The organism is Rhodoferax sp. ZS1R8 (assembly GCF_056521325.1).
In genome coordinates, this window is sequence record NZ_JBWMBA010000009.1 from 1 (window position 1) to 54,304 (window position 54,304).

Here is a 54,304-nt window from a genome sequence, read left to right on the forward strand (position 1 = left end):
ATTGGGTATATTCCACCGGCCGAGGCTGAGGCAAACTACTATCGGCAACTCGCCGAGAAGACCGAAACCCCGGTTTCACTTTAACTAACTGGCCTCCACGAAACCCGGGGCGATTCACCCAGTCCCTGAGCCTAATATCCCTGTCAAACTTATTCAATAGCTCCACCATAGTCAGCTGAGGTATCTCCCGATGCTTCCTCTCCGTATAAGGAACAAGCTGCTCAACAAGGTCCAGGCAAGCCTCATACCGTTTCCTGCGCTCCGCATCAGTCAGGCCAACAACATACTTTCCATCTATCTCCCTGGCTACAAACTTGATCTGTGCCCCTGGCAAGGCGGCAGGAAATGGATCCCGCGGAAAGTCCTCAGGTATGGCACCCGCGATGCTTAGTTTGTCTGCTCCCGACTCAGGTAATTCGTTTGCCATGGCGTTCTTCCTAAATTGTTGTGTGTGCATCCGACTAACGTCGACTGCGCTATTGCCCGACCCACCAATGCGCAAAGTCCAGCAAGCTCCGATGGGTTGAAGTGACCTTGTCCAGGTCCTCGCCTGTATTCGGTGAGCCCGTCTCGTTACGCAGAATCAAAGCGAGATGGATATCGAGATGAATACCCGACATATACGGCAAGAAGTCATCTACAAACGCGATCGGCTTCAGTTCGAGCAAAGCACCAGCCTTAGGACTTTGGGTGCCACCACCCTTGTCCGTTGCAATCACCCTGTCAATCGGGAAGCCCTGTGCACGCAGGTTTTTTAGGCGGGCAGCCTCAAACTCCTTTGGCAGCGCCGATACACACACCAACTCGAAGCCCGCCGCGCGTAGCACGTGGCAAGCGTCCAATGCGCCGGCCATGGCTGGAAGGGTCTCCCAGAATTGGGTATCGAACACACTGCGAAACTGAGCCAGCTGCTCGCCCTCAACCCTCTGTACATTCCATCGATCTAGTGCCCAGTAAGCGTCGGGATCCCTCTCCTTGGGATAGACACCGAACGCACGCTCCCATGCGCTGGCATAGGCGAGGTTGTAGTCCAGCAGGACACCGTCGGCATCAATTGCAATGATCTTTTGATTCATACATCACCACTTTCATTCAATTTTTAGATTTTCTCTTGCGAGCGCTTGACCGTCAGTAAGCATGTCGGACACAACGCCTGCTTAAGTTGGCTTCGCACCCACTACCAAGGCTTCAGACGGGTGAAGCCCCGCATGGCGCGCAACCGCAGGAAGGCGCGCGTCATATCTTTTTCCTGGGTACGACTGGACACCCGCACCCAGCTTGAGAAGACATACCGCGCATCCGGGTCGGGGATGGGCGGCCCCGCCAAGCGATACACCCTCCCCGACTCCGAAACCGCGCATAGTGCATCCAGATCCAACTGAACAATTGGCGTAGTCATTCGCCCATGACCATGCACCCGCCCCACCAGGTGACGGGTGCGTGTGCCGTGCTTGTCCTTTGCTTGGAGCACGCTCCAGCGGATCATGTCCGTCACCGGGGTTTGCATGGGGGGGTGGGATAGTTGGAGGGGCGGAGGTGGAGTGAGGGCTGATCAATTTTTGTGGCTCGGGTAGCGCTGGGCCTGGCATCAATCATCCCGCACCATGTCTTCGCACAAGGCACTGTCGCGGTCACACAGTGCATTGGACCATTGGCCTTTGCGGGTTTCGACGCGGGTGCCCTTTTGCAACTTTGTAATCCCATGCACGATGAAGCTGTGCTGTTCGGTGTCGATCTGGGAGTCGATGCCGAGGTTGCCAACAAAGAGGATGCGTTGCACCGTGCCTTGCACGACGGGTACAGTGGAATCGTCCCAGTGGCGTATCACCCAAAGCACGAAAGGCGTACTCAGCATCACACCCAGTAAGGCGGAAGCAAACAGGACCAGGATCGCGTCCGACAGAAAGGACGCATTCGGTCTTTTACCTGTACTCTGATCGCCCGGCTCACAGTCATCTTCAGCGAGGTAGTCGATGAGATCCTCTGCGGAACAACATCTGGGCTTTGATGTTCCGGTAGTTTCTGATGTGTGGTTCTTCATCGATTGCTCCTGTTCAATGGGTTATGGTTAGATGGGTTCGCTCTTTGTCATGGGCTGCAGGGCCCGGTGTCACATCAGCTGCACGCACTGATGCTGCGCAGTGCAAAGGTAACGCCGGTTATTGCCACGGGTCTCCAGCGTGAGGTCCTCCAACTTCTTGAGGCTGGCTCCATCGCACAAGGAATAGAAGCCCTGATCGGTCTCTACCAAGGAGCGGGTCAGCCATCCGCCGGTCTGCGTCACTGCCATCACACGTCCCGCCGGTTGAACCGACTGGACAGTGCTGTTAGTTCCATGGTCCAAGAAGTACGCTGCAACGCCCACTACAGAAAGGCACAGCGTGCCCAACGCAATCAACACCACCATGGTGATGACGACGAAGTCCTGCGTATGTTTGATCACACGATCGACTCGGGTGTTAGGTTTCACATCGTTCAGATCATTTGCCATGGGACTTCTTTCCGCGCAACGGCTTGGGTCCGCTGGTTTTGGCAGGTGCAGTCTTGCCTGCGATGTCTTTAAGGAACATTCGACCTGAGCCCCAGTCTTGCACCGGGGTCTCCAGTTCCTTGACCATGAGTTGCAGATGCACATAGGCCACAACACCCTTGTCCCGCACGATCAGCAGCAGTTCTTGGTCCTCGAGTTCGCGTGCGCTTTTCAGTAGCGCTGTCTCGCCGATGATGGCTCGAAGCGGCGCTGGTAAAGCCAGCATCGCGAATCCTGCAAGGTCGTGCACCATGGCGGCGCTGGGTTGGGGGAGTTGGGCTCGTAGCGGTTGGGACACATTTTCAGGTCCAGTACGGGATGGAAGTGATAGGGTCACAGCCGGCTTTTTGTGGCGCGGCGGTGAGGCCTTTACGGTTTTGGTGGTGGTCTTTTTGGTCGTCATAGTCGTGTTCGTAAATGTTTTGACAAAGCCCTCCCCCGACCTGCTTGAGATAGGCCTCAGAGGGTTGCGACGGGTTATTCCAGCAGTGGCTGGCATGGTTTCAACAGGCCAGCGGTCCGCGCTACGGCGGATGCATTTGGGGGTTCCAGGTTGGCGCGCGTCTATTCATAGCTGGATCGGGAAGCCCTGCCCGTCCCCGTCGTCCTCAAGCGCCTGATAGAAGCCCATAGGCTGGCTACCCTGGTTCTTGAGCCGCAGTTCTTCTCGCAGGAGAAACAGCAGCTTCTCGCTTCGGTCAACGTGCGTGGGTGTGTCTATGGGCGCAAAGGCCAGGCGTCGCTGCACGCAGGCAAAGTCGCCGGGGGTTAGCCCCTTCAAACGGGATGCGGCCGTCAGCTTCTCATCGCCGGGTACTACGTCGATGGCCTCGCACAACTTGCTGAAGCCCTGGCGCAATTGAGCGGGCGTCAACACATCAAACCGGATCTTGGCGTCCATGCGGCGCAGCACGGCGCCATCCAATGCGTCCAGCCGGTTGGTGGCCAGCACCACGATGCCGTCAAAGTCGCTCAATTGCTCCAGCAGCTCGTTGACCTGGGAGACCTCCCAATTGCGGACCGCATGATCCCGGCTGGCCAGCAGGCTGTCGGCCTCGTCGATGAACAAGACTGCGTCGTTGTTAACTGCAGATTCAAAAGCCTGGTCGATGCGCTGCTCGGTTTCCCCCACCCAGGGTGACAGCAGATCGGAGGCGCGCTTCTCCAGTAAGGGCTTGTCCAGCAACCTGGCCAAGGCATGGGCGTATGCTGTTTTACCGGTACCCGCCTCCCCGTACAGAAGAACGCGAGCCGAGCCACAACGACACATGCCCGCTGCGAGCGCCAGCAGGTCTTCACTGGCCTGGACGGAATTCGCATCCCATTGCAACCGGGCGGCAGGACGCTTCAGACGGCTTGTGTGTTTGCCCGGCAAACGGCTGCACAGCCAGTGGCGACAGTTGTCCCAGTCCATAGGATGACCCGCCCCATGGGCACGTTCCACGACCACCGCCAGGCGGTCGATCAAGGCCGGCGTCAAGGTTGACACGTCAGCCCAGCGGGCAAGTTCTGCCGCGTCCGCTGTGCGTCCCAGGCGTTTCTGCAGCATTGCTAGGCGCACCGAGCGTGGCATTGCCCCAAAGGCGATCACCGTATCGAAACGGCGCATGACGGCGGGATCCAGGATATCCGGATGGTTCATGATCCAGATCACCGGGATGCGGCTGTCTTCGATCAGCCGGTTCAGACTGGCCCGGTGGTTGGCCATGGTCACCGCAGATGGATCACCACCTAGGGTGGCAGAGTCTCCCCCTGCGCGAAACACATCGTCCGCCTCGTCAAAGACGATGACACCCCCGGCCGTGTTGCGCAGCATACTCAAGGTCAGCCGCAAGTGGCTGAGCCGGTCCTCACCGCTGAGGGCGGTGCCGCCTTCATCCAGCACCACCAGTTCCATCGCGCTCACCGCAGTGATGGCACTGAACTCCGTCAGCAGCGCCCGAACCCACTCGGTCTTACCCAATCCAGGCGGGCCGCTCACCAGGAGGTGGGTACCGCGGTGGGCCGGTGTTTGCAAAGCAAGCGTACCAGCGTCACTGCCAGCCTTGGCCGCGAAGGCCTTGGAAGCGTTCAAGGCCCCAGCCAGCCAGGCACGGGCGAGTTGGTTGTCCAGCTGCATGTGCTGGAAATCCTGAAGGCCCAGTGTGGGTGGGACCAGGGGTACCACCAAATTGGACAGGATCAGGCCGGGATGGTCTTCATGGACGGGGATGCGCTGCCCCAGCACCCGCGGTACTTTAAGTAGCCGCTCCAGCGTGTAGTCACCATGGGGGTTCACCGCCACCAGTCCACAACGCAGCAGCCGGCTATCGCGCAGCAGGGCCGGAGTAACCTCCGATAGGGGGCGGTTCAATAGGGCACTAAAGGCTTGGGGCAACTCTGCGATTCCGATTTCGCCCCAGGTGGCAACGGCCAAGCGCAGGGGCCGAAAGGCCCGCATGGCGACCGCAAACTCGAAGATCTCGTGCTCTACGCCATCCAGACCGGCGCTGTCAGCCAGCCATTGGATGGTGTGCAGCATGCTGCAGTCGTCCGCCGGCACGGTGAGGCAATCCGCCAGAACCATGGTCTGGGTCAACTCGAAGGCGCCCTGCAAGGCCTGCTGCACGTCCTGCACCCTGGAGGCTGGATCAGCAAGCGAAGGAACGTTGAGCAGGTCGGCCAGCACGCCCATGCGGGGGCTACCCGGCTCACAATATGCGGGCATGCCACCAGCACCCCGCAGGATGCGCAGAGTCCAGCAGACCAGTCGACCGCGGTAAGCCAGTCGTGCGGGGGTGGCGGTGGGACCTGTCCAGTCCTCCTGTACGCGGGTGCGGCTGCGACCGAGGGATCCGTCATCTGACAATTCGAATATTGACATGGGTGGTTCCTTTATTGCGGCATGGCCATGTAGACCTGGTTTTCGATACGAAGCAGGTAGATGGCTTGCGGGGTTTCGATGTGGACCGAGGTGATGAGGCGCGCGTCCTTGTCGCCGCTGTTGGTGCCTTTAGCACTGCCCACCGGTTTGCCAACATCGCCGAAATTGACGCCTCCGTTCAGACTGGCGATGGCCTGGCGACCCAGGATGGCGACCAGCTCTGGCGGGACACCCACGATCTGCATGCCTTGCGTGAAGAAGGCGTGCAAGGGCTTGCCTTGGCGTGGGCCAACGCGTGGGCCAGGCTTTGGGCAATCTTGTGACGGGTCGTGTTCAAACCGGACATCGTGGATGTCCTTGAGCGCCGTGCTGGAGTTGGCGAACTTGAATGCGAAGTGGGGTTTCATACGGTTAGCGTTGGCCGTTTGTTTGGCGGAGCGCCAAGCGGTTGCGTAGTTCCATGACCGCCATCAAGACCCGCTGCTGCAGGCATTGCACCGTGATGTCCACCATCTCGTCTTCGTTACCCCAGCCCAGGCAGTTGCGCAGGTTGGACGCCAACACCTCATCCTGGTTGGCTAGCTTGCGCATGGCATCGCGTGCCACCGAGCAAATCACATCCCGGGACGAGTATGGTGCTTCTACGGTCTTGCCCAGCAGCAGTTCGATGCCGGAGACCAGGATGGCGACATACAGAGTGTCTTGTGTCCGCGGTCCGGCAAAGGCCCGCTTGCTGCCGGCTTGCGCGACTGCACGCAGGCGGTCAATGGGAAGTCGCTGGAGCTTCGGGCCCTCCGCGCACAGTAGTGTCAACACCCGGTTGACGTCCCGCTCCTGCATCACGCTGCGGATGAAGTCGCGCAGCTTGCTGTCTTGAACCAGATTGATGGCGCGGCGGATCAGAACTTGGGGATCGATACCAACGACCAGCTCCACGACATCCTCCACTTTGCGCACCGGGGGGCGGTCCTGTGGCTGGCGCGGCACCTTCTGGGCGAAGGGGCGCGGGTAATGCTGCGGGTTCAGCAAGGCCAGCGCATTCAGGGCCGCGATCTTATTGAAGGAAGTAGTGACGGAGGTAGGTGTGGTTTTCATAAAAGGGGCCTGGTGTTTAAAGGTGCTGATGAAGTTTTAGGCAAAGCTCTCCCCTAACCCGACGCGGATCGGATTTGAAGTGGCCAGGGTTTAGGGTGGTGGCTCGGGTGTCGTGGGCTGCTGCCGCCCGCGGTTAGACGGAAGCGCAGCCGGGCAACAGCACTACGGTGGATGGACTGCCGGCATGGGCGGTGGTGTGCGGGTCATTTGCGTGTATTCCTTGGTGTCTTCAGTTCAAGCTATCAGAGAGTTCGTTTTGCGCAAGTGGCTATTTGCAGTGTTTTGGGCAAAGCTTTTCCCTGACCCTGGGTCTGCACACTTGCAGGCTCCAGGGTTTGTGGAAATTGGCGGAGTTTTAGCGGTTAGCTCAGTTGCATGGGGGATGCGCTTGCATCCATGCTCGCAACGGAGACACCCACTGCGGGGGTGGTGGTTGGGCGTCTTCGTTGGAGCCCATGCCACCCTCGTCGCGGTGGTTGTTGGATCTATCACTTACCGCTCCGCCTGTGCGTGTATAGCTTGGGTGGTGCATGCCACGCAGTTTGGGCACGGGTTGAGGCGTAGCTTCCTTGGCGGGGACATAGATGGTGGTATTGCTGCCCGGCAGCTTTTGCTCAATCAGTGGCCCTTGCGCCATTTGACTGGCCAGCAGGCGCTCCATGGCTGATCCGTCCTGGCGGGTGAGGTTCGGTACGTAACGGCTGTAAACGCGGAATAGCATCTCCGTGCTGGTATGTCCCAGCTGTCGGGCAATCCACTCGGGTGCTTCGCCGGAGGCAAGCCACAACGTTGCCGCGGTATGGCGCATCTGGTATGGACGCCGAGCAGTCAGGCCCAAGTGGCGTAACAGCGGATACCAGACCCGGTCAGAGAAGTTTTTGTTATCCAGTGGTTGTCCGGTCAGGTTGCAGAAGACGTACTCAGACTGTTTACCGGTCGCTTCGAACTGCGACTTCAGCGCATCGAAGACGGGTTGGCTCATTTGAATGTCACGCTGGCTGCCATCCGTCTTGGTGTACTCGTCTTCACCCAACACAAAGGTTTCGCGGACACGGATGATACGTAGATCGAAATCCACGTATTTCCATTTGAGGCCATGGACTTCGCCGGTGCGCATGCCGGTCAGGAAGCGCGTGGTGAAGTAGCTTTTGTAGTCGGCGCGTGCGGTTGCAATGATGCGCTGCACGTCGACCAGGTTAAACGGATCCACATCGGTTTTACGCTGACGCAGTTTTTTGATATTGGTCATGGGTGACGTAAACTCAAATCGGTCGGCGGCTTCGTTCAGGATCTGGCGTAGCAGACCCATGATTTCATTGATCCGCTTGGGTGAGAGTCCAATTTGCTCTCCGCGACCTTTAACTTTGGCGAGTGTGGCGCGGAATTCAAGAACATCAGACTTGGTGATGCTGCCGACCACCTTGGCCCCGAAGTTGGGGACAAGGCGGCCGTTTAACGTGGACAGCAACGACTTGATATGGCTGCGGCGCCATTCGATGCTGCGCTCGTCTACCCACTGTGTGGCGAAGTCTTTGAACAGGGGCTCCACGCCCATGCTCACCGTTTCCAACTTGCCATTGACGAATTGGTCAATGTTCAGAGCAGTCTCTGTAGGAGTGGCGGCGCTTTCGATTACCTTGGCTAGGCGTTTCAGTGCCTTGCTGTTGGGAAAGTAGTTGGCGTAGACGAAGGTTCCTGCAGCGATCTCGGATTCGATCTTGGCCAGAATTTTTTCGAGCTTCTTGCGGTTGGTAGGCGTTTCGGGGAGCAAGGTATATTCCCTGCACCGATCATCCATGTACCGGAAGTCGAAAAACAGAGCCCCATTGGGCTTGTGTACTCGGATACTAGGCATGCAACATGCTCCCATTGGCCATCGGGATGCCTGCCATCAAGGAGGATTGGGAAACCGCCATACCCTTCATGTCTCTTTGTATAGTCTCCCATACGTACAGAATCTTGCGACCTCCAAATGGGCGAAAGTAATGCACACCCTCCAGCAAGACACTGTCTTTTAGCCGCTCCCGAATGGTGCGCACGTCGTACTTGATCCGGACCGCAAGTTCGTCAGTGGTCAGGTAGGTCGGGTCTTTCCCGTGTTCATTAACTGTTTGCATAAGTGGATCTCCATTGCGTAAAACGTTACACTGGAAGATCATCTTCCACCGATTTGATGAAATTTAATCTCCCAAAGATCATTATGCATGGGATTTGCGAAATTTCAAGTCAAATTGGCCTTCTGAAGATCATTTTATTTAAAATAAGATCATGATACGTTGCCACTTCGCCCGTTTGCTTGGCGAGCGAAAGCTAAAAATTAGCGACGTTGCCAGGGATACCGGCATCAACCGCGGCACGCTTACGCGCATGTACTATGAGACTGCGGAACGGATTGAGTTGGAAGTGCTGGATCAGCTTTGCGACTACTTCCAAATAGATTTGCCAGAGCTGTTAGAGCGCACCGCACCAGAAGACTCGCCCACAGTTCGACCCTGAGGTGGCTAGTGTTTGATTCACTATAGAGAGAGACTAGAGGAACTGGTTTTTCGCCTTGCGACTGGGCCAGACCCGGGTCTTCAAGCAGAAGCTGAGGGGACCTGATTGACTGGGTCAGCTAAGGATTGTTGGATGCCCCGCCGGGCTGGCGCGCCATTCGTGCCACGATCATCAGCGGCGGATGGGCGTCACACCTTAACTGTGGCGACACTCTGAAATGCAAAAGTCGGTTTGCCGAAAGATCCAGGCTGCGGTGTGGCAATCGCGCTATAGTCCCCCACCGCAGTGGAACCATCGATATTGCATCGTGGTCCGACTCGAAACAAAACACAGAAAGAACTGCCAACTTGAAGAGCGTGGGGTTTGAATCAGAAGCGCAATTGGTCAAGGCTATCGTTGTGTGCGTCAATCGCGCGCGCAGACGGGAGTATCGGATAGAGCTAGAAGTTGACGCTGGCGTCGGCATTGCCGACCTGGTCTTGGCTAAGAGGGCAGCGGGCAGCACCAAGGCGCTCCTAGCGCTAGCGAGTACTACACCGCGGCTGGCGATCCTACTTAATCATGATGTTGCCGCCGCAATCACTTCGCGTGAAAGCCTGGCTAGTTCGCTAGGGACCACGGAAAGCAGTGCGCAGCGGGTGCTCGCTCAAATGGCTGCCGCCGGGCTTGTGTCTGGCACCTCGAAAACCCTTTCATTGACAACCATCGCGACGCTACCCTTTGAGAGGGTTATTGCTGTTGAGGCCAAGCTCAGCGAATGGCGGCGAGTGCTGGTGCAGGCTTACAGAAACCTGCAATTCGCCGACGAGTCATGGGTTGTCCTTGACCATGCGTGTGTCCGGCCGGCTCTAGCACAGTTGGATCGCTTCCAAGCTGTCGGCGTGGGGCTCGCTTCAATGGACCGTAAGCTGGGTCTGTTTATTCACCAAACTGCAGCTTGTGTCGGTCCCATGAGCCCTACCAAGCGTTGGCAAGCCCAGGCGGTATTGGCGGCTAGGACCGTTGTTCGGCGCCAGCTCTCAAAACGTACTTAGTGCATCTTGCCACGCGGCTAAGTGACTAGCTTGACCGTGTCGCTCCAATTGAACTCTTGGCTCCAGCGTGCGATACAGCCTGAGTGCCTCGGATACTTGCCCCTGCAGGAAAGTCCGCCGCTCATTTAAGGTCATGCCACGCAATTGGTTCACATGCGCCTGCATGTTTAGGAAGTAGTGCTTATAGAGAGCCGGTTGATTGAACGTGGGATCAACGGGCTGTGAGAGCGCTTGCTCTGCCCAATCAGTCTCGAGGTATACCTGCCGCCACACCTCCGGTGCGTAATCTCGAATCCGTTTAGCATCCTCAAACTGCACCCAGTTCATCAGACCTGCAAGGTAGATGCGCGCCTTAGGACCGCGGCGCTCACCGTCGGACTCGACGAACTTGTCGACCGAGAAGATGCGAGTGTTCTCAAAGGTCCCCATTGTGATGTTGGGATCGCCGATGGTTGAATACAAGATGCCTTCGGTATTGGTGTAGCCGATTGTCAACTTTAGCCCCGTGGCCATTACCTCACGAAAGAACCGTAGGGCCTCGCGGAGAAATTCAGCGTCTTGAATCTGCTTCGTGTCCCGCACATGCTCGTACATCAGATACAACTCGTCTACTTGATGAAATGAGGTGATCCAGTCAAGCAGCATCTTCCGCCAGCTGGGGTGACGAATCATGGATGCCTTGACCGCCAGTGAGAGACATAGCGGTCTATTGTTGCCCGCGGCGTCTATGAACGAGTTGACGGAGAACTCACCTTGCATTTCGAAGTATTCCGGATACATCTCATCGAGGAAGCGAGTAGGAACAACCACCTTCCTAAACCCCTGTTGCACTTGGAAGTCGACGCAAGCGCTCGCGACTTGTGCTGCGTGTTCCGCGTAGCTTCCGGTCTGGAAGCCCCCTTCAACTTGCTCTGGGAAGAAGGGATACGACAGGAGTTTGACCTTGCGCGAGTTTGGCAAGTAGAACTGGGGATCGAAGAGTGAAGCAGCGCGGGTGGCTGGCTCCAATTTCTCTACGGTGTGCTGCGCTTGATGTAACGGACTCAGGATGAGACCGTCCCCACAGCCCTCATTCTTGAACGATTCGATATTCCAGACAGCGTTGTGTCCAACTTGATGGAGCAGTCCTAATGGCATACGCTTCCTCCTTTTAGGTCTTTTTTATGGATTGACCGCACAGCGCCTGCAGTTCCTCGACAAGGATGTCGGGCGTGCGATGACGCTTGAACTGCTCTTTCTGCATGGCCTTCACGACGAAGTCCGAGAAGACCTGCGATGCGTTCGACATCGTATTCAGCGGTTGCGGATCATGGCGAAGAGTAGCGTTTTGAACTTCCCACATATCCATCTTTGGGTCGGAATGGAAAGGCTTGACACCGGACATCAGCTGGTACATCACGACGCCGATGGCGAAGAAGTCGGCTTTGAAGCAAATTAGCGACTTGTCTGCCGCAAGCTGCTCTGGGGCAGCGTAGCCAGGAGTGTGTGGTGCGATATAGCCGGTCTTGGTCAAACCTGGCGCGCCGGTCTCTCGCACAATGCCGAGGTCGATGACGACTACTTCACCGGTGCTGCGGATGAGCACGTTTGCCGGTTTGATGTCACGATGCACGTAGCGCTGCGCATGCACCCACAACGGCATCAACGCGTTAGTGATTCCGAGGGCGAGTTCCGAGATACGTTTCTCGTCGCCTAGGTACTGATCGCAGATGTCGCCCAGCGGGTGGCCTTCAATGAACTCCTCGACGGTCACGTAAAGCCGCTCAGCGAGGCGCTCATCGGTGACTGGGTTGTCGATGAACAAGTTGGCGTAAAGCAGCTTTGGGAAGTTGATGGGACGCACTGCGGCGAGAATGTCCACTTCAGCTTGCAACCGCGCGATGGTGTCGGGATCGGCGCCGGACACGACCTTGACTACCACGTTACCCCACGCCTGCCATCCGTAAAGGAATGGATGCTCATCCGGGTCATCACCAGTGGGCTCCTCAACGTCTTCAGGAATCAGTGCGTCGTCGAAGCGCGCCAAGTACACCACGCGCTGCCCAGATGGGGCCAGTGGTCGGTCGAGAACGAGACTCGGCAGGCAATCGGAGAGCTCAGCACGCAGTCGCGGTGAATCGGTTGGCAAAGCGCACCTCCCTGGGTCTTATGATTCTTCGACAACCCGGCAGTAAGCCTCAGGCTATCTTGTGTAGCCGAAGATACCATAGCAGGGAGTAGGCTCCGTAACGCGCGACGTAGGCGGGCGATATCCGCACGCGCAGCAGCCGGCTGCATCTGATCGCGCTACTGGGCTTGATATTGCGCAGAATCGTTAGCTGGTCAATGGCTCCGAGATGTCGGCAGCGCAGGTGCGGGCGGCCTCGCAGATGGCTATCGCGAAGCGCAACCCCAATGCCGGTCTGATCGCGCATTCAGACCGCAGCACAATAGACCAGTGCGGAGCATCAAGCATTATTGAAAGTTTGACTGGCTATGACCCAACGGTCACACTCAATATTCCCCAATCCACGATGGGCTATGGCTGGGCTACTGCCGGGCTATTTTTGGGCTAGAAAGCAAAACGCCCACATTGAGTGGGCGTTCACTGTCAGCGGAGACCGCTTACTGATTGGTTGCGAGAGAAGGATTTGAACCTCCGACCTTTGGGTTATGAGCCCAACGAGCTACCAGGCTGCTCCATCTCGCGGTATGTATCTATTATAGCTTATTCTGCAGCTGTTTCAGGATTTACTTCGGCTGTATCGGGACGATCAACCAATTCAACCAGAGCCATGGGTGCATTGTCGCCAACGCGGAAACCCATCTTCAGAATGCGGGTGTAGCCACCTGGGCGGGCCGCGAAACGGGGTCCCAGATCGTTGAACAGCTTGGTTACGCTGTCACGGTCGCGCAGGCGGTCAAACGCCAGGCGGCGGTTGGCAACGGTAGCTTCCTTGGCCAACGTGATCATGGGCTCAACCACGCGACGCAGTTCCTTGGCCTTGGGCACTGTGGTCTTGATGACTTCGTGTTCGATCAGCGAGTTCATCATGTTGCGCAGCATCGCCAAGCGGTGCGAGCTGGTGCGGTTGAGTTTACGTAGTCCGTGTCCGTGACGCATGGTAAATTTCCTTTGAGTTTTAAATGGGCAGCCGTATCAGGTACTGCCCTTTGCGTTGAACCCCGAGGGGCTCTAATAAATTAGCGCTTTTCCAACGCTGCGGGCGGCCAGCTTTCCAGCTTCATACCCAGTGTCAGACCGCGGGAAGCCAAAACTTCCTTGATCTCGTTGAGCGACTTGCGACCCAGGTTAGGCGTCTTGAGCAACTCATTCTCGGTGCGCTGGATCAGGTCACCGATGTAATAGATGTTTTCGGCCTTCAGGCAGTTGGCGGAACGCACGGTCAGTTCCAGCTCGTCCACGGGACGCAGCAAGATCGGATCGAATTGCGTATTGCCGCGTGGTGCTGGCGCGTCGAACGCTGCCAACTCGCTGCCTTCCAACTGTGCGAACACAGCCAGTTGCTCCACCAGAATCTTGGCCGAAGCGCGCACTGCATCTTCAGCAGTGATGGCACCGTTGGTTTCGATTTCGACAACCAGCTTGTCCAGATCGGTACGCTGCTCGACACGCGCGCTTTCGACGGTATAGCTCACGCGCTTGACAGGCGAGAACGATGCGTCCAAAACGATGCGGCCGATTGACTTGTTAGGCTCATCCGCATGGCGGCGCATAGTGCCGGGCACATAGCCGCGACCCTTTTCAACCTTGATCTGCATATCCAATTTGCCGCCGTGCGACAGATTGGCGATGACGTGACCGGGGTTGATGATTTCCACATCATGCGGTGTCTGGATGTCGGCTGCTGTCACCAGACCTTCAACATCCTTGCGCAGGCTCAGTGTGACTTCGTCGCGGTTATGCAACTTGAAGACAACACCCTTCAGGTTCAGCAAAATGTTGACGACGTCTTCTTGGACGCCATCGATAGAGGAGTACTCGTGCAACACGCCGGCAATGGTCACTTCTGTGGCCGCGAAACCAGGCATGGAAGACAACAATACGCGACGAAGCGCGTTACCCAGTGTATGGCCATAGCCACGTTCAAAGGGCTCCAAAGCAACCTTTGCACGATTAGTGCCAAGCTGCTCAACACTGATGGATTTTGGTTTTAGCAAACTGTTTTGCATGCAGACTTCCTCTCAATACCCCCGACTCGTTACGTCGGTAAGGCTGGTGAAGCACCTTGACTGCAGTGCCCCACGGCCAAGGAACGATTTCAACAATTCAGACGCGATTAGCGTGAATACAATTCGACGATCAACGATTCGTTGATGTCTGCAGCAAACTGGTCACGGTCCGGTACAGTCTTGAAAGTGCCTTCGGCCTTTTCAATGTTGACTTCAACCCATGCAGGCATGCCGACTTGTTGTGCCAATTGCAGAGCTTCGACCACACGGTTTTGCTTCTTGGACTTTTCGCGCACCGAGACTACATCACCTGCCTTCACCATGTACGAAGGAATATTGACCGAGCTGCCATTCACGGTGATGGCCTTGTGGGATACCATCTGACGTGCTTCTGCACGTGTCGAACCAAAACCCATACGGTAAACGACGTTGTCTAGACGGGATTCCAACAGGAACAACAGGTTGGCACCGGTGTTGCCCTTGCGGCGGTCAGCTTCTTCGAAATAGCGGCGAAATTGGCGCTCCAGCACGCCATACATACGCTTGACCTTCTGCTTTTCGCGCAGTTGGAGACCGTAGTCGGAGGTGCGAGCACCCGAAGTGCGGCCATGCTGGCCGGGCTTGGAGTCGAACTTGGCCTTGTCACCGATGGCGCGACGGGCGCTCTTCAGGAACAGGTCGGTGCCTTCACGGCGTGAGAGTTTGGCCTTGGGGCCGAGGTAGCGTGCCACTTGATCTTCCTTTTATGTCATCTGCCGCACTAAAAATGCGGGAGCCATCAGCGGTTGCTGATGGCGGTGGGCTTGTTAAAAACTAAATACGACGGCAACTGATTGCAAAGCAATCAGATACGGCGGCGTTTTTGAGGGCGGCAACCGTTGTGTGGAACGGGAGTCACATCAGCAATCATGTTGATGCGAATACCCAATGCTGCTAGCGCGCGAACCGAAGATTCACGGCCAGGACCAGGACCCTTGATTTCAACGTCAAGGTTCTTGATGCCTTGGTCCAAGGCTGCGCGGCCGGCCACTTCGGAAGCTACCTGGGCAGCAAACGGAGTGGACTTGCGAGAGCCCTTGAAACCTTGACCACCGGAAGACGCCCAGGACAACGCATTGCCCTGGCGATCGGTGATCGTGATGATGGTGTTATTGAACGAAGCGTGCACGTGTGCAATGCCGTCCGCAACATTCTTGCGGACCTTTTTGCGAACGCGCTGGGCTGCGTTATTGGAGGGAGCTTTTGCCATGGTGGTCTCTCAATCCCTGTTATTTCTTCAATGACGCAGCAGCCTTACGAGGGCCTTTGCGGGTACGTGCGTTTGTACGGGTACGCTGACCGCGCATGGGCAATCCACGGCGATGGCGGAATCCGCGGTAGCAACCAATGTCCATCAAACGCTTGATGTTCATCGTGGTTTCACGACGCAAGTCACCTTCGATGGTGAATTGAGCGATCTGATCACGGATTTTCTCCAGATCAGAATCAGTCAAATCTTTGACTTTCTTGGAATATGCAATGCCGCAGGCTTCGCAAATCTTGCGAGCGCGAGTGCGACCGATACCAAAAATGGCGGTCAGGCCAATCTCGGAATGCTGTTGCGGCGGAATGTTGATGCCAGCGATACGTGCCATTTTCGTCCTCTAAAACTCTTGCAATTAACCCTGACGCTGCTTGTGGCGTGGATCTGTACAGATCACGCGCACAACGCCTTTGCGTCGGATGATTTTGCAGTTGCGGCAAATTTTCTTGACCGAAGCCGAAACTTTCATATTTCTCTCCTAAAACCCTTCGCCCCGTTCCGACTTTGATTCGCGCGGAACATGCGCTATTTACTTTGCTCTAAACACGATCCTCGCACGACTCAGGTCGTACAGGGTCAATTCGACAGTGACCTTATCACCGGGGAGGATTCGGATGTAATGCATCCGCATCTTGCCGGAAATATGTCCTAACACTACATGACCGTTTTCCAGCCTGACGCGAAATGTCGCTTTGGGGAGGTTTTCTACCACCTCACCCTGCATCTGGATTACGTCATCCCTTGACATATGAACACGCTACCACTCACGAAGGTTTGAAGTTAGCCTTCTTCAATAGCGATTCATACTGCTGGGACATCATGTAGTTCTGAACTTGTGCCATGAAATCCATGGTCACCACAACAATAATCAACAGTGAGGTTCCACCGAAGTAGAACGGCACGTTGTATTTGAGAATCAAAAACTCTGGCAACAGACACACAAAAGTGATGTATATCGCACCGGCCAGCGTCAAGCGAAGCAAGATTTTATCAATATATTTCGCCGTTTGGTCACCAGGACGAATCCCGGGGATGAACGCGCCGCTCTTCTTCAGGTTATCTGCGGTTTCCTTGCTGTTGAAGACCAGCGCGGTGTAGAAGAAGCAGAAAAACACGATAGCACTGGCATACAACATTACGTATACAGGCTGACCGGGACTCAGCGTGCTGGAGATATCCTTCAACCAGCGCATGGAGTCACCTGAGCTGAACCAATTCGCAACCGTTGCGGGCAACAAGATGATGGAAGAAGCGAAGATGGGAGGGATCACACCCGCCATATTCAGCTTCAACGGCAGATGGGAGGATTGACCGCCGTAAACCTTGTTTCCGACCTGACGCCGAGCGTAGTTCACCAAAATCTTCCGCTGGCCACGCTCCACAAAGACCACAAAATACGTGACCAGTGCAACCAGCACAACCACTAGCAGTGCAACGATGATGCTCATAGCACCAGTACGCACCAACTCCAGCAGTCCGCCGATGGCATTGGGCAAACCTGCCGCAATACCACCAAAGATCAATATCGAAATACCGTTGCCCAAACCGCGCTCAGTGATCTGCTCACCCAACCACATCAGAAACATGGTGCCAGCAGTCAGCGTCACAACCGAAGTCATGCGGAACCCAAATCCAGGCGAAATCACCAAGCCAGCAGAGGACTCCAGCGCCAAGGCGATACCCAGCGACTGGAACAGCGCCAGACCCAAGGTGCCATAGCGCGTGTACTGCGTAATCTTGCGACGACCGCCCTCGCCTTCCTTCTTCATCTGCTCAAAAGTTGGCAACACATAGGTCAACAATTGCATGATGATCGATGCCGAGATGTACGGCATGATCCCCAACGCAAAAATCGTAAACCGCGACAGTGCGCCACCTGAGAACATGTTGAACAGGCTCAGGATACCGCCCTGCTGGCCTTTGAACAACTGCTGCAACTGCGTGGGATCAATGCCAGGCACTGGAATGTGTGCGCCAACGCGGTACACGACCAGTGCGAGCAACAAAAACACCAGCCGACGACGCAAGTCACCAAACTTGTCCGTCTTTGCTATTTGAGCGCCGTTAGTTGCCACTGAGTTTTCTCTCGACTTCTGACTTAAGCGACGCTGCCGCCAGCGGCTTCAATAGCCGTCTTAGCGCCGGCAGTCGCACCAATACCGTTCAACTTGACCGATTTGGTCAGAGCGCCCGTATTGATAACCTTGACGACCTTAGCCATTTGACCAACCAACTTGGCTTGCTTCAGCGCCAACAAATCAACCTCAGCCAGGCCCAACACTTCCAATGTAGTCAGTGTGATTTCAGCGTTGAATTGCAGCAGGTGCGATTTGAAACCGCGCTTGGGCAAACGGCGATGCATAGGCATCTGACCGCCTTCAAAGCCAACCTTGTGGTAGCCGCCCGCACGGGATTTTTGTCCCTTGTGGCCGCGACCTGCGGTCTTGCCAATGCCAGAGCCGATACCACGACCGACACGACGCTTGTAATGCTTGGCGCCATCAGCTGGCTTGATGCTATTGAGTTCCATCATCATCGACCTCTTAGAGCACTCGGACCAGGTAACTGATCTTGTTAATCATGCCGCGAACTTCGGGTGTATCCACCAGTTCGCTGGTGCTGCGCAGCTTGCGCAGGCCCAGACCACGCACAGTGGCGCGGTGCGACTCTTTGGTACCAATCGGGCTACGCACCAATTGGATCTTTACAGTTTGTTGTGTTGTCATTTTGAAGTCCGCTTTCAGACGAAGAGTTCTTCAACAGTCTTGCCACGCTTGGCCGCAACTTCAGATGGCGTTGTCGACACCGACAGCGCGTCCAAGGTTGCACGAACCATGTTGTAGGGGTTGGTAGAACCGTGGCTCTTGGCCACGATATCGGTGATACCAACCACTTCGAACACTGCGCGCATAGGACCACCGGCAATGATGCCTGTACCCTTGGGGGCAGGTGCCATCATCACATTGGCAGCGCCGTGATGACCCATCACCTTGTGGTGAATGGAACCATTCTTCAGCGAAACCTTGATCATGTTGCGACGGGCTTCTTCCATAGCCTTCTGCACAGCAGCAGGCACTTCCTTGGATTTACCCTTACCCATACCGATGCGACCTTCGCCATCACCGACCACGGTCAAAGCTGCAAAACCGAGAATACGGCCGCCCTTAACCACTTTGGTGACGCGATTGATCGCGATCATCTTTTCGCGCAGGCCGTCTTCAGGCCCTTCAGCCTTACCCTGCATCTTCGCTTGAACTTTAGCCATTCTGTATTCCGATCTGCTTAGAACTGCAAGCCAGCTTCACGTGCCGCATCAGCCAGCGCTTTGACGCGGCCGTGGTACGCAAAACCTGCACGGTCAAATGCGACTTTTTCGACACCGGCAGCCTTGGCTTTTTCAGCCACACGCTTGCCAATGATCTGGGCCGCGGCAACATTGCCACCCTTGCCCGCGGCACCCAGGGCCTTGCGAACTTCGAGTTCGGCCGTGGAGGCTGCAGCCAGCACCTTGCCACCATCGCCAGAAATAACGCTGGCGTAGATGTGCAAGTTGGTACGGTTCACGGTCAAACGTGCAACGCCTTGCGTAGCAATGCGGATGCGGGTTTGACGGGCTCTGCGAAGACGCTGCTCTTTTTTGGTCAACATGTTGCAGCTCCTTATTTCTTCTTGGTTTCTTTGATCGTGATCTTCTCGTCCGCATAGCGGATGCCTTTGCCCTTGTAGGGCTCTGGCGGACGAACAGCACGAACTTCAGCGGCGATTTGACCCACGCGCTGGCGATCCGCACCCTTGATCAGGATTTCGGTCGGGGTTGGCGTCGCAACCGTGATGCCAGCAGGCATGTCAAAGTTGACAGGGTGTGAATAACCCACAGCCAGATTCAACTTGGCGCCGGTAGCCTGGGCCTTGTAACCCACGCCGATCAGGCTCAGCTTCTTCTCGAAGCCCTTGGTCACACCGACCACCATGTTGTTCACCAATTGGCGCATAGTGCCGGACATGGCATCGGCTTCGCGGGACTCATTGGCCGCCTTGAAGCTCAGCTTGCCAGCGTCGCTCACCACTGTCACCAGCGAATTGAGCGTCAGATGCAAAGTGCCGCCTGTACCCTTGACGCTGATTTGGTTGTCTTTGATAGACACATCCACACCAGCGGGGACAGTAACGGGAAGTTTACCTACACGGGACATTTGTATTTCTCCTCAATGTAGCATTAAGCGACGTAGCACAACACTTCGCCGCCGACACCGGTAGCGCGCGCTTTGCGATCTGTCATGACGCCTTGGGGCGTAGTCACGATGGCAACGCCGAGGCCATTTTGGACCTGGGGGATAGCATCGCTGCCGCGATAAACACGCAGGCCAGGACGGCTGACGCGTTCAATACGCTCAATCACAGGCTTGCCTGCGTAATACTTCAAAGCGATTTCCAGCTCGGACTTGCCGTCAGCTGTAGAGACCTTGAAGTTGTCGATGTAGCCTTCGTCTTTCAACACTTGGGCAATCGCAACCTTCACTTTGGAAGAAGGCACAGAAACGGTAGTCTTGGCTACCATTTGCGCATTGCGGATGCGTGTCAACAAGTCGGCGATGGGATCACTCATGCTCATGTTTGGTTCTCCTATCGCTTACCAGCTGGCCTTGACGATGCCAGGAATTTCTCCGGCAAAGGCCATTTCACGGATCTTGGCGCGGGCCAGGCCAAAGTGCTGGAACGTACCACGTGGGCGTCCAGTAATGGCGCAACGGTTACGCTGACGGGTTGGGTTGGAATTGCGGGGGAGCTTTTGCAAACCAAGACGGGCAGCAGCGCGCTCGTCTTCGGTACGCTTCACGTCACCGGCAATTGCCTTGAATTCAGCGTACTTCTTGGCGTACTTGGCAGCCAATTGATCACGCTTCAGCTCGCGCTGGATTAAAGCCATTTTAGCCACGGGTCACCTCAGTTCTTGAACGGGAAACGGAAGCCAGCGAGCAGCGCCTTGCACTCTTCGTCGGTCTTGGCCGTCGTGGTGATACTAATATTGAGACCACGCAAGGCATCAACCTTGTCATATTCAATTTCAGGAAAAATGATCTGCTCTTTGACGCCGATGTTGTAGTTACCACGGCCATCAAATGCACGACCAGAGATACCACGGAAGTCACGTACGCGGGGCAGAGCCACGGTCACGAAACGATCCAGGAATTCATACATCTGCACGCCACGCAAAGTCACCATGCAACCAATCGCCTGGTCTTCACGGATCTTGAAACCCGCGATAGCCTTCTTAGACTTGGTCACGACAGGCTTTTGCCCAGCAATTTTTGTCAGATCACTGACCGCGTGGTCCATGATCTTTTTGTCGGCGACGGCTTCGCTCACACCCATGTTCAGGGTGATCTTGGTCAGACGCGGCACTTGCATCGGCGAGGTATAGCCAAACTTGGCCATCAGCTCGGGAGCCAGCTTTTCGCGGTATTGTTGTTGCAGACGTGCCATGCTTATGCCACCTTGATTTCTTCGCCGCTGGACTTGAAAACGCGAGCGCGCTTGCCGTCAGCCAACACCTTGATACCTACGCGGTCCGCCTTACCAGTCGCAGCATTGAAAATAGCTACGTTGGACTGGTGGATGGGCATTGTCTTTTCAACAATACCGCCGACCGCACCCTTCATGGGGTTTGGCTTGGTGTGCTTCTTCACCAAGTTAACACCCTCGACCACCAGATGGGAGTCATCTTTGCGCAGGGACACTGTCCCGCGCTTACCCTTATCGCGACCTGCGGTAACGATAACTTCATCGCCCTTGCGAATCTTATTCATGGCGCGTCCTTACAAAACTTCAGGAGCCAGGGACACGATCTTCATGAACTTTTCGGTACGCAGTTCACGCGTAACGGGTCCAAAGATACGGGTGCCGATAGGCTCCAATTTGGCGTTCAGCAACACTGCTGCATTGCCGTCAAACTTCACCAAAGAGCCGTCGCTGCGACGGATGCCCTTAGCAGTACGAACCACAACCGCACTGTAGACTTCGCCCTTTTTGACGCGTCCGCGGGGAGCAGCTTCTTTGATGCTAACTTTGATGATGTCACCGACGCTGGCGTAGCGACGCTTGGAACCGCCGAGCACCTTGATGCACAGGACGGACTTAGCGCCGGTATTGTCAGCGACTTCTAATCGAGATTCAGTCTGGATCATTTCAATATTCCCAACTTGCACCAGGAGCGGCGCTTGCCAGCTCTCTGGCAAACACCAACAACGAGTCAGTCTTGGGCCCGCTGTACTTGACGCGAACCACTCGCGCCACATTCATTTGGGCAGAACCTTCAGCTTTTACAAGCGAAGCCCGCTAGTATGCCACAGCTTTTCTGCCCGTGCAATACCTTTTTGCGGGCGTGTTGCAAGAAAACTGTCGCAGCAGCGCAAAGGGCGCACTTTCTGCCCTGCGACAATGACATTCCACTCGTTAAAAGGGCTGCACCGGCTCTAAGGGATACATCCATGCACCAACACCACATTGCATTCATTGGCGGCGGCAATATGGCCACTGCCATGGTCAGCGGATTACTGAAGCAGGGCTTCCCCGTGGCGCAGATCGATGTGGTGGAACCTTTGGACGAAGCCCGCGCTCGCCTCCTGTCACACCAGGGCATTGCCGCCCAGGCCCAGGCGGGCCCCTTTTTGGGTAGTGCCAGCATCGTCATCTGGGCGGTCAAGCCCCAGTCTTTCAAGGAAGCGGCGCTGCAGAACCGCTTTTACACGCGCGAGGCGCTACACATCAGCGTGGCGGCCGGCATTCCCAGTGACAGCATTGCCAAATGGCTGGGCAACGAGCGCGTGATCCGCACGATGCCCAACACACCGGCGTTGATTGGAAAAGGCATTACCGGCCTGTTCGCCCGCGCCGCCGTGACCGATGCGGACCGCCAGCACGCGGAGCGCGTGGTCTCGGGCATGGGGCAGTTCTTATGGCTCAACAATGAGGCCCAGTTGGACGCCGTGACCGCCATCTCCGGTTCAGGCCCGGCCTATATGTTCTATTTCATGGAGGCCATGACCGCCGCCGGGGCCGAGATGGGCCTGGACCGCGAGCAGGCCTACCAGCTGGCGGTGGCCACCTTTATTGGTGCTGGAGAGCTGGCCCAATCCAGCCACGAGCCACCCGAGATCCTGCGTCAGCGCGTCACGTCCAAAGGCGGCACCACCCATGCGGCCATCACCTCGATGGACGACAGCCATATGAAGGACTTGTTTGCCAAGGCTCTACACGCGGCACACCGGCGGGCCCGTGATATGGGCGCAGAGTTTGGCGAGTCCTCATAGGCGAATAGAGCTGTAGCCCTCGTAGAACGTGCGTAAGCAGCTCCTGTTTTTATAGCGCCTGCCAGAAACCGGGGCGGCTGTAATGCTGCTTCAGGAAGTCGATCCACAGCCGCACGCGCAACGGCAGGTGTTTGCGTTGCGGGAACACCGCATAAATGCCATTGGGTGGCGCAGCAAACTCGTCCAACAACACGACCAGCGCACCGGCGGCGATTTCGGCTTCTACTTCCCAGGTGCTGCGCCAGGCGATGCCGTAGCTGGCCAGGCACCAGTCGTGCAGCACCTGGCCGTCAGAACAATCCAGTGGCCCGACCGGCTTGAAGTGGATAACCTCGCGCGCGCCCTGCGGCCCCACGCTGAAGGCCCAGCCCCGGGTTTGCGATGCGTCACTGGACAATGTCAGGCAATCAAACCGCGCCAGATCCTGCGGGCTCTGCGGCTTGCCATGGCGCTCCACATAGGCCGGCGTGGCCACGCACAGGCGGCGGTTGTCGGCCAGGCGCACGCTGACCAGGGATGAGTCCGGCATGTCTCCCACGCGCACCGCACAGTCGTAGGCCTCACCGGCGATGTCGACAACACGGTCGCTGAGGTTCAATGAAATGGTGACCTCAGGGTGCAGCTCGCGAAACTTGGGCACCAGCGGTGCGACACGGCGGCGGCCAAATCCGGCCGGCGCGGTGATCCGCAAATGCCCACTGGCCTTGACACCACCGGCGCTGACACTGGCCTCGGCATTGGCCAGATCGGCGAGCAGGCGCTGGCAGTCCTCCAGAAACGCACTACCCTCGTGGGTGAGTGTGATGCGCCGCGTGGTGCGCAGCAGCAGCTTGACGCCCAGACGCTCTTCCAGCGCGTCCAGCCGGCGGCCCATGATGGCCGGTGCCACACCTTCAGCGAGTGCGGCCGCGGTCAGGCTGCCGCGGGTTACAACGGCAACAAAGGATTCCAGTTGCTTCAGCTTGTCCATGGTCGGTCAGGCCTGGGGCGCTTCCAGCCGCACCACTCCAGCACGCTGCAGGTCTGCAATCTCTGCTGCGCTGTAGCCCAGGCCCTGCAGAATCTCCGCACCGTGTTCACCCAGGCGCGGCGGGTTCAGGCGCAGGCCCGGCCTCTCGCCGCCGAGCGTGATGGGCAACAACGGCACTTGGGTGGCGCGGCCATCGGGCAGCGTCATCGGCGCCAGACCGCCGGTTTGCTGCAGGTGCGGGTCGTCAAACAGATGCTGCGGGTCGGTAATCGGCGCAAACGGCAGGCCCGCCTGCTCGAAGCGCTGCGACAACTCGGCGCGGTTGAACCGGGCCAGCCGCTGCCGCAGCTCGGGGATCAGCCAGCTGCGCGCCAGCACGCGGTCGTTGTTGGTGGTGACGCGCGGGTCGGCAAACAGGTCGGCGTAGCCAAAGGCCTCGCAAAAGGTCTTCCACTGCCCGTCCCCCACCACGGCCAAAAAGATTTGTTCGGCGTCCTTGACATTGAACACGTCGTAAATACCCCAGGGCGAGATGCGGTCCGGCATGGGTGCGGCGGCCTTGCCCGTCACCGCGAACTGCACCATGTGCTGGGCCACGAGAAAGATGTTGTTCTCGAACAGCGCGCTTTGCACTTCCTGGCCCTTGCCGGTCTGGGCCCGCTGCATCAGCGCTGCCATGGCGCCGATGGCACCAAACATACCGCCCATGATGTCGTTGACGCTGCTGCCGGCGCGCAACGGGTCGCCGGGTCGCCCGGTCATGTAGGCCAGGCCGCCCATCATCTGCACTACCTCGTCCAGCGCCGTGCGGTGGTCATACGGGCCGGGCAGAAAACCCTTGTGGCTGACGTAAATCAGGCGCTCGTCGCGCGGGGCCAGGCTGGCGTAATCCAGGCCCAGGGCCTGCATGGTCTCCGTCTTGAAGTTTTCACTGACGATGTCGGCAGTGGCGATCAGTTTCAACACCACCTCACGTCCCTTGTCGCTTTTGAGGTCAATCGCCAGGCTTTTCTTGTTGCGGTTGAATAGCGGGTAAAAACCTGCGCCGCTGCCCAGCAGCTTGCGTGTGCTGTCACCGGCCAGCGGTTCGACTTTGATGACCTCCGCCCCCAGGTCGCCCAGCACCATGCCGCAAGTTGGGCCCATGACCATATGCGTGAACTCGACGACGCGGACGCCTTGCAAAGGGAGAAGTTTGGAATCCGCCATGGTCCGCCTTATTACAGCTTAATTTGTCATCAATAGATTGATAATTATCCATATAGTATTCTCATTACATATGGAATACAGTAGCCCTCATTCGTAAAAAGGCCTATCACCATGACCACTCCGTCTTCCACACCCCGCACACAAGCACATGGCCTGCAAGTGGCCGCCGTTTTGCACCAGTTCATTGAAGGCAAAGTCTTGCCTGGCACTGGCATAGCACCCGACGCATTCTGGAAAGGCTTTGACGCCATCGTCGCCGACCTGGCCCCGAAGAACATCGCCCTGCTCGCAGAGCGTGACCGCATCCAGTCCGAGATGGACACTTGGCACGCCGCCAACCCCGGCCCCATCACCGACATGCCCGCCTACAAGGCCTTTTTGCAGAAGATTGGCTATCTGGTGGAGAGCCCGAAGAAGGCCAAGATCACGACCAGCAACGTAGACGCCGAGCTGGCCAAACAAGCTGGCCCCCAGTTGGTGGTGCCGGTGTTGAACGCCCGCTACGCACTGAACGCAGCCAACGCCCGCTGGGGCAGCCTGTACGACGCGCTGTATGGCACGGACGTCATCAGTGAAGACAAGGGCCAGGAAAAAGTGGGGCCCAAGGGTTACAACCCCAAGCGCGGCAAAAAGGTCATTGAATATGCGCGCAATGTGCTGGATCGCACGGCGCCGCTCAGGAAGGGCTCGCACGTGGGCTCCATCGGCTACGCGGTCAAGGGCGGTGACCTGGTCGTCACGTTGAAAGACGGCACCAAAAGCAAGCTCTCCGACAAAGCGCAATTCATCGGTTTCCAGGGCGCGGCCAACGCCCCTTCTTCCATCCTGTTGCAACACAACGGCCTGCACATCGACATCATCATCAACCGCGCCACACCCATCGGCAAGACCGATGCGGCCGGCGTAGCTGACCTGGTGCTGGAGGCAGCCTTGTCCACGATCCTGGACCTGGAAGACTCGGTCGCCGTGGTCGACGCCGATGACAAGGTACTGGCCTACAGCAACTGGCTGGGCATTCTGAATGGCACGCTGACCGAATCGTTTGAAAAAGGCGGCAAGACGCTGACCCGCGGCCTGAACCCCGACCGCGTCTACTCGGCGGCCAACGGCAAAGGCAAGGTCACGCTGCACGGTCGCTCGCTGATGTTTGTGCGCAATGTCGGCCACCTGATGACCAACCCTGCCATTCTGTACACCGCCAAGGACGGCAGCACACAAGAGATCCCCGAAGGCATTCTGGATGCGGTTGTCACCACCACGATTGCGATGCACGACCTGGCACGTACCAAGAAAGACGCCGCAAGAGGCATAGTGCGCAATTCGCGCAAGGGCTCGGTCTACATCGTCAAGCCCAAGATGCACGGCCCGTCCGAGGTGGCCTTTGCTGCCGAGCTGTTCAGCCGCGTCGAGAAGATGCTGGGCCTCAAAGACAGCACCGTCAAACTGGGCATCATGGACGAAGAGCGCCGCACATCCGTCAACTTGAAAGCCTGCATTGCCGCGGCCAGCAGCCGCGTCGCCTTCATCAACACCGGTTTCCTGGACCGCACCGGCGACGAGATGCACACCGCCATGCAGGCCGGCCCGATGATCCGCAAGGGCGACATGAAGACCAGCGCCTGGATCGCCGCGTATGAGAAAAACAATGTGTTGGTGGGTTTGAGCTGCGGCCTGCGCGGCAAGGCGCAGATCGGCAAGGGCATGTGGGCCATGCCCGACCTGATGAAGGCCATGATGGAGCAGAAGATTGCCCACCCCAAGGCCGGTGCCAACACCGCCTGGGTGCCCAGCCCCACCGGCGCCACGCTGCACGCGCTGCACTACCACCAGGTGCTGGTCAGCGATGTGCAGAAGGACTTGGAAAAAACCAACTACGAAAAGGCCCGCGACGGTATTCTGGACAACCTGCTGCAAGTGCCGGTCACTACGACGCCCAACTGGACTGCGGCAGAGAAGCAGCAGGAGCTGGACAACAACGCCCAAGGCATCCTGGGTTATGTGGTGCGCTGGGTCGACCAGGGCGTGGGCTGCTCCAAGGTGCCCGACATCCACAACATCGGCCTGATGGAAGACCGTGCCACGCTGCGCATCAGCAGCCAGCACATGGCCAACTGGCTGCACCATGGCGTCGTGACCAAGGAGCAGATCACCGAGACCTTTGAGCGCATGGCTGCCGTCGTGGACAAACAAAACGCTGGTGATAAGCTGTACCAGAAGATGGCCGGCAACTTCGAAACATCGATGGCCTTCAAGGCGGCGTGTGACCTGGTGTTCAAGGGCTTGGCGCAACCCAGCGGCTACACCGAGCCGTTGTTGCATGCCTGGCGCTTGAAGGTGAAGGCTGCGGCCTGAGCAGCAATCTCCGTAGAGCGCTCCTGATTTAGGAGCGGCTTACGCTCATTCCACGAGGGCTAGCGGCCAATCTGGCATTAACCCTCGATCTGCATCGCCGGCCGTGCCTGGACATGGCCCAGCCATCGCTGCACGTGGGCATGGTCGGCCACCGGAGCGCCGACATAGGCGCTGTAGCCCATCACCGAGCCGACCAGCAGGTCCACCAGCGAATACGCGTCGCCCAGCATCCACGGCTGGCGCGCCAGCCTGGTATCGAGCAGGGCCAGCAGTGCATTCAGTTCGGCCCGGGCCGCGTCGGCATGGGCGCTGCTGCGCAGGGCCTCATCACCTTGCGTCGCACGGTGCAGACGCGTCAGCACCGCGCCATAACTGACATAGGACCAGGCACACCACGACAGAGCCTGCAGGCGCTCGGGTGTGCCGGCCGCCGGCCATAGTCCGCGCTCGACGCCATAGGTCTCGCCCAGCCACAGCTGGATGGCCAAAGCCTCGAACATCGGCGCGCCGTCGACCGTCAGCGTCGGCACCTTGCCATTGGGGTTTAGGGCCAGGAAGTCCGGGCGGTGCTGCTCGCCGGCCCGGATGTCGACCTTGACCCGCTCATGCGGCTGGCCCAGCTCGGCCAGCGCACAGGCGACGGGGGTGGCGCTGGACATGGGGTGCCAGTACAAAACGATGGAGGACATAGTGTGTTTTCCTTTCGATGCATCGACACAGCGCCGATGAAGCTATCACTGTAGAAACCATTGCGGACAAATTCGGCCCTCAATCGTGGCTATAGTGGCCCGATGTTGAGTGCCTCTTCGCGCCTGCTGCGCCTCTTGTCCCTGCTACAGACCCGACGCCATTGGGCCGGGCCGGAGCTGGCCGAGCGCCTGACCGTGCATCCGCGTACGCTGCGGCGCGATATCGACCGGCTGCGCACACTGGGCTATCCGGTTGCGGCCAGCAGCGGCGTTGCGGGCGGCTATGCCATGCGGCCGGGCCAGGCCCTACCGCCGCTGCTGCTGGACGACGACGAAGCACTGGCTGTCGCGATCGCCCTGCGCACCGCCGCCTCCGGCCGGGTCGGCGGCATCGAAGAACCCGCGCTGCAGGCCATGGTCAAGCTCGAGCAGCTGATGCCGCTGCGCTTGCGCCAGCGCGCCGATGCGCTGCGCTCAGCAGTGCACGCCCTGGATGTCGTCGGGCCCAGCGTCGATGCCGGCCTGCTGACCGATCTCGCCGGTGCCTGCCGCGACCAGTTAGGCCTGGACTTCGACTATGTGGACGCGAAGGGTGGGCACAGCCGGCGGACGGTCGAACCGCAGGGCGTGGTCCACACCGGCAGCCGCTGGTATCTGGTGGCCTGGGACCGGGGGCGCAGCGACTGGCGCACTTTCCGCATCGACCGCATTGCCGGTGCAGCAACCGTCGGTGGGCATTTTGCGCCGCGCGTTGGCCCCGACGGTGGCGATCTGCGTGCCTTTGTTGCACGCTCCCTGGTCATTGCACCCGGTGCCGAGCAAGCCCGGGTGATCCTGCACGCCCCGCTGGCCCAGATGGCCGCCCGCATTCCGGCCACGGCCGCGCGGCTGGAAGCGGTCGACGGCGATGAGGGGCGCTGCCTGCTGCAATGCGGCACCCATGCGCTCGATTCGTTGGTCTACTGGCTGATCGTGCTGGAGGTCGAGTTCGAGGTGCTGGAGCCGCCGGCCTTGCGGGAACGCTTGGCACTTGCGGCGCAGCGGATCATGCGCAGCCTGGCGAGGGGCTGACGCGGTGGTCTGCAACTTCGGCACGTCTGTGGCCGGATCGGCAAGCCCCGCAAATCGCTCCTGATTTAGGAGCGAACTGCACATATTCCACGAGGGCTGGAGGCCAATTAGGCGCATAACCATCCCTCCAAAACGTGGCCTCAGGGGACCGTGCTCTTGTGGGACATTCTGATCACGGCGGCTTGGTACCATACGTTTATGCCCTCTGCCAAACTCCTCTTCCCTCGCCTCAAGAACTGCTCGACAGCAAGTCTGCGGTTGATGCGGGTCCCGACGTTTCGGAGCGAATGATTGGCTAGTCTTTTTCACAATCTAAACCCGGAGAAGGCGCTGATCTGGCGGATCATCCACCGCGACAATTTGCCGTGGGTGCTGCAGCATGGTCTGCACTGCGGTAACGGTGCCCAACGTGCCCCCAACTGGGTGAGCATTGGCAATTCGGAGTTGATAGACAAGCGGGCACGCCACTCGGTGCCAGTGCCACCGGGCGGGCTGCTTAACGATTACGTGCCTTTCTATTTCACGCCCTTCTCGGTGATGATGCGTAACATCCGCTCCGGGCGCGGCGGCGTGCAGCAGCGGCAGAACGACGAGATCGTGATTCTGGTGTCCAGCCTGCACCATGTAGCCCAGCAGGGGCTGCCGTTTTTGTTCACCGACAAGCATGCTTATTACCGCTGGGCCACGTATTACAACGACTTGGCCCATCTGGACAAGGTGGACTGGCAACTTTTGCAGGCCCGGGATTTCAAGCGGGACGAGAACGATCCTGCCAAGTTTGAGCGTTATCAGGCCGAAGCGCTGATCCACCGACACTGCCCGGTATCCGGGTTGGTAGGTATTGTTTGCCATTCAGAAGCAGGCAAAATACAGGCTCAGGCGCAAGTTGCAGCCCTTGGGCTGAACTTGCCGGTTCATGCACGTCCGGGGTGGTATTTCTGATGCTCTATTTCACAACAGGTAATTTGCTGGAAGCCCGCGCGCAAGCGCTGGTGAACACAGTGAACACCGTGGGCGTGATGGGCAAAGGCATTGCGCTGATGTTCAAAGAGCGCTTTGACGACAACTACCGCGAGTACGCAGCCGCATGCAAAGCGAACGAGGTGCGCACCGGCCACATGTTCATCACCCAGCCCGCCGAACTGGATGGCCCGCGCTGGATCGTGAACTTCCCCACCAAGCAGCACTGGCGCTCACCGTCTAAGCTCGAATGGGTGACCGAGGGATTGCAAGACCTTCGCAAGTTTCTGATCTACAACAAGGTCAAATCCATCGCAATCCCCCCCTTGGGCGCGGGCAATGGCGGACTGGACTGGGAAGTGGTGAAGCCAGAAGTTGAACGTGCGCTGGGCGATCTGACCGATATTGAGATCACAGTGTTTGAGCCCACCAAGCAGTACCAGAACGTAGCCAAGCGCACAGGGGTTGAAAAGCTGACTCCGGCCCGCGCGCTGATTGCTGAGCTGGTGCGCCGCTACTGGGTGCTGGGAATGGAATGCAGCTTGCTGGAAATTCAAAAGCTGGCTTGGTTTCTGGAGCGCTCTATCGAACGGCTCATGCCTGGTGACAATCCGTTGGATCTGCAGTTTGAAGCGAATCGATATGGCCCATACGCAAACCGCCTGGACAAGCTGATCGACAAGCTGGATGGCAGCTATCTGCATTGCGATAAACGTATTGCTGACGCGGACAAGCTGGATGTAATTTGGTTTGATGATGATCGCAAAGACTTGGTACAGGCCTTCTTGCAAAGCGAGGCCAAAGCTTATCTTCCGGCGCTCGAAGAAACAGCCGCACTGATTGACGGATTTGAATCCCCGTTTGGCATGGAGCTGCTTGCAACAGTGGATTGGCTTTTGATCAACCAGCATGTAAGCCCTACTGTTTCTGCCGTGCGCGAAGGTTTGCTGGCTTGGCCCGTACCTGGCGCAGCGCAACGTAAGGCAAAGTTGTTTCACGACGAGGCTATTGGCTTTGCATTAGAGCGACTGACCAACCCACCACGCCAAGCCACTGCTACCTGACTCCGCGCGCCCCTACAGGAGTGGAGCGGGGTAGAGCTACCTTTCTAGCAGCAACCAACCACACAGGGCTGGCGGGGCGCTCACTTGGATCTTTAGGCCATTCTGAATACCCCGCCACGCCGATGCTCCGTCAGGCTTTGACCCAGGCGCTGCGGTAGTCGGCCGCGTACTGTTCCAGTGTGATGGGTGGGCGGCCCAGCAGCGTTTGCACGGTGTCCGTCGTGCGCTCGGAATAGCCCAACTTAAAGTAACCCAGAATCATCAGCAAAAACTCGGCATAGGCCGGTGGCAGGCCCGCCTGCAACAGAGCGCCGCGCATATCGCCCTCGGGAATGTCCTGGTAGGTGATCGTCTGGCCGGTCGCTTTCGACAAAATGGCTGCCACCGCGTCGTGGTCCATCGCCACCCCGCCGGTCAGATCAAAGTCGCGCTGGTTGAAGTCGTCGGTGCTCAGCAGGCGCGCAGCCACTGCGGCGATATCGCGTGCATCAATGAAGCTGCCTTTGGCGGAGCCCACCGGCAGGAAGATCTTTCCGTGCTCCAGGATGCCCTGGATCCAGAACGAGTTGAAGTTCTGCATGAACCAGTTGGGCCGGATGATGTTGTACGCCAGCCCCGAGTTTTCCAGATGCACCTCGGCTTTGCGCATCGGTGCGTTGTCATCTGCGTTGGCCCCCATGGCGGTCATCAGAACGATCTTCTGCACACCGTGGGCTTTGGCGGCGTCTACCACCGGGTTGAGCAGTTCGTCCTGGTTGGTGTGGCCGGGCGGGGACAACATGAAAACTTTGCTGACACCGCGCAGCGCCGTATCCAGGCCGGCACGGGTTACCAGATTCAGGTGTACCTCGGTAGCGGCATCGGTGACCGAGCGGCTGGTCGCTTTGAGGACGCTGTGCCCTGCCGCGCGCAACAAGCGTACGAGTTCAGAACCGACCGTGCCGTTGGCACCGATGACGAGTATGTGGGACATTTTTGTTTCCTAGAAAAGTTGTGGACGAGCGAATGATCCGCCCAAACATCCGTACTGCGAATAGACAAAAAAACATTTTTCATGTCCAATCGTCCGAACAGTGCACCACACCAGCCCCCGCAAGGGGACTTGAGACCAATGGATCTATTGACCGACATTTTTCGCCAGGCAGGGCTGCGCCGCCGGCTTTTGGACCGGCGCCACCTGCGTGATGCCAGCGCGCTACAGTTCCCGTGCGAACGCAGCATGGGCGTGCACGTGGTCACGGCGGGGCAGGTGTATTTGCATTCCACGTCCCTGCCGCAACCCCTGTGTTTGCAGGCCGGTGATATGGCGGTCATGGCGCGCGGCTGCGTGCACAGCATCAGCACCCACGAAGACATGACGTCTGCGCAAACCGTAGCCCTCGACCACGCATGGCCCTTACCAGAAGCGGGTGCACCTGCCGATTCGCCGCAGAACGCACTCATCAGCGGCGCCTACCAGTTCTGGCACACACCCGTGCACCCCTTCTTTGCCGAGATGCCGGGCTGGCTGGTATTGACCACACAAGATGGTCCCTACCCGCCTGCCATCGCGCACAGCATGCAACTGCTGCAACAAGAACTGGCCCTGCGCGAGCTGGGCAGCGAGACCCTGGTGTACGGGCTGCTGGACGTGATTTTTGTATTGCTGATGCGCGAGATGTTGCAGCGCCAGGGCAAAGGCACACCGAGCTGGAGCCACGGCATCCAGGACCCGCAGGTGATGAAGGCCGTACAAGCTATGCACGACGACTGCGCCCGCGCCTGGACGCTGGACGCGTTGGCACAGCATGCAGGGCTGTCGCGCACCAGCCTGGCAGAGCGATTTCGCGAATCGATGGGCAATACGCCACTCAACTATTTGCGCACGGTGCGCATGCAAAAAGCCATGGCCGCGCTGAGCGAGTCGGAGCGCTCACTGGAGCAGATTGCGCAAGAGGTTGGCTACACCGATGCATTCAGCTTTTCCAAGGTTTTCAAGCGCACGGTGGGCACGGCCCCACGCGACTTCCGCCGCCAGGACACGCAGGACAAATCGCTGGCTTGGCGCATCGGCTAACGCCGGTTGCGCATTGATGAACTGCCTCTAATTCAACGGGACCGGTTTGGCGAGGTACGCCTCGGAGAGACGTTTGAATTGCCCACCATCGGTATCGATGTTTGTCTGCCCGCCGGCACCGACACTAAACACTACAGCGGCCCCTCCAATCGCGGTTAGGTCAGTAGGGTGTGTCAGGAAGTACTGCATCCGGTTGTCCCTGTAAGCGCCCGGCGTTCCACCCACCGTCGACGAGGGAACGCCCATGGGGGTTTGCCACCAAACCAAGGGGAGCCCGATAGTCTTTGCGTAAGTGCTGGCTTCAGAAAGGTGGTTACGGTACGCATTGTCATCCCAGTACCAACCCGAGCCGCCGCGGGAACAGTTGGAGCCTTGTACTTCAAAACAACCGGCGTCTCGGTCTAGCGTTTGCACCGCAGTAAAGTCGGCATACTGCGCGCCGAGAACTGCCATATACGATGCAACATCTTGGGCGGACTTGCCACCCCATGTCGATGGCGAGAAACCAAGCAAAGCTGCAGGCGCATGTTTGCGTCCGAGTTCCACCAAACACCCAACGATCCCAACTGCATTGTCAGGCTGATCGGCGCACCCGCTACCGCGAGAAACCTGGGCGGGCAATCGGCGTGGATCGTTACCGGGTGATTGCTGCTGAACATAGCCCCAGAAATCGGGCTCAAAGTTGATCAATACAGGTTTGCCATAAATGCTGAGCCGTTGGTACAACAAACGCACGTTGATCCAATATTTCTCCATGAAAGCCGGATCATTGATGCCAGACAGATTGCCGTCACCGTTTGACGCCATTTGATAAAACGTAAACATGGGAACTGCGCCCATTTTGTCTGCCTTGGCAGCAGCAACGTTTACATAGGCCCCACTAGGGCTGTTCCAGGTTGGCCAAGCGTCGGCACCAACGCCCACCAGATAGGCATCGTTGATGTCTGGTTTGAGCCCTTGCGCTTGGACCGAGCTCTCAGATGACCCTGTGCCGAGTCCAACCAAAAGACGGCTCGGCTTTTTCAGTTTGCCGGCCAAAGCCGCAGCACGTGCAGTCACTGAAACGGGGCTGGACGCGCCAACACTTAGAACGCTGTAGTCAGCGCCGAGTTGAACCAATACGTTGCCATAAGTCGTGGCGCCGTCTACATCGACACCCGCAAGGGACAGCAAATTTGATTGCGCATTGAACGTATCGGCTGCGGCGGAAGCAGACGCGTTACCAGCACTGACGACCGTATAAGTGCCAATTTTTGCCTGGACGTTTAAATACTGGGTCGGCCCCACCTGAATGCTGGGAAGGGTCAGGATTTTTGTTGATGTATTGAACGAGTCATTGGCGTGTACTGGAGCCGACAACATCGCCATTGCGGACAATAGACTTGAAAAGCTAACACTGGTCTTCTTCAGCATGGTTTCACCGTTCTCTCAAAGCGCTGCACATCAGCGTCAAGATGCTAGTCCATAGGGTGCGCTTGAATGGTGAGCGTTTGCGTTGCATTGTTACAAAGTGATTCTTTGAATGCCATGTGATCAACGAACGGGCAGCAAGCGAAAGTTGTTCCTCTGTTGCGGTGGAGTATGCAATCTTCGTGAAGTGGATTTTGAACATGGCTAATTCGGTTTGAATTACGATGCCCATCCTGATGAAGCTATTCGCACCACTGCTTATCACTCTGGCCCTTGCATGTAGCTCCGCACGGGCTGAAAGCCAGCCCTTTGAAATACATGACCGGCTTGCAGACGTGCAAGCGTCCGATAAGCGCATCGCGCTGACATTGGACGCCTGTTCCGGAAAATTTGACGACGACCTTGTACAGTTTCTGATCCGCAATCACATTCCGACAACGATGTTTGTGACCAAGAAATGGTTGTTGGCCAATCCCAAAGCCGTTGCCATCATCAAGGACCACTTGGATTTGTTTGATGTGGAAGATCACGGTGAAAATCACATCCCCGCCGTCATAGGCACGGGCAAGAAGGTGTATGGCATCCCGGGCGAACCGGACGTTATCCATCTGCGCCGTGAGGTCTCGGAAGGAGCGCGGGCAATCACTGAGTTGATTGGCGTACCGCCGCATTGGTACCGCGGTGCAACAGCTGAATACGATACGCAGGCAGTCACCGAAATTGAAAAGTTGGGATACGGAATTGCCGGCTTTTCAGTGAACGCGGATTCCGGTGCCACACTCAAGCGCCTTGCAATTGAAAAAAGACTCAAGAACGTCAAGAGCGGCGATGTCATCATCGCGCACATGAATAAACCCGCATCTGATTCTGCTGAGGGATTGTCGGTCGGCATTACGCATTTGCTTAAGGAAGGGTTCACTTTCGTGCGCCTTGACCAGGTGTCGCTAAAAGTTATTCCGTGACACCTACTGGGGTCGCTAACCAGTAGCTGGCCCTCCTGAGAGTCTGGAAATCAGCGCCTTGGAATCGCATCGGCGACACACAGTCGGCTCGTTGTCCCTGGTGACACCGTAGACTGATCCAATTTTCCATTCTGTGTTTTGAAATCTGACATGCCACCTTCCAACGACCTTTTTCAACCATTTACGCTGAAGTCCTTGCACTTGCCCAACCGCATCGTGATGGCCCCGATGACGCGGTCGTTTTCCCCGGGTGGGGTGCCCAACGACGCCGTAGCGGAGTACTACCGCAAGCGTGCGGCATCCGCCGTTGGCTTGATCGTCTCGGAGGGCACAGTCGTTGAGCGCCCGGCCGCGTCCAATGATCCCAATGTTCCACACTTTTGGGGTGACGCCGCGCTGGCGGGCTGGCAAAAGGTTATCGACACCGTTCACGGTGTGGGTGGACTGATGGCACCACAGCTATGGCATGTGGGCGCCGTGCGCAACCGCCGCTCGGAATGGCAGCCGCCCCTGCCGTGGGATTCCCCATCGGGATATTCCTCACCGGGCAAACCGTTCTGCGAGCCCATGACGGACGAAGCCATCGCCGACACCATCGCCGCCTTTGCACGTGCCGCGGGTGCCGCCAAAAGACTGGGCTTTGATGCCATAGAGCTGCACGGTGCGCACGGGTATTTGATTGACCAATTCTTTTGGGAGGGCACCAATTTGCGCGCAGACCGATATGGCGGCAACGACCTCGTGCAGCGTGGCAGGTTCGCGGCCGACATCCTGAAAGCGGTACGCGCAGAGGTAGGCCCCGACTTCCCAGTGATCATTCGGCTGTCACAGTGGAAACAACAGGACTACACCGTGCAAATGGCAAAGACGCCTGATGAAATGGCGGCTTGGCTGAAGCCACTTGCGGATGCGGGCGCCGACATGTTCCATTGCTCCCAGCGCCGCTTCTGGGAACCTGAGTTTGCAGACTCTGACCTGAATTTCGCCGGCTGGGCCAAAAAACTAACCGGTATCCCGACAATCACAGTGGGTTCGGTGGGGCTGAGCGGTGAGTTTATTGCCGCGTTTGGAGGGGAGTCTTCCAAGCCGGCTTCGCTGGATGAACTCATGCGCCGTTTTGATCGCGGTGACTTCGATTTAGTGGCAGTTGGGCGCGCCTTGATCAGCGACCCTGACTGGGCCCTGAAGGTGCGGGAAGGACGTACGACTGAGCTTTCGGATTTTTCACCAGCGGCGTTGGCAAGCCTGATCTGATTTCGGGTGCGCGATAGGGCCGAGTCCAGCCAAGATTCGACGCGCCTGAATGACCGCGCAATTCCGGAATCGATAGCCAGTAATTTCCAGAAGATGCGCCGACCTCGCTCGCGGGGACGCTTGCGATATTCTTGCGAAATGAGTAAGGCCCACACAACGCAAGCCATTGATACCGTGTACCGCCGCGATGCGCGGCGTGTATTTGCCACGCTGGTGCGGCTCCTCGGGGACTTCGATCTTGCGGAAGAGGCACTGCACGAGGCCTTTCGCGCCGCGCTGGAGCAGTGGCCCGCGCACGGTGTGCCCGGCAATCCGTCAGCATGGTTGGTGTCTGCCGGGCGCTTCAAGGCCATTGACAATATCCGCAGGCAGGCGCGATTCACGTCCACCGAAACCATGGACCAAGCCGTGGAAGCGATCGCCGATGAAACGGTGCCCACAGACGAGTCTGCTGCACTGGAAGACGACTCGCTGCGCCTGATCTTCACCTGCTGTCACCCGGCGCTGGCACCTGATGCGCAAGTGGCACTCACGCTGCGCGAGGTCTGCGGCCTCACTACCGAGGAGATCGCCCGGGCCTACCTGACGCCCGCTCCCACGCTGGCGCAGCGCATTGTCCGCGCCAAGGCCAAAATCCGGGACGCCAGGATTCCGTACCATGTGCCCGAGGCCGATGAGCTCGCGGCGCGTATGCCCAGCGTGCTGCGGGTGCTCTACCTGGTGTTCAACGAGGGTTATTCCCCGTCGTCAGGTGCGCTGCTGACCCGGGCAGAACTGTCGCACGAGGCCATACGCCTGACGCGGTTGATTGCCGAGGTGTTGCCAGCTTCACCGTCAGCCGAAGTCCCAGGTCTGCTGGCGCTGATGTTGCTCCACGAATCGCGCCGCGCCGCGCGCACCGACAACGCAGGGAATTTGATACCCTTGGAGGAACAAGACCGCGCGCTCTGGCAGGCCAACCTGATTGCAGAGGGATGTGCACTGGTGGAGAAAGCCCTGCATATGCCCGGCATAGGTCCTTACGCTCTACAGGCCGCCATTTCTGCGGTGCATGCAGAAGCCGCGCGTGCCGACCAGACGGATTGGGGGCAGATTGTCGGCCTCTACGATGAACTGTTGCGCATGGAGCCCTCACCCGTTATTGCGCTTAACCGCGCGGTGGCTGTTGCGATGCACGACGGGTGTGAACAAGGTCTCGCGCTCGTCGATGAACTGCTCACGCTACCTGCCATGCAGGACTACCACTTGGCACACGCGGCGCGCGCCGATCTGTGCCGCCGGTTACATCGCTGGGACGAGGCACGTGCCTCCTACCAGGCGGCTCTGTCACTGGTGCAGCTTGCGCCCGAGCGCCGCTTCCTGGAGCGTCGGCTATCAGGGATCACCCATTGATTTCAAAAATATTTTCCATGGATGTCGAATTGCCCTTGGCCCGATCGACTAGTTTGTTTAAAACCTGCCGCACACCGGCACCCCCCAGAGGAACCACTCATGCAAATCACGGTTGAAACCCTTATCCATGCGCCGGTTGCCAAGGTCTGGAGCGCCTATACCACCCCGGCCGACATCATCCAGTGGAATGCGGCGTCCGACGACTGGCACACCACCCAATCCACCGTCGACCTGCGCGAGGGCGGCGCGTTCTCGTCCCGCATGGAGGCCAAGGACGGCAGTTTTGGATTTGATTTTGCAGGTACCTATACCAAAGTCGTGACTAACCAGCGCATCGAATACGCCTTCGGTGACCGGACCGGAACCGTCGAATTCATAGAAGGTGCCGATGGCGTCACCGTGCGTTCAACCTTCGATGCTGAGACGGAACACCCGGTAGAGCAGCAGCGCTTCGGCTGGCAATCCATACTGAACAAATTCGCCCAACACGTGGAGACATCCAAATGAACAAACCCTCTTTGAAAATTTTGTGGGCCGCACTGGCCCTGGCAGCAACCAGCGCGATGGCCGCACCGGTCAGCTATACGATAGACCCCACCCACACCTACCCCAGCTTCGAGGCCGACCACATGGGCATCTCAGTCTGGCGAGGCAAGATCAACAAGAACTCCGGCACGGTCGTCCTGGACAAGGCCGCCGCAATCGGCACCGTGGAGATCGATATCGACCTAGGCTCCATCGACTTCGGCCTGCCGGCGCTGAACACCTGGGCGACGGGCAAGGACTTTTTCAACGTGGAGAAGTCCCCCCGCGCCACCTACAAAGGCACATTGGACAAGTTTGTGAATGGCAGCCCGACGCAGCTGATCGGCGCGCTGACGCTCAATGGCCAGACGCACCCGGTCAACCTCAGCATCCACCGCTTCAAGTGTGTGCCGCATCCCATGCTCAAACGAGAGCTGTGTGGCGCAGACGCCAGCGGCAGTTTCAACCGTGACGCCTTTGGCCTGTCGGCCGGCAAGGACTATGGCTTCAACATGGACGTGGCGCTGCGCATCCAAGTCGAAGCGGTGGCCGCACCGTAAATCGAGGCCTCTATGAAATACCTCTGCCTGGTCTACCTCTCCAAGGAGAAGTGGAGCGCCTGCCCTGACGCCGTGTGTTTTGAGGCCGCGAAGGGCCTGCAGGCCAGCGGCCATCTGCTGGCCGCAGAACCCCTGCACCCGGTGGAAACCGCCACCACGCTGCGGGTGCGCAATGGCCAACTGTCCATGACCGATGGCCCTTTTGCCGAAACCAAGGAACAACTGGCCGGCTTCTACCTGCTGGAAGCCAATGACTTGAATGATGCGATTCGCCTGGCCACAAAAATCCCGCCGGTGCAACACGGCAGCATCGAAGTGCGGCCCATTCGGGAATTAGATGTCGCGGATTTTCAATCTTTCACGCCACCTGCCAACGAATTTTCTACCTGATTGATACAACCCAATACTAAGGAGATGAACATGCAATACATCGATGGATTTGTGGCCGCAGTGCCTACCGAGAACAAGGAAAAGTACATCCAGCACGCTACGCAGGCCGCGCCCCTCTTCAGGGAGTACGGCGCACTGAAGGTTGTGGAATGTTGGGGTGATGACGTACCGGATGGAAAGCTCACCTCTTTCCCCCTGGCAGTCAAGAAGGAAGAGAACGAAACCGTCGTGTTCTCCTGGGTCGTGTGGCCTTCGCGCGCAGTGCGCGACGCGGCATGGCCGAAACTCATGGCCGATCCGCGCATGACGTCGGAAGCCAACCCCATGCCCTTTGATGGAAAGCGCCTGATCTGGGGCGGCTTCCAGACGATTGTGGAACTGTGAGCTGCGAAGCGACACGCGTGAACAGAATCAAACCCTTGGAGAGACCCATGGACCCGGCAGCGAGGCCGGCGCTGATTCATCCATCCTTGCATGCAGGCAACTCCCATGACCAAACGCGAGTGGCAACTGGCCATACCTATCCTGATCAGCTTTGCACTGTGCCTGGCCGGCTTCATACACGGCCAGCGCCTGTCGAACCCGGACGACGGCATCACCGCGCTGCGGGTCTTCAAGGCTGAGCAGGGCGAGCGCGTCGCCGTTGTCGCCAACAAGGCGCTGCATCTGCTCGACGCGCAGGGCCGCCGCGTGGCGCGCCAGGACATCCAAACGCTGGGTCTGGCAGAAAGCCCCCACGACATGGACTGGACGGTGGACGAGCAGCAGCGCATGGAGGCCTGGTTCTTTGACGACACCACGGTGCCGCGCGTGCTGCGCTGCAGTTGGAGCAACGAGCAGTCGCAATTGGTAGATTGCCGTACTGCCATGGAGGGGCCGCAGCTCAAGGCCGATGCCCGCTCCCGCGCCGTGCACATGGCCGTGGACCGCCCAGGGCAGCGCGTGTTCATCGCCGATGCCAAAAGCGGCCGCGTGCAGTGGTTTGATCTGGACGGCAAGACCTTGGGCGGAACCGACGCGCAGGCCGTGCCCCTGTATTTTCCAAACCGGCTGCGCTACCTGGGCGACAACACGCTGGTGGTGGCCGACAACGACCACCGGCGCTTGGCTTGGCTGCGCGTCTCGCCCGGCCAACCTGCGCAACTGGATCGCACGCTGGGCTCGGCCGACCATGGCCAGGCCCGCAAAGGCCGTGGCAAGGTCACGGACGCGGCCTTCGGACCAGACGGCACGCTGTGGATGCTGGCGGTCAAGCAAGGCCAGAAAGATGGCGACGTGCTGGTGTTCGACGCGCGACAACGCCCCGTGGCGCGGGCTGCGCTGGCAGCGGATGCCGACCCCATCATCCTCGAGGCGCTGGGCAACAACACGGCACTGGCTGCCGACTACAGCCTGGTCAAACTGCACCACATCGACGCACAAGGGCGCGACCTGGGCGAATTTGGCGACGCCGACTTCCGCGGTGAACTCAAACCCCTGCAAGAACGGGCACAAGCTGGCGCGCTGTGGCAACGGGGTGCGATGGTCGCGGGTGGCGTGGTCATTGCGCTGGGTTTGTTGCTGGGCCTGCTCTTTGGCGAGAAGCCCAAGCGGCCCGGGCAGTTCGATAATCAGTCAAAGGCAGAACTGGCCGGGTTGAGCAAGGCCGATGCCACGCTACGGTATCCGATAGTGCTGCGGCAAACAGCATCGTACCGAAAGGCGGCACGCGTACAAGTGCTGGTATTGACTGTGGTGTTGGCTATACCGCTCGTGATAGCCGTCACCACCGTACCAACGCTCCTGCCCTGGCTCAGCCTGGGCGACCTGGAGAAAGCCCGCCAAAACTGGAAGTTTGCGCCCGTCGCATTGCTTGGCATCGCCGGCCCCTGTGTCTGCATTTGGTGGATGTGGCAAGAACTGTGGCGACCCGCAGAACTGCGCGTGACCGAAAGCCGGCTGGGTTGGATCAAAGACGGTGAAGTCGTGTGCGTCGCCCCGCTACGAGAGATCCATGCATCCACCAATGCTCTGCTGATGGGCTCCAGGCTCATTCGCTTTCGCATTCCGACTCGGCTCAGCAAGGCGGGCGAGCCTATGTTCGACATGGACCTCTTCAACCGCGCCGTGCTGGCGCGCCTGCCGCCCAACAACTTGGTCAGCGACCAGGCCCTGGCCTGGCAGGCCTTCAAAAACCGGCCGCTGTGGCAACGTGGGCTGCTGTGTGCCTTGATCGCCGTGGGCATACTGATCAACTTCTACATGGCGCCATGAAGCTCACATCCACAAACGGTAGGCCCAAAAACTCTCCTGCTGCTGTATACCTTTGCCCAGCGCCTCGGGCGTAAAGCCGGTGATGCGCCGCGTGGTGCGAATCATGTGGGATTGGTCGGAGTAACCGGTGTCCACCGCGATCTGCGCCCAGTCGAGCTTGCCCGTCGTCTGCGTGGCCAGCGCGGCGGTTGCCAAAAAGGCCTCTTCAGAGCGGCCCATGACGCGCAGTTCGCGCAGCGGCAAGCCAGACCACTGCTTGATGCGCCGCTCCAGCTGCCGCAGGCTACGCCCCGGCGCAGACACAGCCGCCCGCAGTGCCAGGTGGGCCACCCAGTCTGAATAGCGCTGTTGAACCAAGGGCTGGCTGGGCCGGCACCGTTGCCAGCGCGGCTCCAGAAAATCCTCCAGCACCTGCAGGCGCTGTGCATCGTCCGAAGCGTCTTGCACCTGCTGGCACATGGGCATCCAATCGGGTGGCAGCACGGTGCTGGCATCAAAAAAACGGTCTATCAGGTCGGGCACCTGCAGACCCGTCAAAGCGTGCAGAGCGTCCGGCATCATCAGGACCATCATGGAGTGCACAGGCCCCGGGCACCAACTGGCGACAGGCCGCGTTTGCGGTCCGCACAGCACCCACCGCCCAGGCATGGGCACCACCTCACCGAGATCGCCTTCCGCGGCAACAGCGGGAGGGCTGGACAAACAGTAACTGCTGCCACTGAACCACCAGCTCAGGCTGCACATCGGCGATGCCGGAAAGTGGTTCACCCGTTGCGCGTCGGTATGGTCTGCGCCCAGCGTGTTGCGCACCATGCTGGCACGCACACACGCCGTCAGCGATGCACGGGGCTGCCACAAGGTGCCGCTGGGCCATAGCGTGGGGTCGAATGCAATGGTGTTCGTGCTGGGGCTTGCCATGGCCGGCAGTGTAAGTGGCCAGCCATGTCGCAATCGTTCAATACGGCAGCACTGCCGGCGCCACACAATGCCCCACATGAACGCAGCCATCCACCCTACAGCCATCCCCTCCACTACTCGCCCATCCACCCCGCCCGGCCCCGTATCGCGCTGGTGGGGCCTGCCCCTGCTGTCTGCCATGCGGCGCGACTACTTGGGCTTTGTAACGCAGCTGCAGCGCAACCACGGTGACATCAGTACCATGCGCCTGGGCAACGAACACGCCTGGGACTTGATGTCGCCCGATCTGGTGCGCGAGGCATTGGTCACCCATGCCGATTCGCTGATCCGCTGGGAGCGTGGCATAGAAGTATTTACCCAGGTCTTCGGCCAAAGTGTGCTGGTCACCGAGGGCGCCACCTGGCAGCGCCAGCGCCGGATGCTGATGGCGGCGTTCACACCCAAGCAGGTGGCGGGCTATGCCGAGCTGATGACCACTGCCGCACAGCAGGCCTTCGACAAGCTGGTGCCCGACGACCAGCCCGGCGCGCTGGTGGCCATGGATGCGCTGTGGAGCCGGGTGGCCATGGATGTGATTTTGCGCACGCTGTTCAGCCGATCTGCGCAGCAGGATTCATTGGCCGCGATCGAGGCCACGCAGACCCTGTCCGCCACTGCCTTTCGCGAAATGTTTCGCCTGTTCACGCTGCCCGACTGGCTTCCGCTGCCCGGCAAGGCCGCCAAACGCCGGGCGCTGCGCAGCCTGCGCCAGCTGATACAGGGGCACATCACCGATCGGCAAGCCGCCATCGCCGCGCAACCCGACCAGCAAAACCAGCAGGATTTGCTGGGCCGCCTGCTGGCCCTGCGCGATGAGGCCACGGGGTCAGCCCTGTCGGACCAGGAAGTGTTTGACCAGTGCATGGTGAGCTTTCAGGCCGGCCACGAAACCTCGGCCACGGCCCTGCTGTGGTGGAGCCGGCTACTTGCCGAACACCCGGCCGTGGCCCAGCGCGCGCGGAACGAGGTGCGTGCCGTGGTGGGCAACGGCACGCCCGGTCCACAGCACATGGCGCAACTGCCCTGGCTGACCGCCACGCTGAAGGAGGCCATGCGCCTGTACCCGCCGGTGGCGGCCATCATGAGCCGGCGTACCACCGCACCCATCGTGCTGGATGGCTGGCACGTCCCCAAAGGCGCCATGCTGCGCATCACACCGTGGGTACTGCACCACGACGAACGCTGGTTTGCACAGCCCCATGCCTTCCGCCCAGAACGATTTCTGGACGGCGCGCCGCCCATACCCAAAGGTGCCTGGATGCCGTTTGGTGCCGGCCCGCGGGTCTGCCTGGGCCAGCATTTCGCTATGGTGGAAATGACGCTGTTGTCGGCCATGCTGTTGCAACGCTTTGCGCTAGCGTTGCCACCCGGCGCAGCACCCTGCGAACCTGAACTGCATGTGACCCTGCGCCCCAAGCAAGCCGTTATGCTGCAACTGACCCGCCTCATCCCAACCCATGCCCCTGCAGTACCTGATTTTTGACGCCAGCGACGACGGCGAAGGCCACGGCAGCTGGGAAGCCATGGCCAGCGTACGGGCGGCGCAGCTGCCGGCGCTGCAGGCCGAACTGCAGGCGGTGATGGCCTGGGCACAGAGCCACAGCCCGGGGCAACTTGGCCCAATGGACGAGGGTGGCGTGTGGGATGCAGATGTTCACACGCAGACGGATGGCGGCTGGACCACAGTGACGCTGACCCTCGTTGGGCCCTGGGCCTGGGGCGAAGAGCTGCTGGCCCAGCTCGCCGCCGATGGCGCACATTGATGGGCATTGAAAGAGTTCCATAAGCCAAGGCTTGTCGCTATAGTCCCTTGAACACCACGCAAGGAGACGCGGCCATGCAATTGTCAGACTTCAAAATTGCCAGCAAACTGGTGGCAGCATTTATTACTGTCAGCCTGCTGTGCGCGGCGTTGGGTGGTTTTGCGATCTACAACATGAAACAGATCGACGACGCCGACACATTGTTGTACGAACGCGAACTGATAGGCCTGTCGCTGTTCAAAGAGGCCAATGTGGAGCGACTCAAGGCCGTCGTCGCAATCCGAGATGCACTGCTGGCCACTGGCCTGGCCGACCGCACGGGCGCGCTCAAACGCGTGCAGGAGGGGCGCGACAAGAGCAACAGCCTGATCGAACAGGCGGCACCCTTTTTCACGTCCGCCGAAGGTAAACAGCAACTGAGCAAGCTGCGCGAAGCAGCCACGCAGGACAAGCAAGTCGTTGCAGCCCTGCTGACCAAGATGAAGGGCGTCGAGCTACAGGAGCCCAATGACCTTATGACCTTTTTGAAAGAACAGGTTGTACCTCCCAGCATCCAGCTGGGCAACACCATGTCGGGCCTCTCGCAGCTCAAGGAGCAAGAGGCCAAAGCCCTGGCCGAAGCCAATACCGCGCTCTACCACCACAGCCGCAACATAACGGCCCTGCTGGTACTGTTGAGTGTTGGTGCGGGTGTGGTGCTGGGGCTGCTTGTCAGCCGCCACGTCACGCGCCCGCTGAGTGTGGCAGCCGACAGCGCCCAGCGCATGGGCGAAGGCGACATGACGGTGGCGCTGCAGGTCGACGGCAAGGATGAAACCTCGCAACTGCTGATGGGCTTGGAAACCATGCGCCAACGCCTGCAGGGCATTGTGGCCGCCGTGCGTGGCAACGCCGAGCAAGTGTCCTCGGCCAGTGCCGAGATTGCGCAGGGCAACCACGACCTGAGCGCCCGCACCGAGCACCAGGCCAGTGCGCTGGAAGAAACCGCGGCGTCCATGGAAGAACTCAGCTCCACCGTGCAGCAAAACGCCGACAGTGCACGCCAGGCCAACCAGCTGGCGCTGAACGCATCCACGGTCGCCATGCAGGGCGGCAAGGTCGTCGACCAGGTTGTGGAGACGATGAAGGGCATCAACGAATCCAGCCGCAAGATTGCCGACATCATCAGTGTCATCGACGGTATCGCGTTTCAGACCAATATCCTGGCCCTGAACGCCGCGGTCGAGGCCGCGCGCGCGGGCGAGCAGGGCCGTGGATTTGCCGTTGTTGCGTCCGAAGTGCGGTCCCTGGCGGGGCGCAGCGCTGCGGCGGCGAAGGAAATCAAGGGCCTGATCGGCACCAGCGTGGAACGTGTCGCGCATGGCTCGGCGTTGGTGGACCAGGCCGGTGAGACGATGGCCGAGGTGGTCAGCAGCATCAAACGCGTGACCGACATCATGGGCGAGATCACCGCCGCCAGCCACGAGCAGGCCAGCGGTGTGGCACAGGTTTGAGAGGCGGTCAGCCAGATGGACCAGACGACGCAGCAGAATGCGGCGTTGGTGGAGCAGATGGCGGCTGCGGCGTCGAGCCTGAAGTCTCAGGCTAGTGATTTGGTGGAGACGGTGGCAGTGTTCAAGCTGGCGGCTTCTGCCGGTGTTGGTGGGGCGCCGGCGGGGGCGTTGCGGTTGGGGGATTCTGGGCGCTATTGAATTGGTAGCTGATTACGCACTCTGTATGAGGGCTGGAGGCTTGTTTGCTTCTTGGTGCTGGCTCCTTTCGCCTCAGGGTTGTTGCTTCCTCACTCCACCCCCTATCCCCCCCGCCCCTTTCCACCCTCGCCAGGGCGGAAAGGGGAGCCGAACAGCCATATTTGGCCGCGGTTTCTGAGGTGGGACGTACACGCTCAATAGCCAACCCCGAAGAGCGGACCGCTTGGTAGCTTGGATGTTCATCCCGACGGCCTTCCCGGGCAAGGCCGTGCGACACGGTGCGTTGTCAGCACAGTTGCTGGGCCCTAGTCTTTAGCCCCACCTGGTACGTGCCCCCTTAAAACCCGTATCCACATACGGCTGTTAAGGCTCCCTCTCTCGCCCGGCGGGGCGAGAGAGGGCGGGGGGAGAGAGTGGGGACAGTCTCAGAGAACAAAAGAACCCACTGCCACACGTACCAAAGCCCTAAACCCACAACGATCTCGCTACAAATTCAATAGCTGCTCATACCCTCTGCACAAGGGCTAGCGCCCGGTTAGCCTTCAAGCCATCTGCACCGGAACGGTGGAGCGCTCTTCCTTGACCCGGTTATCCGGGTTCACAAACACCAGCTTGGGCTCGAAACCCTTCACCTGGTCCTCATGCACCTGCGCAAAGGCCGCGATGATGACCAGATCGCCCACGGCGGCGCGCCGCGCCGCCGAGCCATTGACCGAGATGATGCGGCTGCCACGCTCGGCCCGAATAGCGTAAGTGATGAAACGCTCGCCGTTGTTGATGTTCCAGATGTGCACCTGCTCGTTCTCGCCAATGTTGGCGGCGTCCAGCAGATCTTCGTCGATGGCGCAGGAGCCTTCGTAATTCAGTTCGCAGTGGGTGACGCTGGCGCGGTGGATCTTGGATTTGAGCAGGGTTCTGAACATGGCTATTGGCGGGTAAAAACGTGGACTGGCGGCCAGATGTGTACCATCCAAGACCACCCCTTACAACGCCGCGTAGTGTATGGCACCGCATGGCGCGCTTTCTGAACCGATTACCTATGCAAAAGTCATTTGATTTCTCCGCCGCATCCTTGGAAAAGCTGGCTCAAGCCGACGTGGCCCGCGCGCTGGCCGAGGACGTGGGCGACGGCGACCTGACCGCCGGCCTGATTGACCCTACACGCCAGGCTAGAGCCCGCGTGCTGTGCCGCGAAAACGCCGTGGTCTGCGGCCAGGCCTGGGTGCAGGCGGCCATTCTGTCCCAAGACCCCAAGGCGCAGATCACCTGGTACGTGCAGGATGGCGGCCGCTGCGAGGCCAACCAGGTGGTGTTTGAGGTTCAGGGCAATGCCCAGGCCCTGCTGACGGCCGAACGCACGGCGCTGAACTTCTTGCAACTGCTCAGCGCCGTGGCGACCAAGACCGCAAAGTATGTGGCCGTGGTGGCCGGCACACGCGCCGCAATTGTGGACACGCGCAAGACGTTGCCCGGCCTGCGCCTGGCGCAAAAGTATGCAGTGCGCTGCGGTGGGGGCACCAACCACCGCGTGGGCCTGTACGACGCCATCCTGATCAAAGAGAACCACATCGCCGCAGCCGGTGGCATACCCCAGGTGCTGCAGCAGGCCGACAAGATCGCCGCCGAGGCCAGCTTTGTCGAGATCGAAGTGGAAACGTTGGCGCAACTCAGCGAAGCGCTGGACGCCGGTGCCCGCATGGTGCTGCTGGACAACATGAGCCTGCCCACCTTGCATGAAGCGGTGCGCATCAACGCCGGCCGCGCGATTCTAGAAATATCCGGCGGCGTCACACTGGACGGCCTGCGCGCGCTGGCCGAGACGGGCGTCGACCGCATCTCCATTGGCACGCTGACCAAGGACGTACAGGCGACCGATTACTCCATGCGTTTTGATACCTTTGCCGGAGCCCAATGATGCAGACCGCCACCATCACCGTTGACTACGAACAACCCGACACCAGCACCGCCGGTGAGGCCGGCGTCTGCAGCACCCGCCACGCCTGGGCCCGCGTCCCGGTGGAGCCCACGCAGACCGAACGCGCCGCACTGAAAGACAAGGTGCGCCGCCTGCTGAAGGAAAAGAATGCGGTCATGGTGTCGCACTATTACGTGCACCCCGACCTGCAGGACCTGGCCGAAGAGACTGGCGGCATCGTCAGCGACTCGCTGGAGATGGCCCGCTTTGGCCGCGACCATGCGGCGCAGACGCTGGTGGTGTCCGGCGTGAAATTCATGGGGGAGACTGCCAAGATTCTGTCGCCCGAAAAGCGCGTGCTGATGCCCGACCTGGACGCCACCTGTTCGCTGGACCTGGGCTGCCCCGTCGATGAATTCAGCGCCTTCTGCGACGCCCACCCCGACCGCACAGTGGTGGTCTATGCCAACACCAGCGCGGCGGTGAAGGCACGGTCCGACTGGCTGGTCACCTCCAGCTGCGCGCTGGACATCGTGCGCGCACTCAAAGACCAGGGCCAAAAGATCCTGTGGGCGCCCGACCGGCATCTGGGCGGCTACATCCAGCGCGAAACCGGCGCGGACATGGTGTTCTGGAACGGCGCCTGCATCGTGCACGATGAGTTCAAGGCCTTTGAGCTGGAAGCCCTGAAAAAGGAGCACCCCAAGGCCAAGGTGCTGGTGCATCCCGAATCCCCCGCCGACGTGGTGGCGCTCGCCGACGCCGTAGGGTCTACCAGCGCCATCCTCAAGGCAGCGCGCGACAGGGACGCCACCGAATTCATCGTCGCCACCGACAACGGCATGATGCACAAGCTGCGCACGCTAAACCCCGGCAAGGTTTTTTACGAGGCCCCCACCGCCGGCAACAGCGCCACTTGCAAGAGCTGCGCGCATTGCCCGTGGATGGCCATGAACGGCTTGGCAGGTCTGGCCCATGTGCTGGAACACGGCACCAATGAAATACACGTAGACCCGGCTCTGGGTTTACTGGCGCGCCGCCCGATTGATCGGATGCTGGCGTTTACCGCCGCGCTCAAGTCAGGCCACACTCTCGGTGTGTTGATTCCGGGCATCGGTGCAGCCTGATAAGCAGCTTACTATTGACGACATCATGAGGGCGCAGGGATACGGCGGCACAGCGCGCCGAGCTGCGGAAAGGTAGCAATTGCTTTGACAGACGCAGATAGCCAGGACCGCTTTTTTTTCTCAATAGCCCGCCAACACATCGTGGACGCGGACAAGTCCATCGTTGGGTATGAGCTATTCAACCGCACCCAGGGTGAGCGCAATCACACGCTGGCCAGCGATATCTCACTGGTGCTGAATGTTGTCTCGCAAAGCGGCGTCCACCTCATGGATAGCCAGGCGGATCTCTTCATTAACGCCACACACGACAGCCTGACCGGCGCCCACTGGGATTTTTTGGTGCCCCAGCGCACGATCATTGAAGTACCGCCGGTTGCGGGGCATACACCCGCCAACATCGAAGAAGCCCGATTCAAGCTACAAGCCTTGCGCAAGCGCGGTTTTCGCTTGGCATTCAACCACACGGTGGTGGCACCGGTCTACAAGACCTGGCAGGAGATTGCCGACTTTGTCAAAGTGAATGTGGGTGCCGTCGAACCGAGCAAGATGAAGGCGCTGTTGGACGCCATTCACAGCCGCACGGGCGCGATGGCAATTGCCGAGAAAGTGGAGAGCGCGGCGCAGTTTGATGTGCTCCGAGGCATTGGCTTTCACTTCTTTCAGGGGTACTGGTTCTCGCGCCCTGAGGTATTCAAAAGCCAGACGGTAAACCCAAGCCAGGCCAGTGCGGCCATCCTGTTCAACAAGCTGCGTGGCGATGCGGAACTGGAAGATATTGAAGTCACCATCAAACGCGACGCCACGATGGGCTACAACCTGCTGCGGCTCATCAATTCAGCGGGCTTGGGTCTGCGCACCAAGATCACATCCATACGCCAGGCGGTCATGATGCTTGGTAACGACCGCCTGCAGCGCTGGGCAGCCCTGTTGATGACTGCGGGCGTAGACGGCAAGCCAAGCCTGACCGGCAACATGGCAGTGGTGCGCGCCAAGATGATGGAGCAACTGGCCGCAGGCAACTTCTCTGCGGAGGAACAGGAAGAAGCCTTCCTGATCGGGTTGTTTTCGCTGCTGGACCGTATGCTGGGTTGCCCCATGGCAGAAGCCCTGAGTTTGCTTAAGTTGGACACGCCGATTACCGAGCCCCTGTTGAAAGGCACCGGCAAGTACATGGACCTTTTGGCCATGGCAATTGCATGCGAGATGGACGACGCCGTTGTGTTTGCAGAGGCTGCGCAGCGCCTGGATGTGTCCTACCGCGATGTCAATGTGGCCCATATGGAAGCCATCATCTGGGCAGAGGCCGTTTACCAGGAATAGTCGCGATATTTGTTGCAGGCTGGTAACCGTTGGCATGCTGTACAGCGTGTTTAGCTGCTAAGGTGTGCCCCCATGATGACGCCCACACCGCTCGACGCATTCACCCGCCGCACCGCCAGTCAGGTGCTCTACCAAATCTTCCCCGAGCGGTTTGCTATAGGCGGTGGCCTCAGCAGTGCCGATAAGCTGGCCAGCCCCGCCTACGACCTGCCGGACGCCCAAAAGCGCGACTGGAACGACGGCACCCTGCAGCAACCCTGGGCCCACCAATTTTTTGGCGGCGATCTGGACGGCATCGCCGACAAGCTGGACTACCTGAGCGATCTGGGTGTAACCGGCGTCTACCTGACACCCATCTTTGCATCCCCCAGCAACCACAAATACGACGCCACCGATTTTTTCCAGATAGACCCTATGTTTGGCGGTGAGGCCGCGCTCAAGCGCCTGACCGATGCACTGCACGCCCGCGGCATGGGCCTGACACTGGACGCGGTGTTGAACCATGTGTCGGACCGGCACCCCTGGTTTCTGGCAGCGCAGGCTGGTGATGCGTCCAAGCGCGACTGGTTTACCTGGCAAGCAGACGGCAGTTACCAGTGCTGGCAAGACTTCACCAGCATGCCCGAGTTGAACCTGGCCAACCCCGCGGTGCGTGACGTGCTGTACCGCAAGCCCGACAGCATGGTCCAGCACTGGCTAGCCCAGGGCGTGGACAACTGGCGCTTTGACGTGGCGCAGGACGTGGGCATACCGGTAGCGCAAGAGATGCGCAGTGTGGTCGGCGCGCGTTTCCCAAATGCCGGTTTGCTGGGCGAGTTGAACGGTTTTTCGGGCGCCTGGTTCCAGGCCGGTGGCGGTTACCAAGGCATGATGAACTACTGGTACCGCACGGCCACCCTGGCCTGGCTGGCTGGCAACATCGACGCGGTGCAAATGAACCACGCACTGCGCGACGCCCGAGCCGACTACGGCTTGCCCGGCCTGCTGTGCTCGTGGAACATGCTGTCCAGCCACGACACGCCGCGCTTGATCACCACCGTGGGCAGTGCCGAGAAAGCGCGCCTGGCCATGCTGATGCAGTTCACGATGCCTGGCGTGCCGCTGGTCTACTACGGCGAAGAAATTGGCATGGAAGGCGGCGCCGACCCCGATTGCCGCCGCCCCATGCGCTGGAACGAATCCGATTGGAACCCCACGCAGCGCGATTGGGTCAAGCGCCTGATCACCATGCGCAAAGCCAACGCAGCCTTGCAGTACGGCGATGTCAACGTGCTGGGTGATCGCCTCTCCAACAGCAATGCACTGGTCTTCTTGCGCCACACGGATGTGCCCGGCGAAGCAGCATTAGTGGTCATCAACCTGAGCGACCAACCGCTGGATGCCTTGCTGTTGCTGCCCTACTCGCACTGGTATGACGGTGTGCCACTGCACGACGCGCTGGGCACCGCGCCCGATACAAAGGTGCAGGCCGCCAGCATTCGGTTGAATATTGCACCGCACAGCGGCGCGGTCTACCAGGCTGCGGAGCCTTACAAGCATTACCGTTTCTTCAAACCCCGCAACCGGGTTTAACTACCCCTCGATCCCCGTGTCTGAAGTTTTGCTTGCCGTCGTTGACGCGCTCTACATCTACCCCGTCAAGGCCTGCGCCGGGCAGCGCGTGCAGAGCCTGCGGTTTTCTGACCAAGGCCCCATCGTGGGGGACCGGGAATGGGTCATTGTCAACAGTGAGCAAGAGGTCGTGTGGCAGGGATCGCATCCACGGCTTGCGCTGGTCCGCACGCACACGTCGCCGGGGCTGTTGCACTTGACAGGCCCAGAGGGGCAGGCCCTGACGGTACCCAATCCGCCAACCTCCGGCGCATGCCAGGTAAAGATCTGGAACGGCAGCCTGCAACAGGACGAAACTTTTGACGGCACGGATGCCGGTGACGCCGCCGCCGCGCTGCTGCAGCAGATTACCGGCGCGCCTTTGCGATTGGTACGCCTGGACACTGCAGCCTGGGTGCGTGCCACGGTCAACCATTGCCACATCGCGTCTGCCGCTTCGCTGGCAGAACTGAACGCCGCGCAGGCCCACATAGGGCAACCCAGTGCCGAAATCGAAAGGTTTCGGCCCAACATCGTTTTGGCAGAGGGACCGTCGGCGTTGGCCCCGTTTGTCGAAGAATACTGCACCGACCTGCACTGGCGGGACGGGGATCGCTTGGCCCAATTGGCGGTGGCAAAGGAGCCGTGCATACGCTGCATCGTGCCAAATGTGAACCCAACGACCGCAGCAACGGGTGCCCAACCGCTGGAGACCGTCACCCGGCTCAGTGCCGAGCGCTACCCCGGCAGGCCGGTTTACTTTGGCATCTATGCCAACGCACGGCAAGCAGCGACGTTGCGGGAAGGCGTTTCATTGGAGTTGGTGCTGAATTTCTAGCCGTGGCTGCACGCCGCCAAAGTGCTCTAATGCAGTCATATGGATGGAGTTGGCGCCATGACTGACGAAGACAAGAACCCGAATCCGGTATCGCGCAACGACGACCGCCATAGCCATATCGGCATACGCCTGCAGTACCGCAGCCATGCCGACGACAAATGGGAATATTTGGAGGCGCTGGAATGGAACGCAGTAGGTTTCAATTTCTACCACCCGGACGCCCTACCAAGCTCTGAACTCGAACTGCGACGTGGCCTCACCCGCTTCACCGGCACCACCGTCTGGCAATCAATCAACACCACCGACGATGCGGTACTGGCCACGGTCGTGAACCGCCTGTTGTATACGAAAGCCAAGGGTGTTGCGAACAACCCGCAACTGCACATGCGCCTAATCAAGCTGCTGCGCGTGCCGGGCATGGCGGCCGAGAAGCTGAAGGTGTTGGCATCTTTGGGGGAAACCTTGAGCGACAGCCAACTCGCCGACAAGGTGGCCCAGCGCAAAATTGAGCATCCCATGTACCACTATGGAGTCAGGGTGCAGTCTCACGCCTGGAGCAGCATTGTTGAAAGTGCTCTCAGCGTGTCTTCCGTACTGGCGTCGCTGGACAAATGGTCCGGGGCTTTGGGCGGCAAGCCGTAGTTACTCACCCGACGTAGAAAATTACCGCGTCACCGCGCGCTGCCGCAGCGGCAAAGAACTGCATCAGCTCCCGGATCATCTGCTCCAGCCACTGTGTGTCTTCACACCACACGTTCGCCCAGTACAAATCCTTGTAGCGCTCCTGCTCATCCACAAAATGCCGGACAAGGGCTGAGGCATCGCGCTTCTGCAGTTGCGCATGCGCCTCCACCACTTGGCTGGGCGTAAGGTAGAGGCACATCTCGCCAAGGTCAGCACCCTCTAGCGGCTGGCCGTCCACCGCCTCGGGCAGCAGCGTCTGCACCACGTCCCAGGCTTGTTCGACCGTCTGCTGGCCCGTGGGGCCACCGGCATCGGCAGGCGTTTCGCTGTATGCGTACAGGTTCGCCGGATCGATAAGGATCTGGCGCAGGCGATAACCGCCCACCGAAACAAAGCAGCCGCCCATGCTCATACCATGCTCTCCGTTGCTCTGCCGCTACTGCGCTGGCAGGTATTCACTGGGAATCGCAGCCAGGTTGGTGCGTGCCTGCACGGTCT

67 protein-coding genes and 1 tRNA gene (1 of these 68 cut by a window edge) are annotated in these 54,304 nt (G+C 59.2%); 27 read left to right on the forward strand and 41 right to left on the reverse strand.

All coding sequences use genetic code 11. The annotated features are described in order from the left end of the window. From AC097P_RS22460 to AC097P_RS22510, 11 genes are all read right to left on the reverse strand, one after another. Nucleotides 1-427: hypothetical protein (locus AC097P_RS22460; RefSeq protein WP_479612672.1), on the reverse strand; the 427-nt coding region annotated here is incomplete at its 3' end. Nucleotides 428-476: 49 nt separating this feature from the next. Further along, complete coding sequence (locus AC097P_RS22465) at nt 477-1,076, reverse strand: HAD family hydrolase (protein ID WP_479612673.1); 600 nt, start codon at nt 1,074-1,076, stop codon at nt 477-479. Between the two features lie 101 nt (nt 1,077-1,177). After that, complete coding sequence (locus tag AC097P_RS22470; RefSeq protein ID WP_479612674.1) at nt 1,178-1,507, reverse strand: hypothetical protein; 330 nt, start codon at nt 1,505-1,507, stop codon at nt 1,178-1,180. 81 nt (nt 1,508-1,588) lie between these two features. After that, nucleotides 1,589-2,041, reverse strand: coding sequence for a hypothetical protein (locus AC097P_RS22475; protein WP_479612675.1), 453 nt, complete (start codon nt 2,039-2,041; stop codon nt 1,589-1,591). 69 nt (nt 2,042-2,110) lie between these two features. After that, on the reverse strand, nt 2,111-2,491 hold the full coding sequence (locus tag AC097P_RS22480) for a hypothetical protein (protein WP_479612676.1): 381 nt from the start codon (nt 2,489-2,491) through the stop codon (nt 2,111-2,113). Beyond that, complete coding sequence (locus AC097P_RS22485) at nt 2,481-2,933, reverse strand: hypothetical protein (protein WP_479612677.1); 453 nt, start codon at nt 2,931-2,933, stop codon at nt 2,481-2,483. Before AC097P_RS22485 ends, AC097P_RS22480 begins: the two co-directional genes overlap by 11 nt. 165 nt (nt 2,934-3,098) lie before the next feature. Then, entirely contained in the window at nt 3,099-5,393 is a 2,295-nt protein-coding gene (locus tag AC097P_RS22490; RefSeq protein WP_479612678.1) for an AAA family ATPase, read from the reverse strand. Nucleotides 5,394-5,404: 11 nt separating this feature from the next. Further along, nucleotides 5,405-5,800, reverse strand: a complete 396-nt coding sequence (locus AC097P_RS22495; RefSeq protein ID WP_479612679.1) for a hypothetical protein — start codon at nt 5,798-5,800, stop codon at nt 5,405-5,407. A gap of 4 nt (nt 5,801-5,804) precedes the next feature. After that, nucleotides 5,805-6,488 (reverse strand): hypothetical protein, encoded by a 684-nt coding sequence (locus AC097P_RS22500; protein ID WP_479612680.1) that lies wholly within the window; start codon nt 6,486-6,488, stop codon nt 5,805-5,807. Nucleotides 6,489-6,855: 367 nt separating this feature from the next. Further along, nucleotides 6,856-8,343, reverse strand: a complete 1,488-nt coding sequence (locus AC097P_RS22505; protein ID WP_479612681.1) for an Arm DNA-binding domain-containing protein — start codon at nt 8,341-8,343, stop codon at nt 6,856-6,858. After that, nucleotides 8,336-8,605 (reverse strand): hypothetical protein, encoded by a 270-nt coding sequence (locus AC097P_RS22510; protein WP_479612682.1) that lies wholly within the window; start codon nt 8,603-8,605, stop codon nt 8,336-8,338. Before AC097P_RS22510 ends, AC097P_RS22505 begins: the two co-directional genes overlap by 8 nt. A gap of 151 nt (nt 8,606-8,756) precedes the next feature. Here AC097P_RS22510 and AC097P_RS22515 point away from each other — a divergent pair, with 151 nt between their 5' ends. Both AC097P_RS22515 and AC097P_RS22520 read left to right on the forward strand, forming a co-directional pair. After that, nucleotides 8,757-8,984: a helix-turn-helix domain-containing protein gene (locus AC097P_RS22515; protein WP_479612683.1), complete on the forward strand. Its 228-nt coding sequence runs from the start codon at nt 8,757-8,759 to the stop codon at nt 8,982-8,984. A gap of 347 nt (nt 8,985-9,331) precedes the next feature. Further along, entirely contained in the window at nt 9,332-10,018 is a 687-nt protein-coding gene (locus AC097P_RS22520) for a hypothetical protein (protein WP_479612684.1), read from the forward strand. Here the strand turns inward: AC097P_RS22520 and AC097P_RS22525 are convergent. Beyond that, on the reverse strand, nt 10,004-11,155 hold the full coding sequence (locus AC097P_RS22525) for a hypothetical protein (RefSeq protein WP_479612685.1): 1,152 nt from the start codon (nt 11,153-11,155) through the stop codon (nt 10,004-10,006). The two genes, AC097P_RS22520 and AC097P_RS22525, sit on opposite strands and share 15 nt — an antisense overlap. A 13-nt stretch (nt 11,156-11,168) precedes the next feature. Next, on the reverse strand, nt 11,169-12,146 hold the full coding sequence (locus tag AC097P_RS22530; protein ID WP_479612686.1) for a serine/threonine protein kinase: 978 nt from the start codon (nt 12,144-12,146) through the stop codon (nt 11,169-11,171). Between the two features lie 241 nt (nt 12,147-12,387). On the opposite strand from AC097P_RS22530, the gene AC097P_RS22535 reads away from it, so the two are divergent. Then, nucleotides 12,388-12,573 carry a hypothetical protein gene (locus tag AC097P_RS22535; RefSeq protein ID WP_479612687.1) on the forward strand — a complete coding sequence of 62 codons (186 nt, stop codon included), beginning with the start codon at nt 12,388-12,390 and terminating at the stop codon, nt 12,571-12,573. A gap of 57 nt (nt 12,574-12,630) precedes the next feature. Here AC097P_RS22535 and AC097P_RS22540 read toward each other — a convergent pair. The 19 genes from AC097P_RS22540 to rplN form a co-directional block, all read right to left on the reverse strand. Next, nucleotides 12,631-12,707 (reverse strand) — tRNA-Met (locus AC097P_RS22540). 18 nt (nt 12,708-12,725) lie between these two features. Further along, nucleotides 12,726-13,121: a 50S ribosomal protein L17 gene (rplQ, locus tag AC097P_RS22545; RefSeq protein WP_479612688.1), complete on the reverse strand. Its 396-nt coding sequence runs from the start codon at nt 13,119-13,121 to the stop codon at nt 12,726-12,728. 80 nt (nt 13,122-13,201) lie between these two features. Continuing rightward, entirely contained in the window at nt 13,202-14,191 is a 990-nt protein-coding gene (locus tag AC097P_RS22550; RefSeq protein ID WP_479612689.1) for a DNA-directed RNA polymerase subunit alpha, read from the reverse strand. Between the two features lie 107 nt (nt 14,192-14,298). Further along, nucleotides 14,299-14,922, reverse strand: coding sequence for a 30S ribosomal protein S4 (rpsD, locus tag AC097P_RS22555; protein WP_295771026.1), 624 nt, complete (start codon nt 14,920-14,922; stop codon nt 14,299-14,301). 113 nt (nt 14,923-15,035) lie between these two features. Continuing rightward, nucleotides 15,036-15,440, reverse strand: a complete 405-nt coding sequence (gene rpsK, locus AC097P_RS22560; RefSeq protein WP_479612690.1) for a 30S ribosomal protein S11 — start codon at nt 15,438-15,440, stop codon at nt 15,036-15,038. Nucleotides 15,441-15,459: 19 nt separating this feature from the next. Then, the gene (gene rpsM / locus AC097P_RS22565; RefSeq protein WP_114972516.1) at nt 15,460-15,825 is read right to left on the reverse strand and encodes a 30S ribosomal protein S13; all 366 of its coding nucleotides are present in this window, start codon (nt 15,823-15,825) and stop codon (nt 15,460-15,462) included. Nucleotides 15,826-15,849: 24 nt separating this feature from the next. Then, the gene (gene rpmJ / locus AC097P_RS22570; protein ID WP_012348927.1) at nt 15,850-15,963 is read right to left on the reverse strand and encodes a 50S ribosomal protein L36; all 114 of its coding nucleotides are present in this window, start codon (nt 15,961-15,963) and stop codon (nt 15,850-15,852) included. A 60-nt stretch (nt 15,964-16,023) separates the two neighbouring features. Then, nucleotides 16,024-16,242 (reverse strand): translation initiation factor IF-1, encoded by a 219-nt coding sequence (gene infA, locus AC097P_RS22575; RefSeq protein ID WP_479612691.1) that lies wholly within the window; start codon nt 16,240-16,242, stop codon nt 16,024-16,026. A gap of 16 nt (nt 16,243-16,258) precedes the next feature. Beyond that, nucleotides 16,259-17,569: a preprotein translocase subunit SecY gene (gene secY / locus AC097P_RS22580; protein WP_479612692.1), complete on the reverse strand. Its 1,311-nt coding sequence runs from the start codon at nt 17,567-17,569 to the stop codon at nt 16,259-16,261. Nucleotides 17,570-17,592: 23 nt separating this feature from the next. Then, nucleotides 17,593-18,024, reverse strand: a complete 432-nt coding sequence (rplO, locus tag AC097P_RS22585) for a 50S ribosomal protein L15 (RefSeq protein WP_479612693.1) — start codon at nt 18,022-18,024, stop codon at nt 17,593-17,595. Between the two features lie 13 nt (nt 18,025-18,037). Then, nucleotides 18,038-18,220 (reverse strand): 50S ribosomal protein L30, encoded by a 183-nt coding sequence (gene rpmD / locus AC097P_RS22590; protein WP_315487710.1) that lies wholly within the window; start codon nt 18,218-18,220, stop codon nt 18,038-18,040. A gap of 14 nt (nt 18,221-18,234) precedes the next feature. Further along, complete coding sequence (gene rpsE, locus AC097P_RS22595) at nt 18,235-18,759, reverse strand: 30S ribosomal protein S5 (protein ID WP_209394003.1); 525 nt, start codon at nt 18,757-18,759, stop codon at nt 18,235-18,237. 17 nt (nt 18,760-18,776) lie between these two features. Next, complete coding sequence (rplR, locus tag AC097P_RS22600; protein ID WP_315487709.1) at nt 18,777-19,142, reverse strand: 50S ribosomal protein L18; 366 nt, start codon at nt 19,140-19,142, stop codon at nt 18,777-18,779. Between the two features lie 11 nt (nt 19,143-19,153). Beyond that, nucleotides 19,154-19,687: a 50S ribosomal protein L6 gene (rplF, locus tag AC097P_RS22605; RefSeq protein WP_479612694.1), complete on the reverse strand. Its 534-nt coding sequence runs from the start codon at nt 19,685-19,687 to the stop codon at nt 19,154-19,156. Between the two features lie 23 nt (nt 19,688-19,710). Beyond that, nucleotides 19,711-20,106 (reverse strand): 30S ribosomal protein S8, encoded by a 396-nt coding sequence (rpsH, locus tag AC097P_RS22610; RefSeq protein ID WP_315487707.1) that lies wholly within the window; start codon nt 20,104-20,106, stop codon nt 19,711-19,713. Between the two features lie 18 nt (nt 20,107-20,124). Beyond that, nucleotides 20,125-20,430, reverse strand: a complete 306-nt coding sequence (gene rpsN / locus AC097P_RS22615) for a 30S ribosomal protein S14 (protein ID WP_479612695.1) — start codon at nt 20,428-20,430, stop codon at nt 20,125-20,127. Between the two features lie 8 nt (nt 20,431-20,438). Next, nucleotides 20,439-20,978: a 50S ribosomal protein L5 gene (gene rplE, locus AC097P_RS22620; protein WP_479612696.1), complete on the reverse strand. Its 540-nt coding sequence runs from the start codon at nt 20,976-20,978 to the stop codon at nt 20,439-20,441. A gap of 2 nt (nt 20,979-20,980) precedes the next feature. After that, nucleotides 20,981-21,301, reverse strand: coding sequence for a 50S ribosomal protein L24 (rplX, locus tag AC097P_RS22625; RefSeq protein WP_479612697.1), 321 nt, complete (start codon nt 21,299-21,301; stop codon nt 20,981-20,983). Nucleotides 21,302-21,310: 9 nt separating this feature from the next. Next, nucleotides 21,311-21,679: a 50S ribosomal protein L14 gene (gene rplN / locus AC097P_RS22630; RefSeq protein WP_117178124.1), complete on the reverse strand. Its 369-nt coding sequence runs from the start codon at nt 21,677-21,679 to the stop codon at nt 21,311-21,313. A gap of 303 nt (nt 21,680-21,982) precedes the next feature. Between rplN and proC the strand changes: the two genes are divergently transcribed. Next, on the forward strand, nt 21,983-22,804 hold the full coding sequence (proC, locus tag AC097P_RS22635; protein WP_479612698.1) for a pyrroline-5-carboxylate reductase: 822 nt from the start codon (nt 21,983-21,985) through the stop codon (nt 22,802-22,804). A 49-nt stretch (nt 22,805-22,853) separates the two neighbouring features. Here proC and AC097P_RS22640 read toward each other — a convergent pair whose 3' ends face one another. After that, nucleotides 22,854-23,774: a LysR family transcriptional regulator gene (locus tag AC097P_RS22640; protein ID WP_479612699.1), complete on the reverse strand. Its 921-nt coding sequence runs from the start codon at nt 23,772-23,774 to the stop codon at nt 22,854-22,856. Nucleotides 23,775-23,780: 6 nt separating this feature from the next. Further along, the gene (locus tag AC097P_RS22645; RefSeq protein ID WP_479612700.1) at nt 23,781-24,983 is read right to left on the reverse strand and encodes a CaiB/BaiF CoA transferase family protein; all 1,203 of its coding nucleotides are present in this window, start codon (nt 24,981-24,983) and stop codon (nt 23,781-23,783) included. 111 nt (nt 24,984-25,094) lie between these two features. Here AC097P_RS22645 and AC097P_RS22650 point away from each other — a divergent pair, with 111 nt between their 5' ends. Next, nucleotides 25,095-27,335 (forward strand): malate synthase G, encoded by a 2,241-nt coding sequence (locus AC097P_RS22650; protein ID WP_479612701.1) that lies wholly within the window; start codon nt 25,095-25,097, stop codon nt 27,333-27,335. A 77-nt stretch (nt 27,336-27,412) separates the two neighbouring features. On the opposite strand, the gene AC097P_RS22655 is transcribed toward AC097P_RS22650, so the two are convergent. Further along, the gene (locus AC097P_RS22655; protein WP_479612702.1) at nt 27,413-28,024 is read right to left on the reverse strand and encodes a glutathione S-transferase family protein; all 612 of its coding nucleotides are present in this window, start codon (nt 28,022-28,024) and stop codon (nt 27,413-27,415) included. A 102-nt stretch (nt 28,025-28,126) separates the two neighbouring features. Here AC097P_RS22655 and AC097P_RS22660 point away from each other — a divergent pair, with 102 nt between their 5' ends. From AC097P_RS22660 to darG, 3 genes are all read left to right on the forward strand, one after another. Beyond that, entirely contained in the window at nt 28,127-29,095 is a 969-nt protein-coding gene (locus AC097P_RS22660; RefSeq protein WP_479612703.1) for a helix-turn-helix transcriptional regulator, read from the forward strand. A 291-nt stretch (nt 29,096-29,386) separates the two neighbouring features. Further along, the gene (gene darT / locus AC097P_RS22665) at nt 29,387-30,037 is read left to right on the forward strand and encodes a type II toxin-antitoxin system toxin DNA ADP-ribosyl transferase DarT (RefSeq protein ID WP_479612704.1); all 651 of its coding nucleotides are present in this window, start codon (nt 29,387-29,389) and stop codon (nt 30,035-30,037) included. Next, the gene (gene darG, locus AC097P_RS22670) at nt 30,037-31,119 is read left to right on the forward strand and encodes a type II toxin-antitoxin system antitoxin DNA ADP-ribosyl glycohydrolase DarG (RefSeq protein WP_479612705.1); all 1,083 of its coding nucleotides are present in this window, start codon (nt 30,037-30,039) and stop codon (nt 31,117-31,119) included. Before darT ends, darG begins: the two co-directional genes overlap by 1 nt. 130 nt (nt 31,120-31,249) lie before the next feature. On the opposite strand, the gene AC097P_RS22675 is transcribed toward darG, so the two are convergent. Beyond that, nucleotides 31,250-32,092 carry an SDR family oxidoreductase gene (locus AC097P_RS22675; RefSeq protein ID WP_479612706.1) on the reverse strand — a complete coding sequence of 281 codons (843 nt, stop codon included), beginning with the start codon at nt 32,090-32,092 and terminating at the stop codon, nt 31,250-31,252. A 138-nt stretch (nt 32,093-32,230) separates the two neighbouring features. Here AC097P_RS22675 and AC097P_RS22680 point away from each other — a divergent pair, with 138 nt between their 5' ends. After that, a complete protein-coding gene (locus AC097P_RS22680) occupies nt 32,231-33,175 on the forward strand; it encodes a cupin domain-containing protein (protein ID WP_479612707.1) in 945 nt (314 codons plus the stop codon). Nucleotides 33,176-33,202: 27 nt separating this feature from the next. Here AC097P_RS22680 and AC097P_RS22685 read toward each other — a convergent pair whose 3' ends face one another. Next, a complete protein-coding gene (locus tag AC097P_RS22685) occupies nt 33,203-34,588 on the reverse strand; it encodes a hypothetical protein (RefSeq protein ID WP_479612708.1) in 1,386 nt (461 codons plus the stop codon). 233 nt (nt 34,589-34,821) lie between these two features. Here AC097P_RS22685 and AC097P_RS22690 point away from each other — a divergent pair, with 233 nt between their 5' ends. The 8 genes from AC097P_RS22690 (at nt 34,822) to AC097P_RS22725 (ending at nt 41,921) form a co-directional block, all read left to right on the forward strand. Further along, nucleotides 34,822-35,547, forward strand: coding sequence for a polysaccharide deacetylase family protein (locus AC097P_RS22690; RefSeq protein ID WP_479612709.1), 726 nt, complete (start codon nt 34,822-34,824; stop codon nt 35,545-35,547). 150 nt (nt 35,548-35,697) lie between these two features. Then, nucleotides 35,698-36,801: an NADH:flavin oxidoreductase gene (locus tag AC097P_RS22695; RefSeq protein ID WP_479612710.1), complete on the forward strand. Its 1,104-nt coding sequence runs from the start codon at nt 35,698-35,700 to the stop codon at nt 36,799-36,801. 138 nt (nt 36,802-36,939) lie between these two features. After that, complete coding sequence (locus AC097P_RS22700; protein ID WP_479612711.1) at nt 36,940-38,193, forward strand: RNA polymerase sigma factor; 1,254 nt, start codon at nt 36,940-36,942, stop codon at nt 38,191-38,193. Between the two features lie 99 nt (nt 38,194-38,292). Further along, nucleotides 38,293-38,700 (forward strand): SRPBCC family protein, encoded by a 408-nt coding sequence (locus tag AC097P_RS22705; RefSeq protein ID WP_479612712.1) that lies wholly within the window; start codon nt 38,293-38,295, stop codon nt 38,698-38,700. After that, nucleotides 38,697-39,278: a YceI family protein gene (locus AC097P_RS22710; RefSeq protein WP_479612713.1), complete on the forward strand. Its 582-nt coding sequence runs from the start codon at nt 38,697-38,699 to the stop codon at nt 39,276-39,278. Before AC097P_RS22705 ends, AC097P_RS22710 begins: the two co-directional genes overlap by 4 nt. Nucleotides 39,279-39,290: 12 nt before the next feature. Beyond that, nucleotides 39,291-39,668, forward strand: a complete 378-nt coding sequence (locus AC097P_RS22715) for a YciI family protein (RefSeq protein WP_479612714.1) — start codon at nt 39,291-39,293, stop codon at nt 39,666-39,668. A 30-nt stretch (nt 39,669-39,698) separates the two neighbouring features. Beyond that, the gene (locus tag AC097P_RS22720; RefSeq protein WP_479612715.1) at nt 39,699-40,052 is read left to right on the forward strand and encodes a DUF1428 domain-containing protein; all 354 of its coding nucleotides are present in this window, start codon (nt 39,699-39,701) and stop codon (nt 40,050-40,052) included. A 105-nt stretch (nt 40,053-40,157) separates the two neighbouring features. Further along, nucleotides 40,158-41,921 (forward strand): NHL repeat-containing protein, encoded by a 1,764-nt coding sequence (locus AC097P_RS22725; RefSeq protein ID WP_479612716.1) that lies wholly within the window; start codon nt 40,158-40,160, stop codon nt 41,919-41,921. A 3-nt stretch (nt 41,922-41,924) separates the two neighbouring features. Here the strand turns inward: AC097P_RS22725 and AC097P_RS22730 are convergent, their stop codons facing one another. Then, nucleotides 41,925-42,839, reverse strand: coding sequence for a helix-turn-helix domain-containing protein (locus AC097P_RS22730; protein WP_479612717.1), 915 nt, complete (start codon nt 42,837-42,839; stop codon nt 41,925-41,927). A gap of 67 nt (nt 42,840-42,906) precedes the next feature. Here AC097P_RS22730 and AC097P_RS22735 point away from each other — a divergent pair, with 67 nt between their 5' ends. From AC097P_RS22735 to AC097P_RS22750, 4 genes are all read left to right on the forward strand, one after another. Continuing rightward, nucleotides 42,907-44,361, forward strand: a complete 1,455-nt coding sequence (locus AC097P_RS22735) for a cytochrome P450 (protein ID WP_479612718.1) — start codon at nt 42,907-42,909, stop codon at nt 44,359-44,361. Beyond that, nucleotides 44,336-44,641, forward strand: coding sequence for a hypothetical protein (locus AC097P_RS22740; RefSeq protein ID WP_479612719.1), 306 nt, complete (start codon nt 44,336-44,338; stop codon nt 44,639-44,641). Before AC097P_RS22735 ends, AC097P_RS22740 begins: the two co-directional genes overlap by 26 nt. A 74-nt stretch (nt 44,642-44,715) precedes the next feature. Then, complete coding sequence (locus tag AC097P_RS22745; RefSeq protein ID WP_479612720.1) at nt 44,716-46,134, forward strand: methyl-accepting chemotaxis protein; 1,419 nt, start codon at nt 44,716-44,718, stop codon at nt 46,132-46,134. 15 nt (nt 46,135-46,149) lie between these two features. Then, nucleotides 46,150-46,332: a hypothetical protein gene (locus AC097P_RS22750; RefSeq protein ID WP_479612721.1), complete on the forward strand. Its 183-nt coding sequence runs from the start codon at nt 46,150-46,152 to the stop codon at nt 46,330-46,332. 542 nt (nt 46,333-46,874) lie between these two features. Here AC097P_RS22750 and panD read toward each other — a convergent pair. Further along, a complete protein-coding gene (gene panD, locus AC097P_RS22755; RefSeq protein WP_479612722.1) occupies nt 46,875-47,255 on the reverse strand; it encodes an aspartate 1-decarboxylase in 381 nt (126 codons plus the stop codon). Nucleotides 47,256-47,371: 116 nt separating this feature from the next. Between panD and nadC the strand changes: the two genes are divergently transcribed. The 6 genes from nadC to AC097P_RS22785 all read left to right on the forward strand — a co-directional run bounded on the left by nadC (nt 47,372) and on the right by AC097P_RS22785 (nt 53,764). Continuing rightward, nucleotides 47,372-48,247 (forward strand): carboxylating nicotinate-nucleotide diphosphorylase, encoded by an 876-nt coding sequence (nadC, locus tag AC097P_RS22760; protein WP_479612723.1) that lies wholly within the window; start codon nt 47,372-47,374, stop codon nt 48,245-48,247. Then, entirely contained in the window at nt 48,244-49,374 is a 1,131-nt protein-coding gene (nadA, locus tag AC097P_RS22765) for a quinolinate synthase NadA (protein WP_479612724.1), read from the forward strand. The genes nadC and nadA overlap by 4 nt, the downstream gene beginning before the upstream one ends. An 84-nt stretch (nt 49,375-49,458) precedes the next feature. Beyond that, on the forward strand, nt 49,459-50,694 hold the full coding sequence (locus tag AC097P_RS22770) for an EAL and HDOD domain-containing protein (RefSeq protein WP_479612725.1): 1,236 nt from the start codon (nt 49,459-49,461) through the stop codon (nt 50,692-50,694). A gap of 72 nt (nt 50,695-50,766) precedes the next feature. Beyond that, nucleotides 50,767-52,266: a glycoside hydrolase family 13 protein gene (locus tag AC097P_RS22775; protein ID WP_479612726.1), complete on the forward strand. Its 1,500-nt coding sequence runs from the start codon at nt 50,767-50,769 to the stop codon at nt 52,264-52,266. Between the two features lie 16 nt (nt 52,267-52,282). Further along, the gene (locus tag AC097P_RS22780; protein ID WP_479612727.1) at nt 52,283-53,122 is read left to right on the forward strand and encodes an MOSC domain-containing protein; all 840 of its coding nucleotides are present in this window, start codon (nt 52,283-52,285) and stop codon (nt 53,120-53,122) included. A gap of 57 nt (nt 53,123-53,179) precedes the next feature. Beyond that, a complete protein-coding gene (locus tag AC097P_RS22785; protein ID WP_479612728.1) occupies nt 53,180-53,764 on the forward strand; it encodes a hypothetical protein in 585 nt (194 codons plus the stop codon). A gap of 4 nt (nt 53,765-53,768) precedes the next feature. Here the strand turns inward: AC097P_RS22785 and AC097P_RS22790 are convergent, their stop codons facing one another. Further along, entirely contained in the window at nt 53,769-54,218 is a 450-nt protein-coding gene (locus AC097P_RS22790) for a DUF1877 family protein (protein ID WP_479612729.1), read from the reverse strand. 24 nt (nt 54,219-54,242) lie between these two features. Further along, nucleotides 54,243-54,304, reverse strand: partial view of a tetratricopeptide repeat protein gene (locus AC097P_RS22795; RefSeq protein WP_479612730.1) — the end only. 1,171 nt of this gene lie beyond the right edge of the window; only the last 62 of its 1,233 coding nucleotides appear in the window; the start codon falls outside the window, past its right edge — the gene reads right to left on this strand; it ends in the stop codon at nt 54,243-54,245.

What these genes read in the sequence shown, in the direction of transcription:
- AC097P_RS22465 (WP_479612673.1), bottom strand. Translation starts at nt 1,076, where the DNA reads ATGAATCAAAAGATCATTGCAATTGATGCCGACGGTGTCCTGCTGGAC.
- AC097P_RS22470 (WP_479612674.1), bottom strand. Translation starts at nt 1,507, where the DNA reads ATGCAAACCCCGGTGACGGACATGATCCGCTGGAGCGTGCTCCAAGCA.
- AC097P_RS22475 (WP_479612675.1), bottom strand. Translation starts at nt 2,041, where the DNA reads ATGAAGAACCACACATCAGAAACTACCGGAACATCAAAGCCCAGATGT.
- AC097P_RS22480 (WP_479612676.1), bottom strand. Translation starts at nt 2,491, where the DNA reads ATGGCAAATGATCTGAACGATGTGAAACCTAACACCCGAGTCGATCGT.
- AC097P_RS22485 (WP_479612677.1), bottom strand. Translation starts at nt 2,933, where the DNA reads ATGACGACCAAAAAGACCACCACCAAAACCGTAAAGGCCTCACCGCCG.
- AC097P_RS22490 (WP_479612678.1), bottom strand. Translation starts at nt 5,393, where the DNA reads ATGTCAATATTCGAATTGTCAGATGACGGATCCCTCGGTCGCAGCCGC.
- AC097P_RS22495 (WP_479612679.1), bottom strand. Translation starts at nt 5,800, where the DNA reads ATGAAACCCCACTTCGCATTCAAGTTCGCCAACTCCAGCACGGCGCTC.
- AC097P_RS22500 (WP_479612680.1), bottom strand. Translation starts at nt 6,488, where the DNA reads ATGAAAACCACACCTACCTCCGTCACTACTTCCTTCAATAAGATCGCG.
- AC097P_RS22505 (WP_479612681.1), bottom strand. Translation starts at nt 8,343, where the DNA reads ATGCCTAGTATCCGAGTACACAAGCCCAATGGGGCTCTGTTTTTCGAC.
- AC097P_RS22510 (WP_479612682.1), bottom strand. Translation starts at nt 8,605, where the DNA reads ATGCAAACAGTTAATGAACACGGGAAAGACCCGACCTACCTGACCACT.
- AC097P_RS22515 (WP_479612683.1), top strand. Translation starts at nt 8,757, where the DNA reads ATGATACGTTGCCACTTCGCCCGTTTGCTTGGCGAGCGAAAGCTAAAA.
- AC097P_RS22525 (WP_479612685.1), bottom strand. Translation starts at nt 11,155, where the DNA reads ATGCCATTAGGACTGCTCCATCAAGTTGGACACAACGCTGTCTGGAAT.
- AC097P_RS22535 (WP_479612687.1), top strand. Translation starts at nt 12,388, where the DNA reads ATGGCTATCGCGAAGCGCAACCCCAATGCCGGTCTGATCGCGCATTCA.
- rplQ (WP_479612688.1), bottom strand. Translation starts at nt 13,121, where the DNA reads ATGCGTCACGGACACGGACTACGTAAACTCAACCGCACCAGCTCGCAC.
- AC097P_RS22550 (WP_479612689.1), bottom strand. Translation starts at nt 14,191, where the DNA reads ATGCAAAACAGTTTGCTAAAACCAAAATCCATCAGTGTTGAGCAGCTT.
- rpsK (WP_479612690.1), bottom strand. Translation starts at nt 15,440, where the DNA reads ATGGCAAAAGCTCCCTCCAATAACGCAGCCCAGCGCGTTCGCAAAAAG.
- rpsM (WP_114972516.1), bottom strand. Translation starts at nt 15,825, where the DNA reads ATGGCACGTATCGCTGGCATCAACATTCCGCCGCAACAGCATTCCGAG.
- rpmJ (WP_012348927.1), bottom strand. Translation starts at nt 15,963, where the DNA reads ATGAAAGTTTCGGCTTCGGTCAAGAAAATTTGCCGCAACTGCAAAATC.
- infA (WP_479612691.1), bottom strand. Translation starts at nt 16,242, where the DNA reads ATGTCAAGGGATGACGTAATCCAGATGCAGGGTGAGGTGGTAGAAAAC.
- rplO (WP_479612693.1), bottom strand. Translation starts at nt 18,024, where the DNA reads ATGGAACTCAATAGCATCAAGCCAGCTGATGGCGCCAAGCATTACAAG.
- rpmD (WP_315487710.1), bottom strand. Translation starts at nt 18,220, where the DNA reads ATGACAACACAACAAACTGTAAAGATCCAATTGGTGCGTAGCCCGATT.
- rpsE (WP_209394003.1), bottom strand. Translation starts at nt 18,759, where the DNA reads ATGGCTAAAGTTCAAGCGAAGATGCAGGGTAAGGCTGAAGGGCCTGAA.
- rplR (WP_315487709.1), bottom strand. Translation starts at nt 19,142, where the DNA reads ATGTTGACCAAAAAAGAGCAGCGTCTTCGCAGAGCCCGTCAAACCCGC.
- rplF (WP_479612694.1), bottom strand. Translation starts at nt 19,687, where the DNA reads ATGTCCCGTGTAGGTAAACTTCCCGTTACTGTCCCCGCTGGTGTGGAT.
- rpsH (WP_315487707.1), bottom strand. Translation starts at nt 20,106, where the DNA reads ATGAGCATGAGTGATCCCATCGCCGACTTGTTGACACGCATCCGCAAT.
- rplE (WP_479612696.1), bottom strand. Translation starts at nt 20,978, where the DNA reads ATGGCACGTCTGCAACAACAATACCGCGAAAAGCTGGCTCCCGAGCTG.
- rplX (WP_479612697.1), bottom strand. Translation starts at nt 21,301, where the DNA reads ATGAATAAGATTCGCAAGGGCGATGAAGTTATCGTTACCGCAGGTCGC.
- rplN (WP_117178124.1), bottom strand. Translation starts at nt 21,679, where the DNA reads ATGATCCAGACTGAATCTCGATTAGAAGTCGCTGACAATACCGGCGCT.
- proC (WP_479612698.1), top strand. Translation starts at nt 21,983, where the DNA reads ATGCACCAACACCACATTGCATTCATTGGCGGCGGCAATATGGCCACT.
- AC097P_RS22640 (WP_479612699.1), bottom strand. Translation starts at nt 23,774, where the DNA reads ATGGACAAGCTGAAGCAACTGGAATCCTTTGTTGCCGTTGTAACCCGC.
- AC097P_RS22645 (WP_479612700.1), bottom strand. Translation starts at nt 24,983, where the DNA reads ATGGCGGATTCCAAACTTCTCCCTTTGCAAGGCGTCCGCGTCGTCGAG.
- AC097P_RS22650 (WP_479612701.1), top strand. Translation starts at nt 25,095, where the DNA reads ATGACCACTCCGTCTTCCACACCCCGCACACAAGCACATGGCCTGCAA.
- AC097P_RS22655 (WP_479612702.1), bottom strand. Translation starts at nt 28,024, where the DNA reads ATGTCCTCCATCGTTTTGTACTGGCACCCCATGTCCAGCGCCACCCCC.
- AC097P_RS22660 (WP_479612703.1), top strand. Translation starts at nt 28,127, where the DNA reads ATGTTGAGTGCCTCTTCGCGCCTGCTGCGCCTCTTGTCCCTGCTACAG.
- darG (WP_479612705.1), top strand. Translation starts at nt 30,037, where the DNA reads ATGCTCTATTTCACAACAGGTAATTTGCTGGAAGCCCGCGCGCAAGCG.
- AC097P_RS22675 (WP_479612706.1), bottom strand. Translation starts at nt 32,092, where the DNA reads ATGTCCCACATACTCGTCATCGGTGCCAACGGCACGGTCGGTTCTGAA.
- AC097P_RS22680 (WP_479612707.1), top strand. Translation starts at nt 32,231, where the DNA reads ATGGATCTATTGACCGACATTTTTCGCCAGGCAGGGCTGCGCCGCCGG.
- AC097P_RS22685 (WP_479612708.1), bottom strand. Translation starts at nt 34,588, where the DNA reads ATGCTGAAGAAGACCAGTGTTAGCTTTTCAAGTCTATTGTCCGCAATG.
- AC097P_RS22690 (WP_479612709.1), top strand. Translation starts at nt 34,822, where the DNA reads ATGAAGCTATTCGCACCACTGCTTATCACTCTGGCCCTTGCATGTAGC.
- AC097P_RS22695 (WP_479612710.1), top strand. Translation starts at nt 35,698, where the DNA reads ATGCCACCTTCCAACGACCTTTTTCAACCATTTACGCTGAAGTCCTTG.
- AC097P_RS22700 (WP_479612711.1), top strand. Translation starts at nt 36,940, where the DNA reads ATGAGTAAGGCCCACACAACGCAAGCCATTGATACCGTGTACCGCCGC.
- AC097P_RS22705 (WP_479612712.1), top strand. Translation starts at nt 38,293, where the DNA reads ATGCAAATCACGGTTGAAACCCTTATCCATGCGCCGGTTGCCAAGGTC.
- AC097P_RS22710 (WP_479612713.1), top strand. Translation starts at nt 38,697, where the DNA reads ATGAACAAACCCTCTTTGAAAATTTTGTGGGCCGCACTGGCCCTGGCA.
- AC097P_RS22715 (WP_479612714.1), top strand. Translation starts at nt 39,291, where the DNA reads ATGAAATACCTCTGCCTGGTCTACCTCTCCAAGGAGAAGTGGAGCGCC.
- AC097P_RS22720 (WP_479612715.1), top strand. Translation starts at nt 39,699, where the DNA reads ATGCAATACATCGATGGATTTGTGGCCGCAGTGCCTACCGAGAACAAG.
- AC097P_RS22725 (WP_479612716.1), top strand. Translation starts at nt 40,158, where the DNA reads ATGACCAAACGCGAGTGGCAACTGGCCATACCTATCCTGATCAGCTTT.
- AC097P_RS22730 (WP_479612717.1), bottom strand. Translation starts at nt 42,839, where the DNA reads ATGGCAAGCCCCAGCACGAACACCATTGCATTCGACCCCACGCTATGG.
- AC097P_RS22735 (WP_479612718.1), top strand. Translation starts at nt 42,907, where the DNA reads ATGCCCCACATGAACGCAGCCATCCACCCTACAGCCATCCCCTCCACT.
- AC097P_RS22740 (WP_479612719.1), top strand. Translation starts at nt 44,336, where the DNA reads ATGCCCCTGCAGTACCTGATTTTTGACGCCAGCGACGACGGCGAAGGC.
- AC097P_RS22745 (WP_479612720.1), top strand. Translation starts at nt 44,716, where the DNA reads ATGCAATTGTCAGACTTCAAAATTGCCAGCAAACTGGTGGCAGCATTT.
- AC097P_RS22750 (WP_479612721.1), top strand. Translation starts at nt 46,150, where the DNA reads ATGGACCAGACGACGCAGCAGAATGCGGCGTTGGTGGAGCAGATGGCG.
- panD (WP_479612722.1), bottom strand. Translation starts at nt 47,255, where the DNA reads ATGTTCAGAACCCTGCTCAAATCCAAGATCCACCGCGCCAGCGTCACC.
- nadC (WP_479612723.1), top strand. Translation starts at nt 47,372, where the DNA reads ATGCAAAAGTCATTTGATTTCTCCGCCGCATCCTTGGAAAAGCTGGCT.
- nadA (WP_479612724.1), top strand. Translation starts at nt 48,244, where the DNA reads ATGATGCAGACCGCCACCATCACCGTTGACTACGAACAACCCGACACC.
- AC097P_RS22775 (WP_479612726.1), top strand. Translation starts at nt 50,767, where the DNA reads ATGATGACGCCCACACCGCTCGACGCATTCACCCGCCGCACCGCCAGT.
- AC097P_RS22785 (WP_479612728.1), top strand. Translation starts at nt 53,180, where the DNA reads ATGACTGACGAAGACAAGAACCCGAATCCGGTATCGCGCAACGACGAC.
- AC097P_RS22790 (WP_479612729.1), bottom strand. Translation starts at nt 54,218, where the DNA reads ATGAGCATGGGCGGCTGCTTTGTTTCGGTGGGCGGTTATCGCCTGCGC.